We start from the raw sequence: 57,671 nt of genomic DNA on the forward strand, positions 1-57,671 counted from the left end.
TCCTACGACCTCGCCGACGCCGCCGCCGAGATCCGCAACCTCGCAGAGGTGCTGCACCTGGCTGAGGACCGGATGCGGACACTGACCCCGCTCCTGCCGGCACCGCGGCTCCCGCCCGCCCCGGCCTGTCCACCGTCCCTTCCCTCGCGAGCCCTCCCAGCAGCGCAGCCACGGCACACACGCTGACGCGCGACCAGCGCCTCTCTCCAGGCACACATGACCCCGCCCCGCACCGCCCTGTCCGCCTTCGCTGCCGCTCTGGCCGCACGTCTACCGGGCACCTGGACCAGCGAGTACCAGCGCCACGCGCGGTACGCGGACCAGTTCCCCCGAGCCGAGCAGCTCTGGGACACCGGCCACGTCGAGCACATCGTCAGCTAGTACGTCCTCACCCACAACGCCGTGCTCCACGGGCCAGCCGGCCAGCGGCTGTTCGTGGCCGAGCGGCCCCGCTACCCGCACCAGTTCGTCGTCGGCGCGCTCGCCCCCGACGGCCCGCGCATAAAGCCCCACCGCTCCGCAACGGTCAAGGAGCCCAACAGCATCGCCGTCGCCAAAGACCCCGCGCGTACGGCGGCACGAGTCGCCCGACGGGTGCTCCCCCGCTACCAACAAGCCCTGCAAGCAGTACTCGACAACGCGACCGACGAGCCCGACCTCCCGCACCGGCCCGCCTACCCCAGGTCGACCAGGTCCTCACCCTGACCCTGTACGGCGACGGAGTCCTCGGCGCGCCGTACGGGAGCGTGCCAGCCGATGCCCGCATGACGCTGTACGCCCACGGCTTCCAATACCACCCGCAGCAAGCAGCGTTCCTCCTGCCCACCGCCTACGGGGAAAGCGGTCGCGCCCTTCGCGTCCACGGCGTGGTCCAGCAGCTCACGGCCAAGGGCATCGGCGTGAACCTGCGCCATTCGGCGCCCACCACCAGCGCCGCCCTTTCCCCGGCGCCGCCGAAAGCCACACCCTCGGCCAGCCGTACGCGCTGACCCAGCCCTCTGATCGATCCGGAGAACTCCCTGTCCACACGCTCCTTCATCGCCCGCCCCACCGACCACATGGGATACAGCGGCATCCACGTCCAGCTCGACGGCCTGCCCAGCCACCACCTCCCGCTGCTCCTGGCCGCCTATCAGTACAAGTTCCGACGGGACGTGGAGGCCATGTCCCGGCACCTCATCGACGATGTCACCGTCGGCTGGGAGGAGCTGGGCACCGATCTCCTCGACGACGCCCCGCCCGCGCTCGTGGCCGCGCTGACCGGCGGCGAGCACTGGCCCAGCCGTACCCTCGACCACCTGATCACCCCGGACGGCTCCCCGCCGGCGCGCATGTCGCTCACCGACGTGACCGTTGACACGCAGGACATGCAGTGGGGGTACGTCCTGCACGAGGAGGGCATCGAGGTGATCAGTCTCCTCCACGAGTACATCGGACCGGTCGTGGACTGGGCCGTCGACCCGCGCACCGCCTTCAACGACCACCCGGCGGCCTGGTCCTCCCTCGACCCCGTACCGGTGCTCCGGGCATCGCGCAGCGCGCCGCCCCCGAGCACTCCCGCCGCATCCCCCGCACGGGCCGGCACCCCGCGCCCCGCCACGCGCCGCTAGTTTCCCTCTCGTCTCCCCCGGAGCCTTCTCTGCCCCCGCATTCCCCTCCCCTGATCACCGTCGTCATCGCCAGCCGTCTGCGCGAAGACCGGCTCGACTACCTGACCGCCATGCACGCCAGCCTCACCCGGCAGTCCGTGCCCTGGGAGGCCGTGATCGCGCTCGACGGTGCCTCGCCCGACCGCCTGCCGACCCCGCTCGCGCAAGACCCCCGCATCCGCACCCTTGCTCTGCCCCGACCGGTCGGCGCCGCCTGCGCCCGCAACCTCGCCCTCGCCCACGTCCGCACCCAGTACACCAACTGGGCAGACGACGATGACGAGTTCACCGACAACGCCATGTCCCTACGACTGAACACCCTGGAATCGACCGGGGTCGGATGGTGTGCGGGATGGAGCGAGGACGAGCACACGGACGGATCGACCACCCTGTGGCGCTGCCCAACGCCGCCCGGCCTGCACGAGGCCGGCGACGTGTGGACGTACTGGAAGTCCCCGGCGAACACCATCCCGATCGGGCCGACCACGATCCTCGCCCGCACCGACCTCGTGCGCGCCGCCCCGATGGGCGGCCTCGTCCAGGGCGAGGACTACGTGGCGGCCCTCGGCGTGACCGCTCTCGCGCCCGGAATCCTCCTGCCGGTCCCCGTCTACCGATACCGCAAGTGGGACGGGCAGATGACCGCCCAGGCGGGATACGACCAGTTGGAGGCGGCGGCCCGGGAGCATGCCTGGTCCTACGGCCGCAGCCTGCGCGCGGTCATGCGCCGCGGTGAGGACGAGGTCGATGGCTGAGGCGCAGATCATCCTGGCGCACAGCCGGGAGTCGGGCCTCGTCGCCTTCGCCGCGGGCGAGCAGCACCCGTGGGCGCACACCACCCTCGCGGAGAGCGGCTTCAGTCGGGATGCCGACGGCGTCTGGCACCTGCCCGCGGACGGCAACGGGTCCACGGTGGTCGATCTGGTCGCGTGCGCGAAACGGCACCGCACCAGCGTGCACACGAGCAGCCGGCGTTTCATCGGCGATGCCGCCCGCGACCTCGGGCGCCACCTGCCCGGGCATTGGAACGTGTCGGTGGAGATCTACTCCCATCCCGCCTGGCAGGAAGACTTGGTGCCCTGGATCTGGGACAGCGGCGAACTCGGCCGCGTCCTGCAGAGCGAGCGGATTCCGTACGCCGCCACGCTCACCGACACGGTGCACGGCACCATGCTGCTGTTCATCGAACGCCCGGGCCGTCAACTCGGCTACCTGGTCGGCGCCTTCGCCCCGGAAGGGCTCGAAGAGGGCTACGGCGATCCGCACGCGCCGCGCAGTATCGTCCTGCCGCCGTTCCCCGGACGGGCGGCCCAGGCCGTCACCGACCGGTACCTGCCCTCCTACGAGCAGGCCGTCCACGCCCGCCGGACCTCGGCCATCGCCGCCGTACTCGGGGGCATCCGCGCCGAGCACGACACCTGGCAGGCCATGGTCGCCTCCGGCCGCCACAGCGACGCCAGCCCGCTGAGCGCCGCCGCCCGCGGCGCCGCGACCGAGGAATTCCTCGACCACTCCTGGCGCCGCTTCCTCACCCTCGTCGACCACGCCCCGACGCTGCTCGACCGGTGCGCTCCCGCCAGCAGCCCGTGGCCCGACGACGCCGCAGCGCTGTCCCGCCTGGCCGGTGCCGTGAGCGATGCCGAGAGCCTGCTCGACGAGTTGGTCCACGGCGGTCCTGTGCTGTCGCAGGAGCGCAATGCCCGCGCGTGGCCGGCCATCGAGACCTGGCTCACCGACGGCGAGATCTTCCTGCGTCAAGCCCGCGTGAGCGCACCCCACCGCCGCCCCGTCCTCCCCGTCGCCTCACCCGCCCAGTCCCTAAGTGCGGCCCGTCCCGCGCACCGCAGCCACTGACAGCCCCCGCCCCGTCAACGTCAGGAGAACCCCTCCCCCTTGCAACCCGGCACCCACTTCGCCTTCGGCGCCCACGACACACACGGTGTCGTCGCCTCCTTCACCTCCTCCGTGCCCGCGCACATCGCCCACTGGTACCTGGAGCGCGAGCAGTTCGAGCCCATCCCCGGTGAACGCGGGCTGTACCGGCTCAACGAGCCCGAGCGCGACGGCTCGCGCCGCACCCGCCAGGCCGTCGACGATCTTCGCCTCCTCGGCTACACGGTGCAGGCCGACATGCGCCTCGACCCGGCCCTCTCCACAGGCCCACCACTCCCGGTCCTGCCGAACGGACTCCCAGAACGCCGCCGCCGTCTCGCCCAGGCCGCCGCCGGCCGAACGACGCAGCGTCGCGCCACACCGCCCACCACCTCCGCGCCGGCCGCCCGGCCGATCCCGCCGAAGCCCACCTACGCACCGACCGTCCACCTGACGGCCCCGAGTGGCGGGCGGTCCCGATGACGTCCCCAAACAACCCGGCTCCCGACGACCCTCGGCCGGTGGTACCCGAACTTGCCAACGCTGCCCGCGACTTCCGGCTGCGGATAGCGGTCATCGACCACGAGACCGAAACCGCGCTCGACATGACACGCGACCGCTACGGCCGCACCCTCCACTCAGACGCCGCGGCAACCGCTCGCGCCCGCCGCGACAAGGCGGCGGTGGAGGCGTACACCACCCATCTCGCCCCGCACACCCACGCCCTGCTCGACTCCGCCCGCCGTGCACTCGACGAGCTGCCGCCCGCCCGGCATCTGGCCGGGTGGCGGGCCGTGCTGGACGGCCTGGCCGCCTCCGCCACCGAGATCCGCCGGACGCTCGACCGTCCGGCCGCCCCCGGCTCCCCGGCCGAACGCGCACAGCGCGCGGCCCTGTGGCCGCACCTCGCTGCGTGGGCGGATCACGGCATCATCGCCAGCAACCTCGCCGACCAGAGTGATGGCCAGCACCACAAGGCCCCGCTGACCGAAGAGGAACAGCGGGTGTGGACCGAGAGGGCCCAGGCCGCTCAGAGGCGAGGCGAGCTGGAACTGACCGAGTCCTGGTACGCCGCCGACGGGCAGCCGATCACCCTCGCCTACCTGGTCGAAGACGACGACTCGACGCTGGTCGCGCTGCGAGGAGACCCGGACGCACCGGGCTGGCAAGTGATCGGTCACTACACCCACGAATACGAGGCAGGAAAGGTCCTGCCCGCCCCGGTCCCGCCCGGCGTACTGCGCACAGACGTCTCCCGGTTCAACCGCCCAGCGACAGCCCCGGAGATGTCGCTGCAAGAACTCATCCGCGACGTCGTCGAAGGCCGCACCGCGGGTGACGCGTCCGACGCGCTCCTCAGCGCCGTCCAGCGCGGCTACGACGCGGGCCCGATGGTCCGTCTCCAGGAACTCCTGGAAATGAGCGGTCAGTTCGCCGGCGCGCTGGGGACCGTGCAGGGCCGCCAGATCGCCGCCCGCCTCGCCGCGCTGGGCCGGCAGATCGAGTTCCTCACCCGCGAAGTCGAGGAGGCGGCCGAGGACCTCGGCGCGACCGTCGCCGTCCTGCCGCCGCACCGCACCCCCGTGCTGCGCGTGCGCCCGCGCCCCGCCGTGGACACCACACCCCCCACCCCGCCGCCCCGCGCCAGCACACCCGCCCGCCACCGCTGAGCGCCGAAAAAGCACCTAGGGCACTTCCAACCCTTTTGAGGAGATCCATTTTATGGCCGTTGTTGGTACACCCGGCTATCGGAACGTGCGGAAAGGCGAGTCAGGTAGCTGCGGGGCGGTGAGGCCCGCCCTGGAGCATGTCGGCAGTCATTGCCCATCGTTCGTGGTCCAGCCACGCACCGTGGATGTGCTGGAAGCTCCGGGCCCGCCTCGCCTTCGCCCAACACCCCACCGCTTTCCCGCCACCACCGATAGGAGATCCGCCTTGCCCGAAGCACCAGCAGAGCCGTTCATGACGATCCGGCACACCCTCACCGGCGAGATCACCACCACCGGCTACAACGCCGCCGCCCGGCGGATCCTGCTCCAGGACGGCTTCGAAGAGACGCCGGGCTGCGCCTGCCGAGCGACGGAACCCGGTACGGAGCAGACACACGGGCCTGCTCGGCAGCCAGCGAGCTGCTCGGCGCCGGCCATCCCGTGCACCTGGACCGAGCCCTCGGTCGGCCGGTGAGCGACGACGGTACGCCCCGGTTGGCCCGCTCGCCGATGTCGGCACAGTCCGTGATCCGCTCCGAGAGCGGCCAGCCTCCCCAGCGCATCGCCAACCCCGCCCGCACCCGCACCTGTTGAAAGATCCTCGATTTGACCACACCCGTAACGCCTACCAGTCCAGCGCGCACCAAGGGCGGCGAACTACGGGCCAAGGTGGCCCGACTGCTGGCCGACCGGCCGGCGGACACGCTCACCATCGGGGACATGGCCAGGCAGCTGGGCCACTCCCACGGCGCCGTCCGCAACGCCGCCCTCACCCTGGTGCGACGCGGCGAGGCCGACCAAGGCGGAAGGGGACAACCGGAGTTCCGCGCGAACGCGAAAACCGCCGCAGCCGCGCAGACCGCTGTGATCAGCCCACCGGGCACCCACTCTCCCCGCGCCCAGGCGGCCACGGCCCGCACGACCATTCCCGCAGCAGCCACGCCCAGGCAGACCGGCCCGATCCGCCGCGCGGGGGGCCAGGTCTACCACCCCCGGGAGCTGGCCGATCTGCCCGACGTCGAGGCGTTGAATCGCTTGCGCGACGCCGACGTGCCGGTGCTGCTCTACGGCCCTCCGGGCACCGGCAAGACGAGTCTGGTCGAGGCGGCGTTCCCGGACCTGCTCACCGTCGCCGGTGACGGCGACACCACGGTCGGCGACTTGATCGGCGAGTACACACAGGACGACGCGGGAGGCTACGTCTTCCAGTACGGTCCGCTGGTCACCGCGATGACCGAGGGCCGCGCCCTGCTGATCGACGATGCCACCTTGATCTCACCGAAGGTCCTGGCGGCGCTGTACCCCGCAATGGACGGGCGCAGGCAGATCCAGGTCAAGGCCCACAAGGGCGAGACCATCAAGGCCGAGCCGGGCTTCTACGTGGTGGCGGGCCACAATCCCGGCGTCCACGGGGCGGTTTTGACCGAGGCGCTCGCGAGCCGGTTCAGCGTGCAAATCCAGATCGGCACGGACTACGACCTCGCCCTGGCCTTGAGGATCGATGCCCGGGTGGTCCGGGTCGCCCGACACCTCGCCCACCAAGTCGAACTCGGCGAGCTGGGCTGGGCCCCCCAACTGCGGGAACTGCTCAGCTACCAGAAGACCGAGGCCGTCCTCGGCACCAAAGCCGCGCTCGCGAACCTCGTCGGCATCGCCCCTCTGGAGGATCGCGACGCCGTCGCCGCCGCCGTCATCAAGGCTGCCGGCGTCAAGAAGATCGCGCCCCTCACCCTCGGCAAGCAGCTCTCCGCCTCGGCCGTCCGACAGCCCCCGGGCAGCACCGGCTCCGCACACCGGGGCCGCTCACGGTGAGCGCCCACCACCACGTCCAGTCCCCCGCCACCACGCCGGACGACGACGCCGACCTCGCGCGATGGGACGACGACGGCGCCCCGCCCGCGCAACCCCGTTCCTCCCCGCACTTGTGGCTGCGCGTGGGAGCCGAACTCGGCGACCGGCTGGTCGCCCTCTCCGGCCGCCAGGACCTCCTCGTCACCTGCCGCCCCGGCACACGCAGCGGCGCACCGGCCGCGTTCTTCCCCACTCTGGGCGAGGTCGAGTTCGACGCCGGCCTGTTCGCCCCGCTTAAGCCCCACGAGATCCATCCGCGGATCGTGGGCGACGAGGAGCGGTATCCCGCCGCCTGGGGAGTGTTCGTCCACGAGGCCGCGCACGCGGCCCACTCCATCTGGACGGCGCCTGCCGGAGCGAACCCCCGTGTCGTCGAGGCCGCGCTCCTGCTGGAGGAGAGCCGTGTCGAAGGCGCACACCTGATCACGCGGCCCACGGACCGCACGTACCTGCGCACCAGTGCCCGAACCCTGGTCATGCCCGACATCGCCCACCCCACCCTCCAGGGCATCGAGCACGCCGCCGCCGTGGCGGCCCTGGTCCTCGGCCGCCGTGACGTCGGCATCCTGGACGCCGGCGAGACCCGGGCCGTCGCCGATCTGTGCGAAAAGGTGCTGGGCGCAAACCTGCTGGCCACACTCACCCGCATCTGGACCGCAGCCCACCAGTGCGCCGACCACGACGCCACGACCATGCTCGCGCACGCTCAACAATGGTGCGACGCTCTGGACACCGCGGCCCCCGCCCTGCCCGTGCCGGAGAACCTCACCGATCTGTTGTCCGGCGCCGTGGGGGTCGTCATGGACAGCACGGCAGCCACCGACGCCGCCGACCTCGCGGCACAAGCCGCAGCGACCAACGCCATGGCCACCCGCTCAAGGGCACAGGCCAACGACCGCGCCCAGCAGGCCAGTCGGCGACGCCAGGCCGCCGCCACCGCAAGGTCCGTCTTCAACCCCGGCGGCGGCACCGTCAACCCCGACGGCACACCCGCGCCCTACAGCAACCCTGTCACCGGCACCCGCCGGCCTACCGCCGCTGAGAAGAGCGCCGCCGCCCGCCTGAGCCGCGCCCTGCGTGCCGCCGCCTACCGCGAGCGGACCGAGGAGCGGACCACCAGCCCCACCCCGCCCGGCCGCCTCAACATGCGCGCGGCCCTCGCCCGCGACGCTCAGCGCGCGGCCGGGTCGGTCCCCACCGCACAACCGTTCACCCACACCCACCGCCGGAACTCCCCCACCCCACCGCTGCGTGTGGGTATCGCCGTCGACGTCTCCGGCTCCATGCGTGCCGCCTGCGCGCCCGTCGCGTCCGCTGCCTGGATCGTGGCACGCGCAGCAGCCCTGACCGACCCCGACTCCCGTACCGCCACCATCGCCTACGACAAGCACCTGACCGCACTTACCCGACCCACCCACCGCGCACCAGAGCGCGTGACGACGTTCGATGCCAACGGCGGCCACCACAACCTCGGCGACGCCATCGACGCACTCGACCACGGCCTCGAACTCAGCCGCCCCGGCGCTGGCCGCCTCCTCGTGATCGTCACCGACGCCCGGTACGGCAGCGACGAAACCACTCAAGCCGTCACCCGCATCAAGCAGCTCACGACCGCCGGCTGCGCCGTACTCCAACTCACCCTCACCCCGAACTCCCACCACTTGCCGGGCACCACCTTGCTGCACCTGCCCCAGCCCTCCAGCGCTCCCGTCGCCATCGCCACGGCGGCCACAGACGCCATCCGCAGGACACGCTGAGACAACACAGAAGACAGAAAGCAGGAACAACCACGTGGCAGTACGCACGACGTGGAACATCGTCCACAGCTGTGGACACGAAATCCCGCATGATCTTTCCAACCGTCCCGCCGACCGGCGCGCGGGATTCGCCCGCTGGCTGGAGGCACGCGACTGCACCGACTGCTGGAAGGCCGCCCGCGACGAGGACGGCGCCGGCAAGGAGGAATGGCTGGCCGCCAAGCGGGCCGCGGAGCAGGAGGCTGCCGTCGCGTGGGCGAAGCAGTTCGAGATGCCGCAGTTGGAAGGCACCGAAAGGGCCCGGGACTGGGGGGCGCGTTCACGCCACCAGCTGATGACGGGCGCGCACACCGCGCTGGTCGTGGAGGGGAGTTGGGACGAGGCGGACTGGGCGGCGCTGGAGGAGAAGGCCCGCTCCGTCACGCGCGCCGGGTGGTGGATAGATCAGCGGGACGCGGAGGGCACTGACGTGCTTGAACTCCTCGACGCAGCCACCGAGACGGACCGCGGGACGGAGAACCCGTTCCGCTGACGGCGGGGGAACATAGCCGGGAAACGCCGGTTAGCCAAACCGGCGTTCGTGCGGACCATTGTTCCTCCCACCCCGCCAGCGTTTGCGTGGAAGGAACCGCATGTCCCAACCCCCGCCCACTTCGGCGTTCGCGCCGACCCCTGACCCGCTCACTCCCGACCGGGATATCACCCACGCCCACTTCCAGGCCGGTGACACCGTCGTCGTCCTGAAGGGGGTGGCCGGCGGTGAACTGTGGGGGGATGCGATGCGCGTCGTCGCCCCGTCCTGGCACGCCCTGACCGACGAGGACGGATGGCGCCTGCGGGATGCGACCGGCGGAGCCCAGTCCTACGTCACCGCCCACCCCCGCTACCTCGTGCACCTCTCGCGCCGCTGCCCCGACTGTTTGATCTACCTGCGGGCCATGGAGGACGCTCTCCTTGCGCGGTTCGCCGGCCGCGACGAGCTGATCGACTGCGGCTGGTACACCACCACCGCTCTGGGCCAGCTCGTGCACATCGCCGACATCGGGGGCGGCCGGTGATCCCCCGCCTCAATGAGCGAGCCCACACGCCGCACGACCCGCTCGCCGAGGCACTGGGGCGGCCGGTCTTGCCGGGCGAGGGCATGACGGAGCACACGGTCGTCGCCTACTGGCCGGGCCTGGAGTACTTCGCCCCGGACGACGAGCACCGCACCTGGACGTCCGACCAGTGGGCCGAGCACCTCGAAGACCCCTACCTGGAGCACCCGTTCGCCGTCAGCCCGGACGGCGACCGGCGGCCGATCCTCCACATCGACGTCCGCCTCCACCCGGACGACCGGGACCTGACCGGCCCCGAGTGGGCTGAAATCGCCCACCGGCTCGCACGGGCCGCCGGCATCGAGATTCCCGGCAAGGAGGACGGCTGCCGGTGGATCGCCATTCAGACCCAGTCCGACCGCTTCGACCTGATCGCCAACCTGATCCACCTCGACGGTGCGTGGCACGCCCCTCCCACAGACGTCCTGCTGCGCCTCTCGGACGAGGCGCGCCGCATCGAGCAGGACCTCCACCTGATCCCCCTACGCACCGGACTCACCTCACGGCCTGCCATCCGTACGGCGCCCACGGCATCGGCCCAGCTCGGACGCATCCTCACGCAGCTCGCCGACGAGCAGGCCGGCCCGCTGGCCACGGTCCGCGGACTCATCGAGCACACCGCGCACCGCATCGCCCGCCAGCCCGGCGCCGCCGGCACGGGCACGGCGCACCACCTGGAGCTGATCGCCCGCCGCCTGAACGCCATCCAGCAGGACCTGGACACCGCCGCCGCGCACATGGTCCAGCCCCGGGTCGCCGCCGTAGCGCCCGCCGCCCGGCACACCGTCCACCGATCGCCGTAGGAGAAACGTCTATTTGCCCCGTACCGACCGTTTCCTGGACATCCGCCGTGACCCGTACTCCGACGAACTCCTGGCCCGCGGCGGCGACTTCGAAGCGCACAGCGTCCTGCAGCGCGCGGGCTTCATCGCCGTCGTCCGCCTCCACGAGACCTATCACCGCGCCCCCACCGGCCTCGCCCCGGACGACGAGAACCGCCTCGCCACCGACGCCGTCGCCCGCCTGAGGGCCACCGGATACAACGTCGACTGCGAGGCAGACTTCGACACCGATCACCGCCCGTCGCGATACCCCCCGCTGGGCTCCTCCGTCGCCCACCTCGCCGAGCGCATCCGCGACGCCACCACCACCGACGAGGCGGCCGACGCACTGACCGAGCTGACCGCCGCCCACGACGGCATCTTCGCCGCGCTGGAGGAAGTCCTCACCGCCACCGCCGACTTCCACGACGGGCTCGGCCAGCCGGCCGACCCTCACATCGCACGGCGGCTGCGCTACCTCGCCGACGAGAACCTGCGCGTCATCCGCACCGACCTCGCCCACACCCGCAACACGCTCGCCGACCGGCACGCCCCGCACCCCGGCCGCAGCACCTGCACCGGGGAGGTCCCCGCCACCGAACGCGAGCGCTCCGCCGTGTGCGCCTGCCCACCCCCACCACGCGCGCTTCCGGCCCCGCCGCCCTCGGTCGCCGCCGGACTGCGCCGCTGACCCCCACCTCGCCCAAGGACACCATGCACGACAACGACACCTCCGCGCGCCTCGCCTCCTACGCCGACGTCCTCGCCGGCGAACTCCCCGGCGACTGGACCAGCACCTACCACCCCTACGACGACAAGGACGACCTGGCCGAACTGACGGACCAGATCTGGGACTTGGATCTCGTCGCCGCCGCCCTGGCCGAGCAGCCGCTGCAGCAGGCGGCGGTCCTGTCCCGCCCGGACGGCACCCAACTCGTCGTTCTGGACCGGCCCGGCGCCCGCGAGGGCTTCCTCATCGCCGCCGTCGCACCGCGCGATCTGCCCGACGAGGCGTACCGCGACGTGCGCGAACCCAACGGCATCGCCCTGGCGGACGATCCGTTCCTGGGGGCCGAGCAGGTCGCCGGCGACCTGCTCGCCCGCTACGAGACCGCACTCGCCCACGTCCGCCACAACACGCCAGCCACGATCGAGCCATCCGGGCCCGACCGGGTCGTGCTGACCTGGCAGGCCGACGGCAGCCTTGCCGCCGACCCCGTCGGCACGATGGCCCAGGACGTACTGGCCGCCCACGGCTTCGAGGCGGACCAGCAGAGCGGCATCTACCGTCTCAACGGCGACGACACCACCGTCCAGGCCCACGCCGTCCGCGCGACCGGCCGACGGCTGAATGCCCATGGCATCGCCCTCGCAATCCAGCATCCCTCGGGCCGGATCACCCCCGCCACCACACCGGCAACCACGCCTCCGGCCCCGGCCGCCGCCCGGGCCTCGGCGACCAGGACCCGATGAGGAAAGGCGAGCCCGACTTCGCGGTGTGGGAGTACATCACCATCACCAAGGACTCCCACACCAAGCTGGTCATCGCCCTCGGCGGCACCCAGGAAGCAGCCGGCATCCTCCAGCGAAACGGCTTCCTCAACACCCCCGGTCCCCGGAGCGAGTACCACCAGCTCCCTCACGGCCTCCCGGCAAAGGAAGAGAGCCACAGGGCCACGGCCGCCTCGCACACCCTGCTCGCCGCCGGATACAGCGTCCACCTCGACCCGGCGCTGAACGCCTTCGACCCGCCCGACGACGACCGCGAAGCCGCCCTGCGCTACCTCGCCCAGCTCTCCCGACGGGCCCTCGACGCTCGCAGCGGTGGCGAGGTCGCCGCAGTCCTGACCGAGCTCGCCGAACCCGATGCCGGCCTGCTGCCTCTCCTGCGCGAGGCCGTCGTCGGCACCTGCATCGGCTGGTCCCAGCTGCTCAAGACCGCCGGCGCCGACCCGGAGGCGACCGCGCAGCTCGGGGACACGGCCCATGCCCTCGCCCGCGCCGAAGACAGCATCCTCCTCGCCCGCAATCACGCCGCGCGTGCGGCCCACCGGCCGGCACCCGCCACGACGCCGCCCAGCCCGGCGCAACCATCCACCCCCATGTCCCGCCACCGGTGAACCGTAGAACCGTCTCTGGGAAACCGAGCCGACGACGAATGCACCGACATCGGTGTTCGCGAACAACTCGTCACGCTGCTCGACCCGTTGAGTTGCGAACGCAACACCATCCAGCCCCCAAGCGCCCAGGGCCCGACCCACGCCTGGCATCAGGCGCCCGGACACCTCAGCTGGGACGAAACGAGGCGGCTGGCCACGCGTGCCGTTCCCACTCTGCTCACAGCCCCGTACGCCGTTCACATCCCCGCCCATCTCTTCGGCCAAGCCGTCTACCGCCGCGCCGCGATGGACATCCGCGCACAGCGGGCGGCAGAGGCTTCGCCCGCATCGCCGCGCCGGCCCCGCCGCTCGCGGGGCTGAATCATCCCTGCCCGCTGTCCGTCCGACAGGAGTCCACACCCGCGTGCCTGCCCGTCAGCCGTCTGCCGTCCCCTACGTCCTGGCCGCTCCCGGCTACCTCACTGGCGCAGGTGGCTGGGAGCAGCTGACCGAGCTGCTGCTGCGCGGGCACGGCTGGCACAACGTGTCCACGATCGACCAGCACACCGCGCTGGCCAGCCCCGACGGGCGCCTGCACCGCCTTCAGCCCCCACACCCCGCTCGCCGTGGTCACGGCGTTCACCCGCAGTCTCGCCCGCGGCGATCCGCTACCGCGGACGGCCATCGGAACACCGCTGTACGGCTGCGGGCCCCACACCCGCCTGGCCCGCACAGCGCACGGGTGGCACGACGAGCAGGCGCTGCTCGAAGCCCGGATCACCGACGCCCGCACCAAGCGGACCACCGCATCGGAGAGCGCCGCGCCTGCACCGAAGCCCGTCCGGGCCACAGCGGCCACCCGTATCCGCTGACCCGCACGGCCCCCGCACGCCACCACCCTCTTCGTTTCCCCCGTCTTCCCTTCGTTCAGGAGCCTTCCGTACCCCGCATTCCCCTTCGTACCGAGCCACCACCGATCGCCGCCGAGCGTCGGCCTCGGCTGACCGTCCTCCTCTTCCGCCGCTACCTGCGCGCCTGCACCCCGACCGGTCCCGACCACACCGTGCCCCTGGCCGGCGCGCGCCCCGAGAACGTGCTCGCCGAGGCCCACCGAATCGGCCACCACCATCACCACTGAGCCCGCACCGCACCCTGGAGGAGCATGGACCACCGCACTCTGAACTCGGTGAGGCTGGCCGACGAGATCACCCGCCAGCTCGGCCAGCTCGCCGACCACCTCTCGCAGCTCCCCCCGCCCCAGGCCGCGCAGGTCATCGCCCGCGTCCTCGACCCGGACACCGGAGTCCTGGGCGGCATCTCCCACCTCGTCGCCACCGGCAGCGTGTTCGCCAAGGACCAGGCCGAACGAGGCGCCCTCCCCGCGGAGGTGTGGCTCGCCCTGGGCCGCGCCTCGAACGAACTGCACGACATCAGCTTCGACCTGGACGAACACAAGGAAACCCTGCAACGCGTCGGCACCCAGCCCTCCACCGTGGCGAAGCCCCCGGCGCCCGCACCGCTCGTCGTCCGGCGGCACCGGTGAGGAAGAAGCAATGGCAGGGCTGGGGGCCAGGCGAGCAGGCCGAGCAGCACTACCTCGTCCAGCCTCGCGCTCTCGCCGGCGGCGGCGACGTGCGGCACGTTTCGGAGTTCCTGCGCGCCTCGGGATGGCGGGACAGGTCCAAGACGGGCGGCCCGCTGCTCATGGAGAGCCCGGACCGCACCGTCCGTGTGGCCTACGACCCCTACGTCCTGCCCGGCGGGTGGACCGTTCACGGCCAAGCGGACGACCCCAACGGCGCGTGGTCGGCGCACCTGGGCCGGCAGACCCCGGTGGAGATCGTCGCCGGTCTGACCGACGCCCTCACCCAACCCCGCTCGGCCCACGCTCCCAACGTCTGGGCACCGTTGGAGGAGCAGAACTGGCACACACGCTTGGAGGGCGAGCGCTACACCGCGACCAGCCCCGAGGGGGCTGCGTGGATGCAGTACCGCCACAGCCCCGACGGTTCGGCGATGTGGTGGACCGGCGCGAAGGACAAGCAGGGAAACGGCTGGACGGCCAACTTCACCCCGAACACCCCGATGTACCTGGTGCAAGCCTTCTCGGCCGAACTCGCCAACCCCGATCCCGTGATGCGCCCGCGCGGGCGTGTCCCGCACAGCGCACAGATCCGCACCTGGTCGGTCTCCGTCAAGCCCTCCCAGCTCCGTGCGTGGCAACAGGCCCGGATCACCGCCGCGCGCGCCGCCACCTGGGCCCGCAACAGCGCCCGAACTACTCGGCCACGCACCACCGCCCGTCCCCACACCCCCGCCGGCGGCACCCGGACCCGCCGCTGACCCGCCGCCCCGCCCTACGGAGCCCGATGCCCGCACTCACCCCGGACACCATTCACACCGCGACCGAAACCCTGTCGGACCTCACCGACTACCTGCGCCAAAACCCCGACCCCGTAGAGGCCCTCGCCCTCGTCGAGCCCCTTCTCGACGAGTACACGGGCCTGCCCGTCCAGCTCGCCGACACCCTGCGCGCCCTCGCCCGTGCCCTGCAGGAGGCCCCGGACGTCCCGCGCACCGCCCAGGTCGACCTTCTGATCACCGAACTCCGCACGGCAGCCTGGGAGCAGGCCGACCAGCACACCCTCCACTACGTCCTGGACGACCTCCGCCACCTGTACGGCAGCGTCGGCGGGAGCGAGCCGGGGTGTGGCCGGTGCCGCTGAGTGAACGGCAGGTCGCCGCGTTCGCCGACAAGCACGCCTGGCAGATCCCCTTCGACACCAGCCCCCGCCATCTCGCCGGCCCCGGGGATGCCCGCCACGTCACCCACGGCCTGGCAGCCGCCGGATGGAGCGCCGTCTCCGACCCGTTGAGTGCCGAGGTCGTCCTGCGCAGCCCCGATCTGCGCCACCGCCTCCAGTTCGACCCGCAGTCCCACACCTCCGCGTGGTGGCGGCTGCGGGCGGAGTCCACCGACACCGAGCCCGGCTGGTATGCCGAGTTCGGCGAACTCGTGCCCGCCGAGGTCCTCGCCAGCTTCACGGACGCTCTGGTCGTCCGCCCTCAGCAGGCGGATCCATGGCAGCCGGTGATCTCGGCGGGGTGGCACCGCGACTCGGACGGCACAGCGCGCTCGCCGGACTCCATGTGCCGTATCGAACTGCGCCCGTTGAGCGAATTCCACGACCGGCCGTCCTGGCACGTCGAGACCCGCGAGTCCGGCCACAAAGAGTTCCCCGGCCCGCTCATCTGGCACGCGTACTTCGACGAACGCACCCCCGCCCACCTTGTCGGATCGTTCCTCGCCGCGCTGGCCAACCGCAGCCCGCTCCAGCGCGGCCTGTACGACCGCACCGGCCACTACAGCGCTGTGCAGGAGCCCAGCCCACTGCGCCCGCAGGATGTGGTCGACGCCCACACTGCGCGCCTTGAGTCCCTTCGCGCGCAGGCACGCTCCGCCCGCCGGCACCAGACGAAACCCGCCACTACAGCGGCGAAGACCGGCCCGGCCCAGCCGGCCGCCCGCCGCTGAACCGACAGGACCCTCCTCATCTCCACCGACCACCACGCACACCGCGACTTCCTCCGTCACCTCGACGGCTACCTGAGCGACAGCAAGAAGATCCTCGACGCCTGGGACGCCTACTCCGAGGAGCACACCGACCTCGACGGCTGGCCCTACGACGACCACGCCTACGGCCTGCGCGCGAGCCAGCGCGACGCCGACACCCACACCGCGTTCGAGGCGCTCCGCAACGGCGCCCGTCACCTGCTGGCCACGGCCGAGACCCAGCTGGTCCAGCTGCCGCAGAACACGGTGCAAGGCCGCTGGGTCTACCAGTTGGGTGTTCTGCGCGACGCCCTCGACCGGCTCGACGAACTGCACCAGCAGTGGCTGGCCGCCCGAGACGCCCTTCCCGCCACCGCCACGCCCGGTACCGCCGGCTTCGACGACGCCCTCGCCGAGCATCACGCCGAATCGTGGGGCTACCTCGACGACTGGGCCACCCACGGCAAAGCCCTCCGGGAAATCAACTCCGCCGCCCGCAAAGCCCGTTCACCCCTGGCCCCCATACCGATCCCGGCGCTCATGCGGCGGCGCGCGGGCCGGAAGTGAGCATGCCCCCGACTTCCGAGACCGTCGAGGTCGACTTCATCTCCCCGCGCCACCTCGCCGGCGGCGGTGATCCCGCCTGGATCACCGTCCCCCTCCACCGGGCCTGCGGCTGGAGACACGGCAACGACACCCTGATGCCACGCGTCCTGCTCTCCAGCCCCGACCAGACGGCCCACCTGCACCTGGAGCCCAACCCAGACGGCCAGCGGTGGACGCTCAACCACGCCCCGGAAGCCGACCGGCCCGCCTGGTACGCGAGCTTCGGCGCCCGCACCCCCGTCGAACTCATCGCCGCCGTCACCGATGCCCTCACCGACCCCGCCCCGGCAGCGAACGCCTCCTGCGACCCGTACGAACCGCTCCAACAGATCGGCTGGTCGCCCGCCGCCACGGACAACGGCCTCGTATCGCCCGACGGCACCGCGTACGTCCAGCGGCTGGGCAGCGCGGAAGAACCGGGCGCCTGGTTCATCACCGCCACCCTCGGCCCAGACCGGCCGGTGTGGCAGGCCCGCTTAGGCGAACACACTCCCGCCCGCCTGATCGCCGCGTTCACCGCCGCGCTCGCCGATCCGGCCCCCGTAGCGCGCACCGACAGCGTGCACCGTCTGCCGACCCGTGACCCGAACGTCGTCACCCGACGGACCACCGACGTGCTCGCCGTGCACGTCGCCGCGGAGCTGAAAGAACGCGTCCACACCCTCTCTGCCCGGCGCACCGCCCCGCCGGCCCCACCGATGCCCTCGCCCCAGCCGCCGGCCAGGAACGGCCGCAGCCGCTGATCCCTCAGTCCCCGCCCGGAAACACGTAGCCCTTGCCCCCTTCCTCCTCCAGCACCAACACCGACGGGTACGACCTCGTCCTGCGCCTCCTCCTCGGCGTAAGCGCCGTCGTCGTCCCACTCGCCCACCTCGCCTGGCTGTCCGGCAACGTCACCGCCTACCTCACCGGAGCCGACTGGGCCCGGTACCAGCCGACCGCCGCCCTGCTCCACCCCGAGCAGGTCTGGCCCGGCGCAGGAGAGACGTCCCTGCTGATCGGTGCACGCATCATCCCTGTCGTCATGTTCCTGGCCCTCGGTGTGGGGGCGGGTGTCCTGTGGGCCCGGTACAAGAACCGCAGCGGCGGCCGGAAGAAGAAGATCACCGGCATGGCCAAGGCCCGGGACATCGAACCCCTCATGGCCAAGGCGATCACCGACAAAGCCCGCTCTCTACGCCCGAGCCTGAAGTACACCAAGCACATCCAGGCCCGCGACACCGGCATCCTGCTCGGCAACCTGCAGGGCACCAAGCACGAAGTGCGCATGGGGTACGAGGACGTGGCCGTCGCCATCATGGCGCCCCGCTCGGGCAAGACCACCAGCCTCGCGATCCCCTCCATCCTCAGCGCACCCGGCCCCGTCCTGCTCACCAGCAACAAGGCCGCGGGCGACGCCTTCACCGCCACCTACGACGCACGCGCCCGCGTCGGACAGGTGTGGTCGATGGACCCGCAGCAGATCGCGCACGCCGAACGCGCCATGTGGTGGAACCCCTTGGCGGACGCCAAAACCCTGGACGGCGCCGGACGGTTGGCCGGCCACTTCCTAGCCGCCTCGGTAGACGCGAGCCAGCAGGGCGACTTCTGGTCCAAGGCCGGATCCAACATCCTCGCCCAGCTCTTTCTCGCCGCGGCCCTCGACGACCGGCCTATCACCGACGTCATGCAATGGCTCGCGTTCCCCGCCGACCGCACCCCGCTCGACATCCTCCGCGACCACCAATTCGCCGCCGTCGCCGCCCAGCTCAAGGGCACCGTGGAAGGCCCGCCGGAAACCCGCGACGGCATCTACGAGACCGCCCGGCAGTACGCTGCCGCGCTGCTGAACAGCGAGATCGCCGCCTGGGTCACCCCGCAGAAGGACACCGCCGAGTTCCGGCCGTCCGCGTTCGTCACTTCCACCGACACGCTCTTCCTGCTCAGCAAGGACGGTGGCGGAGGCGCCTCGGCGCTGATCGCTGCGTGCGCGGACTCCGTGATGCGCGCGGCGACCGCGCAGGCCGAACGCGCCGGCGGACGGCTCGACCCGCCCATGCTCGCGATCCTCGACGAGGCCGCCAACGTCTGCAAGATCAGCGACTTGCCGGACCTGTACTCGCACCTCGGCTCCCGCGGGATCATCCCGATCACGATCCTGCAGTCCTACCGCCAGGGCCAGAAGGTCTGGTCGGACGCCGGCATGGACGCCATGTGGTCCGCCTCGACCGTGAAGGTCATCGGTTCCGGTATCGACGACCCCGATTTCGCCGACAAGCTCAGCCGTTTGATCGGCGACCACGACGTCGAGACCACCTCCACCTCGCACTCGGAGTCCGGGAAGTCGACCTCGGTGTCGATGCGGCAGGAGCGGATCCTTCCCGCCGACGCCATCCGCGCCCTGCCCAAGGGCACCGCGCTCTGCTTCGCCACCGGCATGAGGGCCGCCATGCTGGACCTGCGCCCGTGGTACCTGGAGCCCGGAGCAGAGGAGCTGTCGGCGGCGTCCGCCCGCGCGTCGAAGGCGATCACCGCCCGCGCCGTCGCGAAGCACGCGCCGACACAGTCCGACTTCGGGAAGGCCGCATGAGCGGGGCCCGGCTGCACCTGGTGCCGGTCCGCTCACGTGAGGCGAAGGACTTCGTGCGCGCCTGGCACCGCCACCACCCGCCGCCCGTCGGACAGATCTTCGCCGTCGGCGCCGCCGACGAGACCGGCACACTGCACGCCGTGGCGATCGTGGGCCGGCCGGTCGCCCGCCACCTCGACGACGGCGCCACCCTCGAAGTCACCCGGACCTCCAGCGACGGCGCCCGCAACGCCAACTCGCTGCTGTACGGGGCGGCGTGGCGGGCAGCGAAGGCTCTCGGATACCGGCGCCTGGTCACCTACACGCAGGAGGGGGAGAGCGGCGCATCGCTACGTGGTGCGGGATGGCGGGTCATCGCCAGCCGGCCGCCCCGCGCCGGCTGGCACACCCCCGCCCGGCCCCGCGCCGACCACGGCACCGACCGCATCGCCCGCCTCCTGTGGCAAGCACCCCCTTCTCAGCCCGGACAGTGACGGGCCCTCCACGTTCCTCCTCCTCACGCCCCTGCATGTTCGGAGTTGCCCTGCAGACCCTCGACTTGACCGAGCACACCCGTCTGATGGGCCAGGTGGCGCCCACGCTGAAGGCTCTGTGCGCGGAGGTGGAACGGATCCGGGAAGGCGACCTCGCCCAGCCGGTCCGCGACATCGCGTGACGGCGGAAATGCAAAGCTCCCTGCAGGCGGTCTGATCGGCTCCCCGCAGGCGGACACGAGATGTCCCCGCTGATGGACGCGTGATCCTTCTTGGCTGTCTGGACCACTTGGCCTGTTCTCTTGGCCAGTGTGAAGAGCAAAGAGGAGATCATGGAGATTCTTGAGGCGTACGACCTCACGGGCAGTTACCGTGCGGCGGCCGAGCTGGCCGGGTGCGACCACCACACCGTGAAGCGGTATGTCGAGCTTCGCGACCAGGGCGGCGACGCGACGAAGCGCCTGCCACGGCCAAAGATGATCGACGACTTTCTGCCGAAGGTCGAGGAACTCATCGAACGATCCGGCGGCCGCATCGGGGCCGACCGAGTGCACGACAAGATAAAGGCGATGGGGTTCACCGGCACCGACCGCACGACTCGGCGGGCAGTCGCCGCGGCGAAAGCTTCCTATCGCGCCGGCCACCGCCGAGTATTCCGCCCATGGATTCCAGAACCGGGACTCTGGATCCAATGGGATTGGGGCGACGGACCGAAAATAGCAGGCCGCAAAACGTGGCTGTGGTGCGCTTGGCTGGCCTGGTCGAGGTTCCGGGTCGTGATCCCTGTCCTCGATAAAACCCTGCCGACCATCGCGAGTTGTCTGGATGCCACGCTGCGTCAGATCGGCGGCGCCCCGACCTACGCACTCACCGACAACGAGCGTACGGTTACCAGCGACCATATCGCGCGAATCCCGGTACGCAATCCGCAGATCATCGAGATCGGTCACCATTACGGCTTGACTATCCGGACCTGTGTCCCTGCGGATCCGCAGTCCAAGGGCGGTTCCGAAGCGACGGTGCGAATCGCGAAACGGGATCTTGTGCCCACTGACATCAACCTGCGTCCGGGCTATCGGGACTTCTCGGAACTCGAGGAAGCGTGCCGCCAGTTCACCACCGAGGTGAACAACAAGGTCCATCGCGCGTCTCGGCGTCGGCCCATTGAGGCTCTCGCCGAGGAAGTCCACCGCCTGCACCGGCTCCCGGAGAATCCGTTCACCGCGGCCCTGGGAACCACCCGCAAAGTCGCCAACGATGCCACAATCTCAGTGGATTCGGTGCGGTATTCGGTCCCGCACCAGCTGGCCGGACAGACCGTCTGGGCCCGCTTTCACGGCGACGAACTCGTCGTCACCGCGGTCACCGAGGACGGCGCCGCCGAGGCCGCCCGCCACCGCCGGTCCACCCCGGGCAACCCGTCGATCAAGGATGAGCACTACCCGCCACGGGAAGAAGAACCAGGTGAGAGGACTCCAAAGGCCGCTTCCGCCGAGGAGGCTGCGTTCTTGCAACTCGGCCCCGGAGCGGCCTCCTGGCTGGTCGAGGCCGCGGCCTCAGGGGCCCGCCGGATGCGGCCGAAGATGGCCGAGGCCGTCCAACTCGCCAAGCTCCACGGGGCCGCGGAAGTCGACCGGGCCCTGGGAACCGCGGCAATCGCCGGCCGATTCGCCGAAAACGACCTCATCTCAATCCTCGACCACCACATCGGACGGCACGTTGCCGAGCCGACCCGGGCTTCCGAGGACCACAGCCTCCAGCCGGGCACATCCGCTTGGTCCCGATTCGGCGTTGCCCCTGAAGGAGAAGAAATCTGATGGCTACCCCTCTTCGCACCATTTCAGGATCGAACGGCGATCCGCTCGCCGAGGCAATCGAGCTGACTCGTCGGCTCAAACTTCCCCACATTCGCCGTTCGTTGACCGATCTTATTCCCACCGCGAAAGCCCAACGCTGGGACCCGGCCGAGGTCGTCCGCGTCCTGCTGGCCGAGGAAGCCGCAGGCCGGGATGCGGCGAATCTCCGCACTCGCCGCAAGCGGGCCGGTTTCCCTGCCGGAAAGACATTCGGCGACTGGGACGAAACCGCCTCCTCCATCACGCGACAGGTCCAGGATTCATTGAAGACGCTGGAGTGGATTTCACGCAAGGAGAATCTCTGCGTCTGCGGACCGTCCGGAACTGGGAAGTCGCATTTCACAGAGGCGTTGGGGCAGGCCGCGGTCGAGGCCGGCATGACGGTGGCCTGGTTCGCGATCGAGGACCTGGGCGCCCTCATCCGCCGCCACCGCGTCGACGATTCTCTTGCACGGGCGATGACCCGGCTGATCCGGAGCGACCTCATCATTGTCGACGACATTGGCCTGCTGCCGGTTTCAGCGGACGCCGCCGAGGGCTTCTTTCGGCTGGTGGATGCCGCCTATGAAAGGCGTGCAATGGCGGTGAGTTCGAACCTTCATCCGTCTGGATTCGACGAGATCATGCCCAAGACCCTCGCCACCGCGACCGTCGACCGGCTACTTCACCATGCCCATGTCGTCGTCACTCAGGGTGACTCGTTTCGGCTCACCGAGGCGACCTCGGGCAAGGGGGTGAGGCCGATGAACTGACCCTGCTCCAGAAAGGATCACGCGGACCGGGCGGGGAAATCCGCTGTCCGCGGGGAGTCCGTGGGGAATTCTCGTGTCCGCCAGTGCATGGGTTCCGCCGTCCGTCACCGGGGGTGACCTCATGGCCATTGACAATCGCGCCCACCAGCCTGCGCGTGCAGCAGCTGGCCACGCAGTGCACCCAGCAGTTCCACGAACTCTCCCTCAGCCAGTACGCCTTGATGAAGGACGGCCGGGAGAACCTCGCCTACCTCGCCGGCGCCTGCTCCCAGATCTCCCTCGCCGCCACCCTGTGCAACCTCGCCATCCACCACCGCACCGAGATCCTGCTGTACGAAGACGCCGACCCGACCCCCACCACCAGCCGCGACCAACTCCGCCGAGCCGCCGACGAAATGAGACGAGCGGCCACCACCTACCGGAGCCTGGCCCAAAGACTGTCCCGCCACCTGGCTACCTCAGCCGCCGCCCGAAACCCAGACCAACTGCTCCTCACCTCGCAGCATGCCGCCGCCCACACCCCGGCCAACGCCACACCGCCGGGACCGGCAACGCACACGCCCGCCCCCAGAAAGCGCTGACACCCGCACACGCCGCCAGTCCGCCACCCGCTCCCGGCAGCACACACTGCACTGCCCGCACCCCCTGGATCCCCTATGCACTTCCTGGACCTCCCCGACGTATTCATCGGGTCCACCGATGACGCGCACACCTTCGTCGTCCTCAACCGCCCACTCCGAGGCGCCGACCGCCTGCTGACCGACGCCGGATTCACCGTCCGCGAGGTGAACGGCCGGACCGTCTACCTCCTCCCGCCGGGAACAGCCCAGGAAGCCCACGACCGAGCCGGCACCGCGATGCACGGGCTCCTGGCCCGCACCCACGACCTCGTCGACCTCTCCTGGACCACCCGCTGGAGCCCGAAGGGTCCTCTGCCCGATCCGGATCTCCGCTTCACGTTCACCGACGCCACCGTCACCGCGAGCGCCGCCACACCCGAGGCCCGCTCGCTCCTGGAACAGCACGGCTTCACCCCGTCCGCCGACGCCTCCTCCTACCGTCCGCCCGAGCGGCGGAAAGATCACGCCCTGCTGGGCACGGTCGTGCGCGCCGAGATCCATGCCTACGTCCAAGGTCTCGGCGTCCGTGTCGAGCTGGGCATCCCCACCCCCGACGCGATCCCCGCCCCCACCCACCGCGCCCGCAGCGCCGTCCCCGCCGCTCCGGGCGCACGGCAGGCGCCGCGCCGCAGCCACTGACATCCCCGGAGACCCCCATCACCATCCGCCCCATCGATCTGCCCGTGCAGGTCGACCACCTGCGTCAGCTCGCAGCCGACTTCGACGCCCTGAAGAACAGCGTCACCGCGCTGAACGTGCAGCCGGGAAGCGCGCTGCTGCAGCACCTCGCCCCGAAGATCGCCCAGGTCCACGAGCTGACCGGCCGCACCCTGGTCCGGCTGGCTTCCCTCAACGGCAGCCAGTACACCGTCGTGCCCGGCAGCCGCACCTCCCTGAAGGCACTCGCCGGCGTCGTGGAATCGGCCTCATCCGCCGCCCTCGACCGCGCGCACGCAGTGACCGACAACCCGCTCGACGCGGCCGGCTCCGCGGGCGGCCCGCCCCTGGACGACGATGCCGTGCGCCAGGCCCGGCACGCCGCAGCCCAGCCGCATCTGACCAAGGCCCTCGCCGACGCCGCCCACCAACTGGCCCTGTCAGCAACCGGCTGCCACTACACCGCATCAGGCATCATCAGCGACCTCAAGGACCACCCCGAGCACCTGCCGCCGCTCCCGCAGCTGACCCCCGCCCAGTACACGGCTCTCGAAAAAATCGCCCAGGGCGGCAGCGTCTTCTCCCGGTCCCTGCGCGGCGGCCGGGACACGATCCGCGCGGGCGACCGCAGCACCATCCACAGCAAGCCGTTCCACGTCCTCGCGAAGAACCGGCTCATCCGCAAAGACGGACAGGGTTCCTCATTCGGCGGCCAGGACGTCACGATCACCACCGCCGGACGGCTGGCCCTGGAGACACAGCAACCCCGCCGTGCGCCGGCGGCAGCACCAGCCAAGGCGCCTGCTGTCGTCGCAACGAGCGCCCGGCACCGGTGAGCGCCTGCCCCCGACGACCTTGTCCTGGTCTGCGGCAGCGTCTTTGTCGGCTTCGAGCCGACCCGCTTCGACGGCATGTGGTGGAGCATCCGGCATCGCCGAGGACCCGGCGGCCGAGCAGGAGCACAAGTCAAAGGCCGCACAGAAAACGACAGGCCCCGCACTGACTCCCTCCCAGCACGACGCCCTACCTCGCTGAACGGCGGAGGCCATCTATATGAGAGTGCCACCCGTGGCCTGGGCGTGACCCGCGTCGCCACCAACGACTGCACCCGCGTCTCCTTTGCCACCTATCGGGCCCTTGAGAAGGGTGGACTCGTCACCAGGGACACCAGCACCTCCCTGTGGACCGGCGGGCAGAAGATCACCGGCACCGAGCAGGGGCAGCAGGCCCTGGCTCAGCCGCGCCCCCGCGCGGCTCTTGCGACCGCGGTGGCCACTCCGCCCAAGACCACGCTCGCGCAGGGAGTTCACCGGTGACCACGTACGGACCCGACGAGCGGGTGTTGGTCTCCCCGCGGTACATGGCGGGCGCCGGCGACCGGCTCGCCGACGCGCTCGGCCCGCTGATCCACCTCTTCGGCTGGCCCACGCAGCACGACGCTGCCACCGGACACGTCGCGATCAGTAGCCCGGACGGCAGCGTGTTCTGCGACTTCGACCCCGTCCAGCCTGTCGGCCGGTGGTGGACGATCACACACCACGAGCCGTACTGGCAAGTGCAGTTCAGCCGCCAGACGCCCCTGGAGGCCGTCGCCGCCGCCACCCAGGCGCTGCCGCAGCTTCTCGGCGATGAGCGGCACGCCGAGCGCATTCCGATCACGGACATGCCCCTGAACAAGCTCGCGGCGCTCAACGACTGGTCCGTCGAGGACGGCGTCCTGACCTCGCCCGACTGGTGCTGCCGGCTCCTTCACACGCCCGAGGCGGACATCACGTGGCGCATCGAGCACGCCTTCTTCGAGAAGCAGCCGCTGGCCACCTTCACGCGCGAGGTCCCCGAGGGCCTCGTCCGCAACTTCTTCGCCCACCTCGCCACACCCGCGCCGGTGGAACGGGCCTTCGCCGACGTCCCCCTCAGCACGCGCCACGAGCACCACAACCTGATCACCCCCGTCCGCGGCTCTGCGATCAACCCGCAGATCGACCACGCCCTCGCTCAGTTCGGCCGCACCGGCCGACGTCGATGAACCGCCCCTGCTCTGGAGCCATCCCTGCCCGAGAAGATCCTCTCGCTGGAGCCCGCCGAACAACTCCTGCTGCTGGCTGCCGACTTCACCCGGCACAACGACGCCCTCACCCGGCACCGGCTCAACCACCCTCACCCCGGCGCCTTCCTCACCGAGCGCACCGCGTCCGCCCGGCACCTCGCCCGCTCGGCACTGGACATCGTGGGCACCCTCAACGCCCAGCCGATGTACCACAGCCCCGACATCCGAGCGGTGTACTCGCGGGTGCGGCAGCTCGCCCACCTCGCCACCGACACCGCCGACCACCTGTTCGACGCCGTCGGCATCCTCAACCACACCCGCGACGGGTTGCCCGTCGAACTCGGCGACGACTTCCTGGCCGTGCTGAGCGAGCACGAGGCTCTCCAGGAGGCCGGCCGACGCTTCACCCTCGTCATGCACCTCACCGTGCTCGGCGCATCCGACGCATCGGCAGCCGCGGAACTCTAAGTCAGCGAACGATGCCACTGGGGTGCTGTTCCGCAGCACCAGCCGCCGCCCATGTCACCAGCCCAGGAGGCCACGCTGCGGGCCGTGGCACGCGGCGAGGTGACCATCGCCGACGGCAAGCCCCGCCTGCGCCGCGATGACCTGCGCGTCACCATCAGCACCGTCCGTGCCCTGGAGGGCCGCGGCCTTCTCGCCCGCGAGGACACTCCGCTCTGGTTCCACGACGAGCGTGTCCATCTCACCGAGGCCGGGCGCCGCGACCTCGCCGCCTCATTCGCCCGGCCGCGCCCCACCGGCCTGACCACCAGTAGCCCCGCACCGCCCCCACCGAAGGCCGCTGCCAGCCGCGCCCGCTGACCCGTACCCGACCTCCCAGGAGACCTCACGCCCTCCGACACCCCCACCGCGCACGACATCGCGCTCGCCCTGGCCGCGCAAGTCCACCCCGACGCCACACCCCGCGACGTCGTCGTCCACTTCACACTGCGCCGCCTGGCCGCACCGCACTACGACCACCGCTCCTCCGGCGGCCCCGCAACCGGCACCGCCCACGCCCTGCACGCCCGGCTCTACGGACTCCCCGACGACCCGAGCCCGGTACCCGCCGCCCTCGACGAACTCCTCCAGTACGTGAGCACCGAGCGTGACGCAGACCAGCAGCAGGCCGTACTGGCCCAGCTCGCCGAGCAGCTGCGCAACGCCGCCGAGGTCCTCGAATGGGCACGCAACAACGCCCACTGGCGTCAACTGCCCACCCTCACCTGGGAATGGCTGCGTGACGCCACGGCCACCGCCCGTGGCCTCGCCGCCGGCCTCGACGAGGCCGGCCCCGCCTTCGCATCACCAACCCGTCCCTCCCGCGGCCACGGCACCCGCCCCGCCGGCACCGGCCGCGCCGCGCCAACGCCGCCGCCGCCTCCCGCCCAACAGCCCACGCGTCGGCACTGACCGCCAGCCCGCTCGCCTCTGAAGACCCCTGATGACGACATCACCCGACCCCGATCACACTCCCCTGTTCGACGTCGACGTGCCCGTTGCGCCGACGCCCGTGGAGCGGCTGCTGGCGCTCGCCGGCCTCTACACCCAGCACAACGACCGGCTCGACCTCCTCCTGTTCGGACCCAGCCCTCGCCCCGATCCGGATGCCTGCGCGGCCTCGGCCCACCGTCTGGACCGCGAGACCCTCGCCTGCATCACAGCGCTCCGCCGACAGCCCCTGCCGGCCATCGAACCGGTCAAGAACGCCGTCGTACGGCTCAAGCAACTCGCCTACCTGACCGGCGGGGCCACCCGCTACCTCACCGCCGCCCAGCACGTGCGCCCCCTGGACGATGCGGACCACACGCACCCTGACCTCCGGCGCGGATTCGGCCAGTACGTACGACTGGCCCGCGAACTCACCGCCCTGGCCCCACTCACCATCATCGAATCCGCCTACCCCATCGCCGGCAGGCTGCCGAGCAGGGCCCGCAGCACCACCACCATCCCCACCATGGACGCCGACCGTCGCACCGCCCTGCTCGAAATTGCCCGCGGCCACATCGCCGTCACCGGCCACGACGAGCACCAGCGCGTCCACGGCCACACCGTGGCGGTGGACACCGAGATGCTGCGCCACCTCGAAGCCGAGGGCCTGGTCACCCGCGAACCTGCCTCCGCGCCCCCGTTCTTTCCCGGCGGGCCGCCCCGCGACCGCGCCCGTCTGACCACCCTCGGAACCCGCGCCCTCAGCACGGTCCTCGTCTCCCCCCACTACATCAGCGGACAGGCGTCCGGCCCCGTCCCGGTCCCCGCTCCCGGTGCGGTCATCTCCGCCCGCGCACACCGCTGACAGCGCGCACCCTCACCCCCGGGCCCCGCCGTCTCCCTCTTTTCATGCAAGGACATCCCGATTCCCGCTTCTCCCACCCACATCTGCATTTCGCTAGGTGCCGGAATTCAGTCCAGCGCCATGCTCGCCCTCTCCGCCAACGGCGTCCTACCCAAGGCCGATTACGCCATCTTCGCCGACACCGGCTGGGAACCCCGCGCGGTCTATCAGCATCTCGACCGACTCGAACGCGACATAGCCAAGCCCGCCGGAATACCCATCCTCCGGGTCTCCGCCGGGAACATCCGAAAGGACGCCCTCGACCCGTCGCATCGCTTCGCCTCCATGCCCCTGTATGTCCTCAACCAGGACGGCAGGCAAGGGATGACCAGGCGGCAATGCACCGGGGAATACAAGATCAAACCAATCAAGAAGAAGGTCCGGGAAATCCTCGGATATCCCTACCCCACGCGCATCCCGAAAGATGTCTTTGTCGAGCAGTGGGTGGGCATTTCCACGGACGAGTTCCATCGCGCCAAGGACGCCGACGTCCGCTACATGCGCAACCGGCATCCGCTCATCGACATGGGCTGGTCGCGAAGGGACTGCATCCGCTACCTGACCTCCATCGGCCTGGAAAACACACCGAAATCGAGTTGCCTGGGCTGCCCATTTCACGGAAATTCGCAGTGGCGGAACATCCGTGACACGAGTCCGGACGAATGGCAGGACGTGGTGGAATTCGACGCCGCCATCCGACAGGGCAACGCCCGCGCGAACGCGAACGGCAACCATCTGCTCGGCCAGGCGTTCTTGCACCGCTCCCGTATACCGCTCAGCGAAGCCCCGATCGACCACGTCACCGCCGCCGAATGGGCCGCCCGCCAGGCCGAGTTGACCGACGCACCGAACGAACAGGAACTGGAGCAGGGCGTGGTGGACGGCTGCTCCCCGTGGGCCTGCCGGGGCAGCGAACCGACGGTTTCGCAGGACGACTTCGGGCTGGCCTCTTGATCCTGGACCTGTTTGCCGGTCCGGGGGGATGGAGCCACTCTCTGACCATCCTCGGCGCCCGGGACGTGGGCCTGGAATGGGACGAATGGGCCTGTAAGACCCGTGCGGCAGCGGGGCAGTTGACCATTCGTACGGACGTGGCCCTGTATCCGGTCCGGCCGTTCCTCGGACGGACCGTCGGGCTCATCGCGAGCCCTCCCTGTCAGGCGTGGAGTATGGCCGGCAAACGGCTCGGGCTGCTGGACCAGCCGCTGGTGCACCATGCGGTCGCGGACCTCGCCGCCGGCCGGGACACCCGTGAACGACTGCTCGCCGCCTGCCAGGACGAGCGCAGTCTGCTGGCCGCCGAACCCATGCGCTACCTGCACGCCCTGAACACAGTCGGTGAGCCGGAATGGGTGGCCATGGAGGAGGTCCCCGACGTCCTGCCGCTATGGCGGCAGTACGCGGCCATCCTCCGCCGCTGGGGATTCTCCGTGTGGACCGGGATCCTCAACGCCGCCGACTACGGCGTACCGCAGACAAGACGGCGGGCGATCCTGCTGGCCTCCCGAGTCCGCATCGCCGAACCACCCGCACCAACCCATGCCCAGACCGCCGAGCCCGAGTCGCTGTTCGGACCGGGCCGCGCCCGGTGGGTGTCCATGGCCGAGGCCCTCGGCTGGGGCGCCACCGACCGGCCCGTCCCCACCGTGTGCGCCGGCGGCGGCCCCGGTGGAGGCCCCGAGCCCTTCCCCTCCGGCTCCCGCCAAACCCTCGCCAACGCCCGCGACCGGGGCCTGTGGCGCCCTCAACTACCCGCCGCAGAGACGGTGTTCGAACCGCAGACGCGTGGAACAGGCCGGACATCCCGACACGGCCCGCGCACCGCCACATCCGCAGATGCCCCAGCCCCCGCCTTCACAAGCAAGGCCACGCACTGGAAGTGGTCCCTGCGCAGCAACAACCAGGCCAACGCCACCGTCCGATCGATCGAGGAACCGGCCGGGACGCTGTTCTTCGGGCACCGCGTCAACGAGTGCCGCTGGATCGCCGAGCCCGCCGACGACACACCGCCGGAGAACGAGACGGGGGCCGCGCCGGAGCCGATCCGGATCACCGCACGCGAGGCCGGCATCCTCCAGACCTTCCCCGCGGACTACCCCTGGCAGGGCAACAAGGGCCAGCAGTTCTCGCAGATCGGCAACGCCGTACCACCCCGCCTCGCCGCCCACCTTCTCGCCCCGTACCTCGGCGTCACCCTCGCCCCCGACGACTTCACCCTCGCTGCCTGATAGCCGCGTGCCCGCGCTCTGCCCACGCCACGATCACCGAAGGGCTCCCCCCTGAACCACTCCGTTCCCTGGTCCTCGGCGCTTACGCACGCCCTCACCGCTGCCGGGCGAGGGCTGGCCGTCTTCCCCCTCGGGCCACTCAAGCAGCCCGTCATCCGCAACCCGCACCCCGACCGCGCCTGCCGCGGCGAGTGCGGGCAGTTCGGCCACGGCGTCCACGACTCCTCCACCGACTCCGACACCGTGCGGGCCTTGTTCCGGGCCGCCCGCCGCGCCACCGGCTACGGCATCGCCTGCGGACGCCCCCCACACCACCTGATCGGACTCGACCTCGACCGCAAGAACGGCCTCGACGGCATCACCGCCCTCACCGACCTGGCCACACGGCACGGCTTCCACCTCCCGGACACCGTCACCATCGCCACCCCGAGCGGGGGCCGCCACCTCTGGCTCGCCGCACCCCCAGACGCGGCCATCCCCAACTCGGCCAGCCGTCTGGGCCCCGGCATCGACGTCCGCGGCAGCGGCGGCTACCTCGTCGGCCCCGGCTCTCTCAGCCCCAAGGGCGCCTACCAGACGCTTCCAGGCCACCCCAGCGACCCTGCCCCGGCGCCCTTGCCGCTGCTGCGCCTCATACAACCGCCCCGGCCACCGGCCGTGACCCCACCGCCGCGCAGCACCGGGCCCCACAGCATCGAACCCCTCGTGCGCTTCGTACGCGACTCACCGGACGGACAGCTCAACAACCGCCTGTACTGGGCGGCCTGCCGTGCCTACGAAGCAGCCGACGAACCCGACGCCGCCGCCGACGCCCTGCTTCACGCCGCCATCGACGCCGGCCACCCAGAACGCGGTGCCGCCCGCACCATCGCCAGCGCGCGAAACCGCGCCCACCCCGGCCGCGCCAGCCCTGTAACCAGGCCGGCGGAGCCCAGGCCATCACGATCTGCACCCCGAGCCCTCCACTGACCCTCCCGATCCGGCCGACCCTCGCTGGCCGGATCAGGCGATTCGACACCTTCGGAGATCGGTCTCAGCGTTTCCCGAGAACTGACCGGACGGTGGAACGCGAGTGGCCCATCAGGCGGGCAATGCGCGCTTCCTCGATCTGGTGCGAGCCGGCCTCGCGAATCAGGTCGTCACGGGATGCCTTCATCTCCCCGTAGGCGCGGAGCTTTCCGAGAACTCCTTCGGCACCCTCCTTCTCAGGCGGCTCTTGACTGTCGCCCTCACTGGCGTCGGAGTTGAGTGCCCTCTGGCAGAAGCCGCGTTCTTCCTCCGTCGGTTCGTCGTCCGCGAGTCGCACGGCTTGGGTCAGGGCATCGGTCATCCGAACCTCACGATCAGAAGAAGCGAGATGCCCGGAAATATACATGCCCAAATTCAGGCATCCCTCCCGTGATATTAACTGCTCAATATCGTCTGTTCTGGTGTCCTTGAGCCCGGCGAAGGGACAGGTCGGGCCCATTTTGGGAATTGGCCAGGGATTCTTCTTCCGAACCGAACCTGTCGCCGACGAAGCCATCGGGTGCTTCGTGGACCACACTTCGTAGGGAGAGTCATGTCCGAACCTTTGGTCGTCTGCGGAATCGATCTGGGCACACATGCCACAGGGTTTGCCTGGGCGGTGATCGACGAGGAGAACGAGGACGCCGCGCTTCGCCGTATCCATTTCTTCACTCAGTGGCCAGGCCAGCCCGTGGCCGCAGTCAAGACTCTCTCCGCTCTGCTGCTCGGCGAGGGTGACGAGGTTCTCGCCTGGGGGTATGAGGCCAGGAACCGTGCACTGGGTCTTCTCAGCGGTGAAGAGGGCCGCCGGTACCGTGCAGCGTTCAAGATGGACCTGATGCAGTCGACACGGCGAGCCGTTGGCGGGCCCAGGGGAAGTGGCCGCAACGCCAAAGCGGAAGGTCCTCAGACCGCCGAGACTGCCGAAACAGAGAGCGCTGCGTCGACAGCGGAGGAGCACGGTGAAGACACGGGGGCGTGCTCTGAAGAGGACGAGGAGGGGGAGGATGAGTCATATCTGAGGGTGCAGGAACCTCCAAGCGAAGCAGAGAGGTTGACGATCGAGCTGCTGTCTCGGGTACGTGAGGCGGCGTTGGCGCAGATCACGAGCAGCGGCTACCTGGCAGAAGACATCCGCTGGAGCATCACGGTGCCGGCGATCTTCACCGACGTGGACAAGCAGACGGTCAGGCGATGTGCCGCCGCAGCCTGTTTCCCCGCCGAGGACGGTCGGCTCATTCTGGCTCTGGAACCGGAGGCAGCGGTCCACCACGCGCGTGTTCGCGGTGCCCGACCGCCAGGAGAGGACGACCAGTCTCCGACGGACCTTTGTGCTCCCGGGCGCCGGATCCTTGTTGTCGACAGTGGTGGCGGCACTGTGGACTTGGCCGCCTACGTGAACGACGACGACGGTCGCATGGTCGAGATCGGTTTGGTCAACGGCGGTCGGCACGGCTCGAACGAGCTCAACCACCGTTTCGAGGATCGGCTCCTGGCCGACCGCTTCGGCAAGCCCGAACTCGTCGCACTGCTTCGCGAAGAAGTACCCGAGGCGATGCTGGAACTGGTTGATGCGTGGGAGCGCCACAAACTGTCTTTTGGACCGGAGACCACGGCCCCCGTCCCGCTGCCCATCCCCGCCGCGATCGACCGGAAGCTGGGTGCTGCGGTACGCAAGCGTCTGTCGCGCAGGCAGGGTGGCGTCACCGACTACATCCTTGTCACTCCCGAGGAGATGCGGGACGTCTTCGACACAGTTGTGCCCGATGTCCTGGACCTCATCGATGAACAACTCGCCGAGGTGACACCCCAGAACAGCCCGCCCGACGCACCCAAGCCAGTGGTCCTGATGGTGGGCGGATTCAGCAACTCGCGCTATCTCCAGCACGCGTTCAAGCAACACCTCCAGGGCCGCGCCCACGTCCTGGTCCCGCCGGATCCGAGCTCCGCCGTGCTCTACGGAGCCGTGCACTTCGCCTACAGTCCACAGACGCGCGCCCGCCGCGCCCGCTACACCTACGGCGTGGACTGCTGCAGCCCATTCGAGCCCGGCATCGACTCCGAGAATCTCCGTTTCGTTGCCTCCGACGGCGTAGCCCGCTGCCGGAACCGCTTCGCCAAGCTGGTGACCATCGGGGACGTGGTGGACACGGGCAAGGAGATCAGCGACGTCTTTCTGCCCGTTGAGGGAACCACCAAGAGCCTGACCTTTGACCTGTACACCACTATGGAAAGGGACCCTCGGTATGTGACGGACCCGGGCTGCGAGCGGATCGGCACCGTCCACGTCGACCTGGCCGGGGCCATGAGGCACGCCCTCGACGATCGCGGGGTGCGGGTACACCTGCGGTTCGGCGAAACAGAGATCAAGGTACGCGCTCTCGTGCAGAAGACCGGCGAAGAGGTCTCCACCACCGTCCACTTCGCTTCCGACTACTGACTCGTCCAGGAGCACCCTTGAACATCCCCGAGTTCTCGCATCCGCCGGAAACCCCCGGCTCCCGCCCGGAGGTGCCCCAGCAGCAATCCTCGCTCACAACCCGCGAGGACGTGCGACGACTCCAACATCAGCTCGACCGGGGTAACCAGCGCCTCTCCGCTGTGGAGCGGGACAACAAGGATCTGCGTCAGAAACTCCTCCACACCAGCGCTCGCGTGGAGCGGTTGGAGAGGAGACTGGCCGCCATGCTGGCCGCACAGACCCGCCAGCGCGGAGACCTTCCATCCAACGCGCATGCCGACCACCAGACCATCGCCCGCGACTACCAGTCCCTGGTCGAACACCACCTCGCGTCGCTGGCGCTCGCCGCCACCGCAGCCAGCACCTGCCGGCCTGCCTACGAACCCGCCACCCTGTGGTTCCTCGGCGAGCTGACCCGCGCGCTCTTCCAAGACTGCCCTACCGCCGGCCTCGTCGAAGAGGCCCTCGGCCTGAACGCGGCCGGGCGGAAAGCACTCGTCCCCCGCATCGACCACGTTCTGACGGAAGTGCACGCGCTACGGCAACGGGCGCAGCGCACCGGATTGCCGTTCCGGTGGGACTTCGACATGCTGCCCGGGGCACGAATCGACCCGACACGCCAGGCGGCCTGGCTCTCGTGTGATCCCCGCCTGCCGGTTCAGTACGTGATCGCCCCTGCATACACGGTGGAGCAGCAAGTCTTCTGCCTGCAGCGCGTCCTCACTGGGCCATCATTCTGACCCCGCCCCGGCATCGCACGGAGGCGGGCAATGGGTGGTGGGGGCACCACGTGGTGCCCCCACCACCCATCGGAACGTGGTCTGCCAGACCAAAGCCGACTTCCGGCCCTGTTCGGCGACACTGCCCGCCCCAGAGCCCGCCCTACACCGACACCGCACAACAAGCCGCCTGCGGGCCGCGAGTGCTCCGATCCGGCCACCCGATGACCAGCCCGACCGAGCATCAACCTCAAAAGCACACGGGCCACCCATACGCCCATTTCAGCCAGCCTGTCGCAATGGGCCCCAGCGAGACGCTCGGGGAGCATCACTCCGGCGAGGCGTCAACTCACCTCGCAGCGCGCCGCGTTGAGGCCCTACGGGACACTCGCTTACCTCACAAGAGGCTTGTGGTGTCGGTCACACATACAAACGATGTTGGACTTTTTTCCGATTCCGCCGCCGGAGCCGGGCGGTTCGTGCACGATGAGTGCCGATAGCTTCACCCTCAGTTCGTAGTACCAAGGAGCGATTGTGGTCCAGCAGTTGGCAGGGGCCGGGGACCCAGGCGAGACCGAGAGCCCCAAAGCCGGCCGCGGGGTGCGGTACCTGCGGGACGAGCCCGCACCGTCCGCGCAGCGCATGGTGCTGGGCCATGCACTGCGCAAGCGCCGCAAGAGCCTGAACCTGAAGCAGGGGCAGGTGGCCCGCTTCATAGGCGGATCAGCCTCGAAGGTGAGCCGGATCGAGAACGGGCGCCATCAGTTCAAGGAACGTGATCTGCAGGCCCTTTTCCAGCTGTACGGCATCGACGACCCGACCGAGCAGGAGCTGCTGCTGGGACTGGCCGCGGGTGCCAACGAGGCGGCGTGGTGGCAGCCCTGGTCGTGGGCGACGTCGAAGCATCTGCAGGCCGTGGTGAGTTTTGAGGAGATGGCTCAGCGGATCAGGTCGTACGAGCCCCTCCATATTCATGGTCTGCTGCAGACCCCGGCCTACTCCCAAGCCGTGATCAACCGGGGCCCGGGCACCTTCCAGGAACTGGAAGCCCGGGCGCAACTGCGCCGGGAACGCAAGGCTCGTTTCGCCGACGCGCCTGCGGACAAGACCGGCATGTTCATCATCGACGAGGTCACCCTGCGCCGGCCGGTCGGGTCCATGGAGGTGATGTGCGGGCAGCTGGAGCACCTGCTTGAACTGTCAGCCGACCCGCGTTATCAGTTCCGGCTTGCCGAGCTGGGCCGCTGCGACCTGCCCGTCGACCTGGGGGCGACGACCATCTTCGACTTCGCCGGCATGCTGCCCACCCTTGTCTACGCCGAGGGATTCGACGGCGGTCTGATCATCGAGGACGACGAGGCGGTCGACCTGCGGGTGAAGGCATTTGACGCGCTGCTGTTCGCCTCTCTGGCACCCCGTCAGACGCGCCGCCGGATCAGCGACCTGCTCCGCCATTACCGCCGCTGAGCAGGCCGGCTCCTCCTGTCAGGGTTTACGGGCCACGCCGGCATAGAGGGATACCTGCGCGTCGCTCACCAGGCTGGGCCCGCTGCCGGGCTCGGGCCGCCAGCGGTGCCCGACGACCAGGCCCGGCTCGATCAGATCCAGACCGTCGAAGAACCTCATGACCTCCGCCCGGGTACGTACCCGGGCGGGGGTCCCGGCTTGCGCGTAGGTGTCGACGACGGCCTGCCAGGGTTCCGGAACGAAGTCCCCGGTGTCGTGCGACAGACTCAGATATGAGCCCGAGGGCAGCTCCTGCATGAGGCGCCGCACCATGCGGTAGGGCTCGTCGTCGCCGGTGACGAACTGCAGCAGGGCATGCAGGCTCAGCGCAACCGGCCGCCCGAAGTCGATGACGCCCTCCCTCTTGACCGCGTCGATGACGGCAGCCGGCTCGGTCGCATCAGCCTGGACGTAGCAGGTGACGCCCTCGGCCGTGCTGTCGAGGAGCGGGTCGCAGTAGACATGCACGATCGGATCGTTGTCCACATAGGCAACCCTGCTGTCGGGCGCGACACTCTGGGCGACCTGGTGGAGGTTGGGCGACATGGGGATCCCGGTACCCACATCGATGAACTGGCGCACTCCGAGCCGAGTCAGGGCGCGTACCGCGCGGTGCATGAAGGCCCGGTTGACGCGGGCCGCTGACTCTGCCGTGGGGAAGAGGCGAATGACGGTATCGGCGACCTCCCGGTCCACGGCGTAGTTGGTTTTCCCGCCGAGGAAGTAGTCGTACACCCGGGCACTGTGCGCCTTGTCCTGCCCTAAGTCCGTGCCCCTGCCGTGCACAGGTTCGGACTGCTCCCCCACCATGGTCCTCCCGCCGTCCCGCGACCGTCCGCCCACGTCAGCGGCGGAATGCACTTGCATTGTGCTCCTGATCACCGGCTGGTCGCCGGGAATGTCGAGCACTGAATGACTTTTTGAACTTGCGAGCACGTCTGCGCCCGGGCATGTTCGCGGAACCACAGGTTCCGCGAACCGTGCCCGGCCGGCAGTACCCCGGACACCCCTCTTTGCAGGTGCGTACAGGACCGAACAGCGTCACCCGTGAGGACCGGCTACAGCTCCCCGCGTCCCGCAGCCAAGGTGAAGGCGGACGCCGCCCGCCTGGTTAAGGCGATCGCAGCGCCACCGGGCACCTTCGAGTCACGGAACCAGACCTGCCCTCCGGACGGCTGCGCCACCTCAACACATGCCCCCTGAGGATTGCTGTAAGAACTCTTCCGCCAGACAACCGGCTCTCGTTGACCGCTACTTGCGGGACTGCCGTGTACACGTGTCGGCTTCTCCACCGGACGACCTCCTGCGGTGAACGAACACCCCGTTGCCCGAATGCAATTGCATTTCGGTCCGACGCTAGGAGGATCACCGCTCTTGCAGCGGATATGCCTGATTGAAGCAACAATGTCTTGGATCAGCCGCCGAGCTGCTTGCAAATGCGCCGTCGTGCGGGGTTTGTTCACCGCTCCGTCACACCACCACCAGAACGCGGTCCCGCCCTCGGCAGCGCGATCGAACACGCCCGCACCCGCGTGAGCACGTCCCGACGGACGGAACCCTCACCAGCGCAAAGAGAAAGCACACCCGACCCATACGAATGGCGGCGGTCGAACACTCAACCCACGGCTGCAGCAGGCGAACCCGGCGCCGTACACCGCAGCGGGGCGCACGAGCGGACTTGGGTCTGGCGAACCGTCAGACGGCTTGGCCCGCTTCTCCTACCGTCGTTCGCACTCGGTCACAGGGCCGGGTGGCACCAGGCCCCGGCAGCAGCGATGTGGGAATCCTTCGCCGGGGCCCGTGTCCACAACCCTCCATTCAGGAGAGCGCTATGGACCCCTCCCCTCGGCGACGACGCGGTAAACCGCGCCACGCCCGCCCCCGCCCCCCACGCGTCCGCGTGTGCGAGCCGTGTCTGAGCAGCTGCCTCGAAATCACGCTGACCCAAGCCGGCCACCTGCTGCTCCTCCCGCCACACGGGCACTGGCTGACCACCGCCGGACTCCTCGCCCTGCTCGGCCTACGCCTCACCCGCCACCGCCACGGACACAACCTCGGCGACCAACCCCACTGACCACCACCACGCGGGGTGCTGCCCACGCAGCACCCCTCAGCCCCATCACCGACGCTCCAGAACACGCGGGGTCCTGCAGATGAATCAAGCACCGCGCGCCTCACACCGCCGAGCGACCCACATCGGCCTGGTCATGGAACAGATCCAACGCCACAGCAGACTCACCACCGAGGACATCGTCCGCCATATCGGGACGGATCCAGCGCACATCGCCGCCGTCCTGTCCGGCAGCCAGTTCCCCAGCCGGCACCTCGCCATCCGCTTCGCCCGCGTCTGCGGCGCCGACCACCACATCCTGCTGAAGGTCTGGGACGACGAACACGAGCGCCGCAACCTAAGCAGCATGCATAGGGCAGACGAGGCCCCCGGGGATGCCGCGCCAAGCCAATGAGCTCACACGTACCGCGGTTCACCTCCGGCACTGCCCGGTCACTTTGCTGCGATCCTCGATCGCCCCGGAGGGCGACCGGCAGGCCAGGTCACCGGGTAAGACCCGTGCCTCGCCAAAGTCATCACCCGATACTGCGACACCGTCACCGGCCAAGCCAGCCAGCGGACGAAGGCTGGCCGAAGATCCGCGTGCACTGCACCGATTTCCCTGCGAGCCTCAGGTCATGCCACACATCAGCCAGGCCGGGGCCGTCAACATCGAGTACAGCCACTTCCCCATCGGGGAGCTGTGGGAACCGGGCTTCGAACGACGGGACGACAGGCCGGACTTTCAGACGAGCGAAGCGGTCATGGCCACCCCTGGTCGCATCATCGTCAGATCACGCGTCCAGGAACACACCGCGCACGTTGTCCTGGCCCTCAGCGGACAGCAAGACCAGGCGCCGGGGGCAGGCTGGGAACTGCTCGCTTCCGTGACGTACCACCCTGTCTACACGGGCCGCATGGCTGCATTCGACACGACAAATGGCCAGGCACGGAGCGCCAACAAACCTGTCAGAGCGTTCGGGCAGCAGGTCGCCCCGGGCGAGCCGACCATTGAGCTGGATCCGTCGCACACGTATGACGTGCAGGTGTGGGCGCAAGGCCGCTCCGACTCCCGCGAGCGGTTCGAGGATGGCGCGCCGGGCGCTGATACCGAGGACGCCTCCGAACTGGAGGCGTATCTGATCGTGTTCACTCCCTCCGGCGCGCAGGAACCGCCGTCTCAGGCCGCCCCCGAGAGCCGACGAGACCGACTGGCCAGTCGTCACGGAAAGCCACCCCTCAACGCGCGCTAACACGTCGGAGGAACGAGGAAGGGAGCGGCCGGTGCCGCTCCCTTCTGTCGCTCCTGAGGGTCACTCCCTCGTGTGGATCGCCCTTCCATCCGGTGCATCGGGCGGATCCCAGGCCAGCCCTCCACGTGGATCGCCCTCGCATCCCCCCTGACTCCAGATCAGTGAAGTCAGGAGGATCAAGAGGTCGCGGCGTGGCTCACTTCTCACCCGCCGTACGTGGCCCTCGATTCACCCTGCGCCGCTATGTACATAGATCATGTACGCGTCGCTGTGCAGGATTCTGTCGGTGCCGTACCAGTTACCCAGTTCGCGTCCCGCCTGCTCATTCTCTGCGCCGGGGACGTAACGGACGGAGAAGTTACCATCGCCCTTGCCGGCGCCCTCTTGGGTGGAGGCGAAGGGGAACTCGTCGCACTGATGTGTGTCGTCGGGGCGGTTCAGGCCCCGGCAGGCAGCGTCTTTGGCATTGCGGTTCTTGCGCGCTACTTCAGCCGCGGCGTCGTCGTAGTTGGCCCAGTTTCGGTGGAGCGGAGGTAGACCGGCGTGGATGTCGCCCGGAATTACCTTGCCGGCCTTTGTCGGATACGTGCTTTCCGGCCGGTAGAGGGCGTCCGCGATGTGGTTGGCGACGCCTTTGGTGTCGGCCTCCTGGGTGTTGTACGAGAACTGCGGGATCGCACGGTCGAAGACCACTCCCGCGTCGTAGAAGTTGCTGCCCAGGGATTTGGAGGAGTCGAAGCGTATGCCGCTGTCGGGACCGTCGCTCCAGGGCGTCGTGCGTCCTCCGCCGGTGACCTTCCAGTTGTGCTGGTAGACGCAGGTGGCCCGGTCATCGACGCCCCGTCCCGTGCCCCTGGCGGACACCAGGCCGTAAGCGATGTACTCGTCCCGCCAGTCCCCGACGGTGGTGGTGAAGGGGTTCGAGGAGGTGTCAGTCACCTTGCAGGCGGCGGCGGAGGGCCAGCCTGCCTGCTTCACCTCGAAGCTCATCAGAGCACTGTCGTTGAACACACCCGAGGCTGTGACTTGGTCGGTGTGGACTTCGATGGTTGCGTCCCGAATCTGGCCGGAGCCCGTGCCGACCTCAGTCTCGCGGAACCGAACTTGGCCTTCGATCCTGCCTTGCCCGTCAAGCTTGGTGGCGGTGTTGTAGCCCCAGCGGCAGAAGCTCATGCGCAGGACGTAGCCCTCCTCGGTGTGCCCAGACGGGACCCGCCGACACTCCTCCTTAGTAAGGGCCCTGGCGGCAGCGATGCGATTGGCCGCAGTCGCATCACCCCCGCGGGCCAGATAGGTCTGGCCGTTCTCGCGAGCAATTCTCTGCTCGTTCGCATCGCTCGACGGCTTCGGCGCCTGAGGTTCTTCGCTGCCCTGCAGCTGCTCCACCGAGACAACTGACCGATGTTTCGCCAGCTCCGTGGCGAAGTCAGCACCCAGCTCGAAATGCAAGGGCTCACTCGATCGAAGCCAGACCGTCTGGCCCTCGCCACCGTCCGCAGGAACTGCCGCCTGCGCGCCGGTACCGGTGAGCATCGCGGCAAGAGTCACGACTCCGAGGGCTAAAGCCACAAGACGTCTCTGTCCGGTCACTACACACTTCCCCGTTGTTCGAGAATAAGAAGATCACCTCATCACGGATACATCTAGGGGTGGCGTGGTCGAACTCATGGTTTACAAAGAAACCTCACAGAATCGGCCAATTTTATTGCTCGACATATGGCTTGATGCGCCCGGTGGCGTATTGCTGAATTCCGTCGCGCCGATTGGTGGGTAGCCCTCAAGCCGGTAAACTCCGGGGGCAAGCTTGCTGATTTGACGGCCCCACCGACTAAAACCAGACAGCAGTCCTGAAGCGCCCACAGTCTTCAACTAGGCGGAATTCCACCGTGTCTTGCGACCACACCCTGTCCGGTCGCGGTCCAAAGGCCGGGCGAAGTCGTCCTGTCACGCCCCGCCGCGAAGGCTCTAGGCGTTCTTCGAAAGCGGATCTTGCGTGTTGAATGATGCTTCGTGGTCCGGGGAGATCTCACGGACGGCCAGTGGACGGTACTGGAGCCATTGTTACCGAGGGGCCGGAAGCTCGGCCGCCTGCCCCCTCCCTCGCCGGCGCCGGCAGGAAGCACGGACGGACGCTGGATCCGCTGGGAACCCCTCCAAGGCGACGTCGGCGTCCAGTTCGACGCCTTCGCCGCCCAGAACCCCCACAGCACCCTCGCCACCTGGACCCTCTGGTCCGGCACCAGCATCGACCGCCCCACCTGGACCATCACGGCCTCCCTCTACACACCCGCCGCGCTGCTGGGCGGCCTCGCCGAGACCCTCGCCCATGGCACCGGCATCCGGACGCATGCCTCCGTGCAGGTGAAGCCCACCGTGCACCTCACCGCCACCCCCACAGCACCGCCTCCGACAGCAGCCACCAAACAGCCCAGTCAATCGCGCTGATCGGGCTTGAACGAACGCGTGTTTCTACAGATCAGAGGGAGCTGCGGAGCTGGTTCCTTCGAAGCGCCATTGAGCGTGAAACTCCAACGCTGGTGATCGCCTCCGAGGGGCTCCGTCCCGTACGGGTGGACTCCCGCCGTAACCGGCGCGGCCCGTGGTGCTGCCCTGCAAGACTGTCCGTGCTAGCTCAGGGCGGACGGCAGGACGGGCGAGAGATGGCCGGCACGGCAGATGATCCCTTCGGCGCTTATACCGAAGAAGCCGAGTCCTTCAGCGAGTTGCCCCACGGCGATCTCGGCGAGTATCTGCGGCCGTTCGACGCCGGACTGCTGATGGCGGCCGGCCGCATGCTGGCCGTCAGCGCCTACCGCGACACCGCCCACTACGCCGACCGTCCCTTCGACCGAGGTGAGAAGGACGCCGCCGCCACGGTGCTGAACCTGCTGCCCGAGACGTGCGACGGCCAGGGGCACGCCTTCCGCCGGGATGTGGCGCGCGCCTTCTGGGACCTTGCTGACGACCTCGCGGCCGGGCGCGCTCCGCTACCGCGCTGCCAGGCTGAGACATGGGCCCTCACAGTCATGCTGGACGCAGCGCCCCGGATGTGCGCCGCCGACGACGAGGAACTGACTGCGCTCGGCGTGCCCGTCCCCTCGGGTACGAACGAATCCTCCTACCGGGCCCCGTACTTCGAAGAGGAAGCCTGGGACTTCGTCATCGAAGACGCGAAGTACACCATCCCCGAGGCCCAATCGCCTGCCCCCGCCGAGGAGACCGGGGACGGAGTTGAGGAAGCCGGCGCTGTCACGGAGCCCGAAGGCGGATGGGACGCCCCTGCCTACTGGTTCTCCCCGTACGGCATCGCCCGCCCCCGGGACGCCGGGCGAGGCCACCCGGACTGGGCCGACGCGCCCGAGCAGATCGTTGCGCCATCGGGACTGCCCAGCACCGACAGGGCCGTGCATCTGCTGGGGCTGGGCGACGACTTCGACCCGTGGCAGGCGGCCGACAGCGAGGTGCTGCACCCCCGGCTGCGGACGATGGCGGACACCCTGACTCCGCTGGCTGCCAGGCTGCTGACGGTGGCCGCCGAGATGGTGGCCGAGCGGGGCTGGCAAGACCTGCTCGCCCACGGCGACCGGGTCTTCGCACGCCCCGACGACGCGGAGGATGCCTGGGAGCTGGAGGAGTCCTTCCTCTTCCAGTTGCCGCCGCTGTGCGACGGCCAGTCCGCCGCCTGGCGCCTGGCCATGGTGCGCGCAGTGGAGAACCTGGCCGATGACCTGCGCTCGGGACGCGCTCCGCTGCCCACCTGCACGGCGGAGGAACTCGCGTTCCACCTGATCCTCGCCGAGGCGGAGGCGGTCCTGGACTTCCTCGACGACAGCGACGGATACGCCCAGACCGTGGGCTTGCCGACCGGCGGCCATTTCACCGTACGCCACCGCACCTTCGACCAGTGGCGGGGAGCCTTCCTGCAGGACGAAGACGTCCTGATGCACTACGACCAGGCCCTCGCCGGCATCGCCGCCGACCCCGACCACCCAGTAAGTCAGCAGGCAGGCACCGGAGACCTGCGCCCCCGCGCCTGGTTCGCGCCTTTCGGTAACGTCCGCCCCCGTACCCCTCGCCCTCTGACCGACCAGGACCGCGCACGCCTCGCCGACGCGGATCCCGGCATCTTCTTCGCCAGCACCCCAGCCCTGGCCGAAGCTCCTCTCCCGTCCGCCGAGGCGGACACGGCCACCGTGCTGCCCGACGGGCTCCGCGACGAATTCGAGCACTTCACCGGCTTGGCCCAGCGCCGCTTCTTCGACGAGCCGTGCGCCATCGCGATGGCCGCAAGCCTGGACCGTCTCCTCACCCGCCTTTTCGACACCGACACCGTGGTGCCCTTCGACATCTGGCCGCTCAACCCCCGCGCCAGCGCAGTCAAAACGGGGCTGCTGCTCGTCGATCCCGACTTCTGCCTTCAGGGATATACCCGCACCTGGCGCCTGAGCGCCGACCGCACGGACCGGGAGGCACGCCAGTGGGCCGTCGCTCTCCTTGAGGACTGCGCCAAGTACATCCTGGCCAACCACGGGCACACCGCCCTGGACCGCCTTCGAGGCGGCCCTCCGAGCCCGCCCCTGGACCAGCAGCTCTACAACGAGGTGCTGCCCGCTCGCTTGCGCGAACTCGCACGGGACCTCACCCCAGCCGGCATGCTGGGCTACTGCACCCGCCAGCTCGGTATGAGCGGCGCGCAGCTTGCCGAGGAAGCCATCCTCCCCGAACCCCTGGTCGCCGCCTGGCTCGACGGTGCTCCCGTCACGCCCTCCCAGCTCATGCGCTGCGCCCCGGCCCTGCAGTTGTCCGAGGACGTCCTGCTCGAAGCGCTGGACGGCAAGCGGGACACGGCGTACTGGCCACTGCCCGATCCGCCGCCGGACCAGCAGGGCCGTCCAGAGTGATCAAGCGGGGCATGGAAGCGGCAGGCGCTCTCGCACAGACCCTCTGCACCCGTGAACCCACAGGCCAAACAGCCGGGAAGCATGGACACGGTTGCGCACAAGCCCCCGGTGACTGGTCGGGACACTCGCGCCCGGACATCAACCCGGCGACCAAGGGGCGCAACATAGCCGAGGATCGCCGGTTGGCCAAACCGGCGATCCTCCGCATCATTGATAGTCCACCGCCACTACCTGCCCGTACGTCGGAAGGCACCGCCACCACACCATCCACAGCCGCGCAGCCACGCACGCATCCGCGTCACAGCTGCACGAGGCGGCTACCCCGCCGCGTAGCTCGCGCGGAAGAGGTCCGCAGCCCGCTCCACGTCCCGCTCGGAGCGCAACTGCACCTCCAGGTCGCCCGTACCGTGGTGGCCGAGCCCCGCCACGTCCCGGGTGAAGCCGGGCACAAGGTCCACATCCGTCGGATCGGCCTTGAGGTAAACGAGGAGCTTGGTCTTCTGCGGCGGGCAGACGCACGCGAAGTTCCGCAGACGCTGATACGCACGGTACTGCTTGCGCTGCACCCGGCTGACGCCGTCCCCGAGGCCGAGCAACACCTCATCGACCGCCTCCGCCAGCTCCGCCAGCGCCCCACTGTGACTGCGGACCGGCGGCAGCCCGGCCGCGCGTCGGCGTACCCGCTCGGCGGCCTGCGTGCGCCCGGCGACGGAAGCCACGGTCTCAAGACCAAGGAGGTCCGTGCCGAAGAGTCGGTAGCGGACCAGGTCGATGCTGCGGCGGTGCTCGCGTACGGCGTGCACGTCGTACCGGGTGAAGTCGCCGGCGACGCAGATCAGCCTGGGCGCACGCCACAGCACCTGGGCCGCGGTCGTGGCCCCGAACCGGTCGCGGACCAGGTGCTGGAACTCGGCCCGGTGATCCATCAACCAACCCAGGTAGAACAGCCCCTGGTTGATGACGCCAGAGTCCACACCCCGCTTGTATTCCACGACCACCGGCGCCCCGTTCTCGTCGAGGCCCAGTGAGTCGATCCGGCCACTGTGGACCGGGCCAGTGCTGTACTCGCTTGCCAGGAACCGGACCCCGAGCAGCTCCTCCATGTTGCCCTCGACGATGCTCTGCACATCGGCTTCGGCATCAGCAAGACGCGGCGCGACCTCCGTCACGCCGCCTTTCGTGTTGTATAGCTTCAGGTCCGGCACCGCCCCTCCCGTGCAGCCAGTGTGGCCGACACTCAACAGCAGGGGCTGTCGAATTTATTTCCGGGTACTCCGCAGGCTGGTCCAGAGGATCCCCGGGACAATACAATCAAGGCAAGCAGGTCAGAAAAGGACATTTCCAGATCGCGGGACATGCGCGGGACGGCGGGACTAACATTCCGTCAGATAGGCCGCTGACCTGCTAAAACGCCTGGGAGTTGTCCGGCCTCCGGAGCCGTGTGCGCAGGTTCGAATCCTGCCGGGGGCACTCCGGATTAAGCTCCTGACCTGCAGAAATACAGGTCGGGAGTTTTCTCGTTCATGCCAAAACGCACACGGTCTTTTGACCGTTGCTCTTTTCGACGCACGCACCGATCCACACCTTGTGGATAACCCCTCGTTCCATCACATCTGCGCAGGTCAAAGCCTCGCAGCTGGACGCTCGACGGTCTCGTTCACCAATAAATACCGGTCGTGTCGCGTTATGGGAGTCCTGGCGCCGGTATCCCAGGCATACCGTGTGTGACCTGCTTCGATGTGAATGACGGCACACAGATGCGCAAGCGGTCTGGTGGGTCGTTGCACTTTCACCCCCAACCGGCGCTCCTGACAGTGCAGGATGAGACACCTGAGCGTGGGTGTTCCTTCCGGTACGCAATGTGCCCCGTGACTCCGCGGTGGGCGCGGTCAATCGCCCGCGCCGGTCCGTACCCCGCTACATGCGCCCCTCCGCTTCGGTCGCTCCCACTGCGCCTGCTCGATTCGTTTTCGTGTACACGCAGTTGGAATTACTCGGAGCAGGCGCCTCGTCTGGTGCGAGGTGCTAAATGTCCGCCGAGACCGCCGATCGCTCTGGAGCACCAGTCCCGCCCGGTCAACTCCTCTTCCTCAGGCGCCTGGTGCAGCTCAAAAGCGATCCCCTCACACTTCGGCACGGGTGCAGCGAAAACGGACGCGTTGTCAGAATTTCGCTGTCCCTGGCCTGTGCAAGCTGATCTACCGCCGCCCTGAGCTGGCCGCGTTGGCCCCGGCAACCGACCCGGGGGCCAGGAATGGATCCGGACAGATGCGATCACCCCGGATGCCCCGCCCCTTCTGTCACACCCGAGGGCGGCGCATCATCGAGCGAGATGGTCCGCAGCTCGAATGGGACTCGCTTCACAGGACGGGCACGAACATCGGGCCCAGCCTGATCGGCGAGCCGACCGCCGTGTCGGGCCGCGACTGCCCCGTGCCCGCAGCTCGTTCACGCCGCGGAGACCGCGGGCAGCACGCGGTTTGACGGAGCCTCCGGCTCTGCGTCCGCGCGGTCGCAGAGCCAGAGCAGTTCGGGTGCGGCAACCCTCAGTCGCAGGTATTGAGCATCTCGACAAGCTTGTTCTTCTCAGGGCCGGTGACACTTGATGTCGAGGCCGTTCGCGAACTTCTTCCGGTTGTCGGTGGTCCAGGTGTCGGCGCCGGAGCGCCAGCCGTTGACCAGCGGCACCATCTGGTCGATGTCGATCTTGGATGCGGAGTCCCGGCCCTCGACGCCGACGCCCAGGTCGCCCTCACCCTCCGCGCGGTCGCCGAACAGACCACCGCTGAGATCGCCCGGGCCTTCCTGCTGCAGGAGGCCACGGCCGGGTCCTGTCTGTGGGGTCCAATGCCATCCTGCGTTTCGGCCTCCGATGCCCCAGGTCCAAGGATCACGGAGTGCGCTCGTTGGGCGGCTCCGAATCCTGCTCAAGCCGCCCGGAGAACGACTCTCGGGGCCGGTGACCAGCGGCTGTTCACGCCCTGGCCCAGGCCAGCCTCCTCGGTGTGGCACCTCGGACGTCGTGTATCGGCACGGAGCACGGGGTAGGTCCGCATCATCGCCGGCAGTGCCCCCGGAGCAGAAGGGCCGACCTCTTGCTCATCATCAATGTGCCCACAGACGCGCTCTTAAAGCTGCCCCTGGCCCCGGCGGAGGACGGCGGTTTCGCGGGGCTGATCTTCCTGGTGTGCCGTGCTTCAGATGACCCACAGGTGTACCTGGAGTTCTTCGAGGGCTGGGGCAGTATCCACGATCTGACCGGACGCTATCTCGCGGTCATCACGCCCATGCCAGAGTCGGGAGTCGTGGTCGCGGGGCCGTTCGCCGGCGGAATCGGCTACGTCGTACGGGACATGCACCTCTTCGGGGAGGAGAGGCAGTTACAAAGGTATTCGCGCCAGGCCGTCTGCATGGACGATGCGGATCCGACGCCGCGCGCCTTCAGTGCCGCAGCCATGCCCCGGGACGAGCTGGAGCATCGGTCGGTCGTGACGAATACCGCAACACAGCTCCAGGAGTTCTTCGGGATCTCCGAGTCCTTCCTGCCGTGCGCCGTCATCGTGGCACCGCAGGAACGGGCGGCCTTCGCCGTTCAACTCGCCAAGCCCGTCACCATGTACGGGCTGCTTAAGCAGCTCAAGGTAGCGATGGAACCGGCCGTGACACGGATCAACCAGACCGAGGCAGAACTCGCCGCCACTCGCCAGGACTGGCATCGCGGGCAGCGGGCACTACAGGAGCTGTCCGAGGCTCATGAAAGCAGCGAGCGCCGAGGCCGTCTCGCGCGCCAACTGACCGACGCCGCCGACCAAATGGACTCCGACACCGTCCATTTGTGTCACTGGATGAGCTCCCGGCTGCGTCGCAACAGTCCACTGACGGCCGCCGAGAATGCCCGAGCGCAGCGGCTGCTCACACTGCTCCACGGCAGGTTCGGCGCGTTACCCCTCAAAGAGCGGCGGCGGCTGCTCAAAAGCCTGCGGCGGACGCTGAACGGACTGAACCAGGCGGATCCCGAAACGCCGCCAGTCGCGGACCCGACCGATGACGACCTTCGAGCGGCGGCGGAGCGCGTACACGCCTGCCACGAGGCCATCGGCAGGCTTCAGGCGGAGAAGAGACGCCGCTGTCGCGCCCTGAGCCTGGGGCCCGTCGTGGTCTCGGCGACCGAAGCCCTCGGGCTGCGGCGAACTGAGACGCACGGCCTGCTCAGCTGGCGGCGGTTCTCCTGGCCCATCACCGCCTTCGCCGTTCCGCAGCGCCAGGGCCCCTCGATCAGATTCGGGCGTTCATGAGCGACGAGGACCTCCCCCAAGGACGCCATCGATCGCTGCTGCTCGATCAGCTCACCGACGAGCGGGCGACGAAGAACTCCATCGAGCAGCGTGGCATGGCGGTCATCGCGAACGCGGGCGCGCTGGTCACCATCACCCTCGGATTCGCTGCGCTGGCTTCCACCGACGAGGCCACCACGCTGCGCCCGGCAGTGGTGGTGCTGCTCACCGTCGCCCTCGCCATGCTCGTCGCCGCCTCCGCCGCCGGGCTGGTCATCAACCTCCCGGCCCGCCTGCCCATGGTCGATGCCGACGACCTGGCGAGCCTGGCGCTGCGGGAAGACTGGGACGTCGCCGATCGAGAGAGCTCCCGCACGGAGTACCAGATCCTGGCCCGACTGCTCGCCGAGCTGAGAGCGGTCAATCACAGACGTGCCCGCACCCTGCTCGCGGCCCTGCTGTCGGAGGTGGCCGCCCTCTTCCTCATGGCCATCGGCGTCGTGCTGGTGCTCGGCCCGCTGGTGTAGACAACCGCATCACCTGCCGCCCAGTGCGCTCTCGCCACCCGCCCCCGGAGCCCAGCGGATTCGGATTCACCCGGTCCCGAAGCGATGGAGGCTGAGCGGACGTCCGGCGGTCCGCCCTGTCCCCCTGCCCCGATCGGAGAAACGGCAGGGTCCAGGCCGTTGGTGTCACACGGCGTCATCGCGTCGTTGCCGTTTGGGTCAGAGGAGTGAAAATGGGCCTGGTTCTCTTCGTCATCGCGGTCATCGGAGTCACGAGGTTGCCCAGATTGACGCGCTCGGCGGGTAGGCGGCCTACATTTGCACGAGCATGCCAATACCCAAGGGGCAGGGATCCATCGGCACGGCCGACTCGCTGGGTAGTTTCCGGGCACCGCCAGCCGCGTTCAGCTCAGAGGCGTTCCACCGAGACCGGCGGCCAGTCCGCGTGATCCGCGTCAAGGTCGAAGGCGACCTTGAACAGCTTCGCACGACTGGCCGAGACCGGCCGCTCTCTCGATCGGGCCACATCCACTCCTGAACCCGCCGAAGTTGTCCCTGCAGGGTCAACCATGCCGGCCCCTGTTGTCGTGGGAGCCGTACGCCAAGTCGGCGCCGCCGTCGCTTGCACAGCGATGGCGGCGCCGACTGTTCACGGTTTCATCTCACTCTGGCTGATCGAATGTCTCGACCTTGGTGCGAAATTGCTCTCCATCCTTGGGGTCGAAGACCTCCACGATGAAGTCGGGAAGAGCATCCGCGGACGGCTCCCCATCGGCTGTCTGGCTGCCGGGCTCAGCCTGCCAGTCCACCAGGTGAACAACTGCGGCGTACTTACCACTATCCAGCGGCAGCTGCTCCTTCTCGGCGCCACTGTAATTCCCGACGGCTTCGAGCCCGCCCAGCTCCAGCGCTCCGTCCGAGACAAGAAGATACGGCTCGGATGAAACGAGGAGATATGCCCTTTCCCGCTCGCTGAGGGTTCCGGGGGCATCCACGCCGCGGACGGCGATCTGGAATGCCCCGTTGCCTCCGACGTTGATCGGGACAAAGGCGCCGTCTGAGATCCGTCGTTCGAGGGCAGCGTCCTTGGCTACCTCGTTCTCCCACTGTTCCAGCTCATTGACGTGGCCGAAGGCGCTCGCACGCCACAGGCCGAAGAGGCCCGCATCGGTCGCTACGGCGTGAGAGACGTCCACATCACTCAACTGCATGGCTCTGCCCCACCTAACATGTCCTGACTGTGATCGAGACGCTGCACACTATGTCGCCCGCTTGCAGCCCTTGCCCTTTCAGCTGGTGCGATATCTGGGATCCGGGGCTTCGGTTCACCGTGCTGTCGAGTCGCCGCATGTAGGCGATCGAGCCGAGCGGGCATCCCCTCGCCAGCCCGAAAATCACCGAGACGGTCGACAGCAGCGGCAATGGGCCGCCACTTTGCTCCTATCTCCACCGACGCCAACTGCTGCCTCGAACGACGCTGATGCCCCACCGATTGCGTCGGTGGGGCATCAGTGGTTGCTAGCAGTTTCGACCTAGACTGCGTTCCCTAAGCAGGGACACGTCTAAAAGCGGCGCCAAATCACACCGCAATCAGTTCAGCCAGTCTTGTCCGTGAAATTTCGCGCGCGCGACCCCTGAGAGCCTGAACGAATTCGCGATCATAAGGGCTGCTCGTCCGCAACAGGGATGCAATGTCAGATTCCTGGTTCCGGAGCTCGATTTCATACCTGTCCACCCCGTCATCCAACTCTTCCGAGATGTACTCAGCCGAGTTGAGCGCATGGTTTGAGCAGCTGATCACATCTGACACATTTCCGTTCTCGCCATACTTGGCCGCATAGTACAACGTAGCAGCCGCGTCGTAGGCGTACGCCAACAATCCGGGCGGCTCCTCGTCGCCTGCCAACTCTGGAAACGAGCTGATAATTTCGGCGATCTCACTCCAGGAGATCTGAGGTTGAGATTGCCAGAGTAGGTCTAGGCAGCGGATCGCCGTGTCTACGTCCTGTGATCGCGCGGCATCAGAACCCACCAGACCAGTGAAGAGTTGAGCCATTCGCTCCGTGCACGAGGCAACGAAGATCCTCATCTGCCCTGAACTCGCACTATCCGAGAACTCTCGGATAGCTGACTCGATACTCACCACTCGAAGGTCCTAACCTGTGTCCCTGATTCGTTCCCATAGGCGCGGCCAGTGATTCGACCCCCGCTTGCCCTAATTAGGGGAGCACAAGTCTCACTACACACACTCCGTGAGGCGCCTCCAGCAATCGGAGACCACCCCATCTCATTGATGAACAGGAGCGCATTTTGCTCAGCGTGGGCGCCAGGAATGTTTCGAGCAGGCACCTCCACTCCACTAAGCATCGCCTTCTGTGCCCTATTCAAGCCGCGACCACTTCCGGCAACAACGTGGACGACACCCCGCGGTGTTTCCGCACTGACCACTGCAACCGTTGACTTATTCATAGCGATATCGCTACCGGCTTGACCGTGAATCTCGGATGCGCGGTTGGCCAAACCTTGAGCGATACTGCAGTTGTGGACGAGGACCGGCGTCGTCCCTGCCAGCACATAGTACGCGTGGATCCCTGTGACCGTCAGATCATGCGTGCGCTGTCGCTTGTCGAAGTGACGGTTGGCCGTGACTTCAGCCGTGTCGCCTGAGGGGGTGTGCAGCTTCATGCCGGGCTTCAGGTCGCCGGCCTTGATCCATGCCTGCTCGGACTCGACCCAGAAGGGATGGGTCGTCGTGGCGATCAGTGCCTGCTTCTGGCCCGAGGGGGATGTCACCGTGAGGTCGGAGAAGTGCTTGTCGTCCTCGGTGACAATGGTGCCCGCTACCTGACGAACCGTCGCCTTGCCGGTCTTCGGGTCGGTCGTGACGACCTTGTCGCCGAGCTTCACCTTCTCGATCGGCTTGGTACCGCCGCCGGCCAGCAGGACCTTCGTGCCGGGCAGGAAGCTGTGGCACTGCGGTTCCTCGGTCTTTTTCTTCTTCTTGAGGGCCGCGGCCGCCTTCTTTCTGGCGTCCGCGAGCTTGTCCGCGGCCTTGGAGAGTCCGGCGCTCGCGTTGGCGACCGCCTTGGTGGCGTTCCACAGGTCCTTGGCCCCGCCGATCAGGTCCCCGACCAGGTTGGTCACCCTCTTGGCGAGCTGGAAGCCCTTGGCCCAGTTCCACGGCGCGCCGTACTTGGCGAGGATCTTGCCCGCCAGTCCGCCCGCGAAGCTGCCTGCGATGTTGAGCACAGTCTCGCCGCAGGCCCCGACGTCACCGCTGGAGATGCAGTCCAGGGCCGCGTCCACGCCGAGGATGTCCCGGGCGATCTTGACCAGGGCCTTGCCCGCGGACTTGATCCGCTGCTTGGCGGAAGCCTGCTGCTGCTGCGCGCCCGACAGATTCGCGGCTGCTTCGTTGTGCTCGGACTGCGCCTGGACAACCGCCGGGTCGGGGGTGCTGCTGGTGACAGGCTGGCCTCCGTAACACTCGATCCGTGGGTCCTCGCACGCCACGTTCTTCAGGCCACTGGGATCGGCGTTCGTGACCGGTGAGTTGGTCGCGTACGCGTAGCCGTTGATCTGCTGGGGCTGTGTGTAGTCGATGATCGGGTCGATCGAGATGAACTTGCCGATCACCGGGTCATACTCACGCGCCCCCAGGTGGGTCAGGCCGGTCGAGGCATCGATGGTGCCGCCGACGTAGCCCTTCTCCCCCGGCCAGCTGCCGGTCTTCTCGCCGCGGTCGACGCCGTAAGGGTCGAACCGGCGCTGGCTGATCGCGCCTGTCGTGGCATCGATCGCCACCTCGCCCGTGCCGTGGTGATCCGCGGCGACATAGGACAGCTTGGCCGCGGTGCGGACCGCGACGGTCTGGCCGGCGAAGTCGTAGTAGCGGGTGGCCTCCTTCTTGGTGCCGTCGGCCGACAGCTTCAGCTCGGTGCCGGGCAGGTAGACGGTGGTACCGGTCGGGTCCTTGCGGACGAGCCGGTTGCCGGAGCCGTCGTAGAGGTAGCTCGTCTTCGAACCGTTCGCCTCGGTGACCTCATTGACCTTGCCGGTGTCCGTCCAGGTCAGCGACTGGGCGTCGCCGCCGATGGTGCGCTTGGTGGTGTTGCCCGCGTCGTCGTACTCGTACGTCGACTGCTTTTCGCCGGTCGGAGTGTTCTCGGTGACCTTGGTGAGCTGGTGCGGGCCGTCGCCCAGGGCGCCCGCGGTGCCGTACTCGTAGCTGCGGGTGGTGTTCTTCGCAGTGTCGAGCCCGGTGTCGTGAAGCGTCTCCGCGGTGCGGTTGCCGAGGGCGTCGGTTACGTACGACTTCCAGTACGGGGCCGGGCCGCCGAGCGAGCTCGATCCGGGCGCCGTGTTGCAGGCGGTCGGCCCGGTTCCGTCCACCGGGGTGGTGGTGCCACGGGTGCCCGTGCCGCCCGCCGTCGTCGCCGTGGCCGCCGGGGTCCAGGCTTCTGCCAGGCGCTGACGGCTGTCGTACGCGAAGCACTGCATATCCGGCGAGGACGTGTTCGCGGTGTCCGCGATGGACAGGACGTTGCCTGCCTGGTCGTAGGAGTACTGGGAGTCCTTCGCCGGTGCGGTGGCGCCGTAGACGTCGACGACTGAGCGGGTCAGCCGATCGGTGCCCGTCTCGTAGTCGAAGGTCTGCCAGACCTTCTTGCCGCTGCCCGAATACAGCTCCAGCTGCTGGAGCTGGCTGGTGCGGGAGTAGACGGTGTTCGTGACGTACGACGTGGAGCCCGTCATCGTCTTCGGACGCTGCAGGGCATCGTAGGTGTAGGTCAGCGCTTCCGCCGGCAGGTCGCCGATGGCGGGCAGGCCGGTGCTCTGGACGGTGCCGTCACGGTTGTACGTCGTGCTGAAGACGTACGTGCCGGCCAGGGAGTTCTGCGAGGCAGGGACCTGGTAGGCCGTCTTCAGCGGGCGGTAGAACTCATCCATCGACTGGACTGCGGTGGCAAAGTACTCCGTCGGCGACACGTAGCTCAGGAAGCCGTAAGCCTGGCCCAGCCAGCCCGCCTTGTCGTACTTGGTCTCCGTCAGCTTCGTACCAGTCGTGGGCTCGCCCTGCCAGGTCGTGGCCACACGCCCGAGCTTGTCGTAGACGCTGGAGATCTTCTTGTTCCGGCCGTCGTAGGAGGCGACGGGCCGGTCCAGCTCGTCATACTCCGTGCGCGAGGTGCCCGCGTCCGGGTCGATCGCCTCGGTCTTGCGCCCCAGCTGGTCGTACTTGTACCGCCACACGTTGCCCTTGGCGTCGGTGACCGTCTCCAGCAGACCGCGGGTGTTGTAGGTGTACTTGGTCGAGTCGTTCGGCACACCCGCACCCGGCGCGGAGCCCCGGTAGTGGCGGAGCTCCGAGACGTTGCCCTGGACGTCGGTGACCGTGGTCGTGGGCACGCCGCCGGCCGGCGGGTCGACGTGGGTCAGCTCGCCGTCGTACGTGGTCGTCGTGCGCCACTGCTCGGCGCCGCTGACCGCGAAGATCTGGGCTGTGGTGCGGCCCAGTCCGTCGTACTCCAGCAGGTTCTGTGCGCCGACCTGGCTGTTGCTGACGGGCAACAGCTCGTCGGAGGGGGCGCCGGCCGCGTTGTACGTCGAGTTGGTCTTCTTGAGGTTGCCGGTGCCGTTGTAGAACGTGTCGGCGACCATGCTCGTGCCGTCCGGGCCCTCGGTCTGGATCTGCCGGGGGCGCAGCAGGCTGTCGTAGAGCTGGTACTCGGCGCCGTAGGTACCGTCGTTCTCGATCTTCTCGGTTTTGATCGAGGTGACCTTGTCCTTGCGGACGTTGTACGAGTACTTGATGCTCGGCGTCTGGGTCTTCGCCCGGTCCGCGAGCCACACCGAGGTCAGACGGCCCAGGGCGTCGTAGGCGAGGTCCGTCCGCTTGCCGTTCGGGTCGGTCTGGCCAGCCGACATACCCCAGGCGGGGGCGTAGTCGGTGGTGGTGACGTGGCCTAGGGCGTTGGTGACGGTGGTCTTCGCCAGCAGGCCGTTGGTCTCGGTGTAGGCGGTCTTGGTCTCGTCCGTCGTGCCGTACTGCTTGGCGTCCTTCTGGGACAGTGGGCGACCGTACGTGTCGTAGGTCGTCGCACCCGTGATCTGGTACGTCGCCGTGGTGCCGTTGTGGGACGTCAGGCGCTCGGTCTTGGTCGCGTCACCCTTGGTGGGGGCCACGTCGTAGGCGCCGCCGTCGTAGGACGTGCGCTCGTCCGCCAGGACCTGCGTCTTGTAGTCCGGGGTGACAGAGCACTTCACCGCCACGGACTCACTGCGGGAGGGCAGCGACAGGATGTTCTGCGTCGTGTTGTCCGCGTACCAGGTGCGGGTGCAGGAGTCGTCCTTGGCGGTGGAGACGTCGCCGAGGTCATCGACCTGGGTGACTCGGCCGCCCTTGGCGGTGTCGTATGCCGTGGTGGACTTCGTCTCCCGCCAGGTCCCGTCCGACTTCAGCTGGAAGCCGCGGCCGGTCTGTGCGCGCACGATCGCCGCGCGGGTGGTGCCCCAGCTGCGGGTCTGGGTGGCGGTGTAGTGCCTGAACGGAGTGGCGATGGTCTTGGAGACCAGCTTTGCGCCGTCGTAGGTCGCGGCCTCCAGCTGGTGGCCGGTGAACTCCTCGTCGTCGTCGTACGTGGCGCCCGTGGAGTCCTTGACCGTCACCGAGCGGGTGCCGCCGGCCGGGTTCGCGTCGCCGTTCATGCCCTGCATGAAGGTGTAGTCGATGCGGGTGGTCTGCTTGTCGGCGGTGCCACTGGTGACGGTGGCCTTGCCGTAGCCCTGCCAGCCGCCCCAGGTGAGGTACTTGGCGTCGGTGATGCCGTCCGGCTTCGCCTTACGCCAGGCCGCGTCTCCCTGGTAGTCGTAGCGGGTGACCATGCCGTCGCTGCCGCCGGTGCGGTCGGTCTCGATGACCGCTGCGACGACGTACTTGTGGAACCAGTCGGTGATCGGCTCCAGGTTGCCGGGCGGAGCCCACTTGACCGGGTAGCAGCGCTTGGTGGACTCACCGGGCTGGGGCAGGGTCGCCTTGGTGCAGTCGGTGGGCGCGTAGTTGACGTCGAGCTGGGCGCCGGTCTCGCTGAGGACCATCGACAGGCGGAAGCGGTGGAACGGGGCGATGTTGTCGCCGATCGCGTCGACGCGGTTGGCGAGCTGCTCGCCGAAGAGGTCGACGGAGGGGAGCTTGACGGCGGTGCCGGCGCGGCCCTCGTGCTCGATCTTCGACAGCCACAGCGTCTTGGAGTCGTCGCCGTTGTCGGTGAACAGGTGCGTGAGGCTCCAGGCGTCCACGTCCTGGTAGTTCGTGGCGTCCTTGCGCATCTGCGTGACGATCGACGTCAGGCGCTTGGTGGTCCAGAACGTCTGGACCGGTGAGGTGCACTTGGTGCTGGCTTTGCACTCCTGGTCGACCGGGACGTCCGGCCAGTGGGCGGCGTTCGCCTTGGTGCGCTTGGTCTCCGCGCAGTCGAAGTCGGCGGTGGGCAGGCAGCGTTCGTCGGTGTTGAAGACGATCCGGGCCGGGGCCTTGGCCGCGTAGACCTTGCCGTCCTGCTGGCCGTAGTCGATGCGCTTCAGCCAGCCGCCGCGGTGGTACGCGGTGCCGTTGACGTCCGTCTTCCCGTTCAGCGCGTAGTAGTTGGTCTCGCGCTCGTAGAAGTAGGACATCACGTTGCCGTGGGTGTCCTTGACGTAGTCCAGGCTCCAGCGCCACGCCTGCTGGCAGTAGGCGCTGGCGAACGTGGCGTTGTAGCAGGGCTCGCCGGAGTCGTCACCGAAGACCGGGGCGGTCCAGACGGAGTTGGTCTCCTCGTTGCCCGTGGCCCAGCCCGGCAGGCGGTTCAGGCCGAAGTAGTACTCGGTGCCGTCGGACGTGGTGATCTTCCAGTGCTCGCCCTTGTCGTCCGTGGTGCTGCCCTCGTCGCCGTTGGTGGCACCGGGGAGCTTCTCAACCTTGGAGCCGTCGTCGGACGACAGGTGCCACTTGCCGGAGACGTCGTCCTTGACCAGCTCGCCGGCCGAGCCGTTGAGCATGACGGTGGCGTTCTGGAACGCCCAGCACTGCTCACCGGAGCTGCTGTGGCCGTCCTCGGAACAGGGCTTGTAGCGACGCTCGATGTAGCCCGGGTCGTAGGAGAAGCCCTCGCCGATCCAGGAGCCCTGGTTGTTGGTGGCCGAGGTGCGGCCGTCCGCCGACTGGGAGGAGTAGCCCAGGCCCACGGTGGGGACCTGACCGCCCGGGGTCGGGACGGAGCGCAGCGGGTAGTCCCAGTTGAACCCGCCGGAGGAGGTGGCGACGCTCCAGCTGGCCGACGGGGACAGAGCGGTCGCCTTGTAGGTGCCCTGAGCACTGGACGGACCCGCCGCCACCGCCAGGAGCGAGGTCGACTCGCCCGCCATCGTGGAGACCCCCTCGGCGGAAGCCGGGGCGGC

The 57,671-nt window shown here is 68.9% G+C and carries 61 protein-coding genes and 1 tRNA gene (2 of these 62 cut by a window edge); 54 read left to right on the top strand and 8 right to left on the bottom strand.

Features of this window, described 5'->3' with window-relative positions; all coding sequences use genetic code 11:
* The 43 genes from AQJ67_RS10350 to AQJ67_RS10540 form a co-directional block, all read left to right on the top strand.
* Positions 1–186 carry the 3' portion of a hypothetical protein gene (locus AQJ67_RS10350; RefSeq protein ID WP_062717792.1) on the top strand. 744 nt of this gene lie to the left of the window's left edge, so only the last 186 of its 930 coding nucleotides appear in the window; its start codon lies beyond the left edge, outside the window; it ends in the stop codon at positions 184–186.
* A gap of 30 nt (positions 187–216) precedes the next feature.
* Complete coding sequence (locus tag AQJ67_RS49155) at positions 217–381, top strand: hypothetical protein (RefSeq protein ID WP_244190417.1); 165 nt, start codon at positions 217–219, stop codon at positions 379–381.
* 21 nt (positions 382–402) lie between these two features.
* Entirely contained in the window at positions 403–705 is a 303-nt protein-coding gene (locus AQJ67_RS49160; protein ID WP_244190418.1) for a hypothetical protein, read from the top strand.
* A 59-nt stretch (positions 706–764) separates the two neighbouring features.
* The gene (locus tag AQJ67_RS49165; protein ID WP_244190419.1) at positions 765–989 is read left to right on the top strand and encodes a hypothetical protein; all 225 of its coding nucleotides are present in this window, start codon (positions 765–767) and stop codon (positions 987–989) included.
* A gap of 105 nt (positions 990–1,094) precedes the next feature.
* Positions 1,095–1,610: a hypothetical protein gene (locus AQJ67_RS10360; protein ID WP_079055917.1), complete on the top strand. Its 516-nt coding sequence runs from the start codon at positions 1,095–1,097 to the stop codon at positions 1,608–1,610.
* A 50-nt stretch (positions 1,611–1,660) separates the two neighbouring features.
* Positions 1,661–2,404, top strand: a complete 744-nt coding sequence (locus tag AQJ67_RS10365; protein ID WP_079055918.1) for a glycosyltransferase family 2 protein — start codon at positions 1,661–1,663, stop codon at positions 2,402–2,404.
* A complete protein-coding gene (locus AQJ67_RS10370; protein ID WP_062717795.1) occupies positions 2,397–3,503 on the top strand; it encodes a hypothetical protein in 1,107 nt (368 codons plus the stop codon). The genes AQJ67_RS10365 and AQJ67_RS10370 overlap by 8 nt, the downstream gene beginning before the upstream one ends.
* A 39-nt stretch (positions 3,504–3,542) precedes the next feature.
* A complete protein-coding gene (locus AQJ67_RS10375) occupies positions 3,543–4,004 on the top strand; it encodes a hypothetical protein (protein ID WP_062717796.1) in 462 nt (153 codons plus the stop codon).
* Positions 4,001–5,191 carry a hypothetical protein gene (locus AQJ67_RS10380; RefSeq protein WP_107122837.1) on the top strand — a complete coding sequence of 397 codons (1,191 nt, stop codon included), beginning with the start codon at positions 4,001–4,003 and terminating at the stop codon, positions 5,189–5,191. Before AQJ67_RS10375 ends, AQJ67_RS10380 begins: the two co-directional genes overlap by 4 nt.
* A gap of 292 nt (positions 5,192–5,483) precedes the next feature.
* The gene (locus tag AQJ67_RS10385) at positions 5,484–5,705 is read left to right on the top strand and encodes a hypothetical protein (RefSeq protein WP_062717797.1); all 222 of its coding nucleotides are present in this window, start codon (positions 5,484–5,486) and stop codon (positions 5,703–5,705) included.
* Positions 5,702–5,824: a hypothetical protein gene (locus AQJ67_RS50165; RefSeq protein WP_279616881.1), complete on the top strand. Its 123-nt coding sequence runs from the start codon at positions 5,702–5,704 to the stop codon at positions 5,822–5,824. Before AQJ67_RS10385 ends, AQJ67_RS50165 begins: the two co-directional genes overlap by 4 nt.
* 75 nt (positions 5,825–5,899) lie before the next feature.
* Positions 5,900–7,042 (top strand): AAA family ATPase, encoded by a 1,143-nt coding sequence (locus tag AQJ67_RS10390; protein WP_062717798.1) that lies wholly within the window; start codon positions 5,900–5,902, stop codon positions 7,040–7,042.
* A complete protein-coding gene (locus AQJ67_RS10395) occupies positions 7,039–8,838 on the top strand; it encodes a vWA domain-containing protein (protein WP_062717799.1) in 1,800 nt (599 codons plus the stop codon). The genes AQJ67_RS10390 and AQJ67_RS10395 overlap by 4 nt, the downstream gene beginning before the upstream one ends.
* A gap of 34 nt (positions 8,839–8,872) precedes the next feature.
* On the top strand, positions 8,873–9,370 hold the full coding sequence (locus AQJ67_RS10400; RefSeq protein WP_208614938.1) for a hypothetical protein: 498 nt from the start codon (positions 8,873–8,875) through the stop codon (positions 9,368–9,370).
* A gap of 100 nt (positions 9,371–9,470) precedes the next feature.
* Complete coding sequence (locus tag AQJ67_RS10405; RefSeq protein WP_062717800.1) at positions 9,471–9,896, top strand: hypothetical protein; 426 nt, start codon at positions 9,471–9,473, stop codon at positions 9,894–9,896.
* On the top strand, positions 9,893–10,738 hold the full coding sequence (locus tag AQJ67_RS10410) for a hypothetical protein (RefSeq protein WP_062717801.1): 846 nt from the start codon (positions 9,893–9,895) through the stop codon (positions 10,736–10,738). The genes AQJ67_RS10405 and AQJ67_RS10410 overlap by 4 nt, the downstream gene beginning before the upstream one ends.
* Before the next feature lie 13 nt (positions 10,739–10,751).
* Positions 10,752–11,447, top strand: a complete 696-nt coding sequence (locus AQJ67_RS10415) for a hypothetical protein (protein WP_062717802.1) — start codon at positions 10,752–10,754, stop codon at positions 11,445–11,447.
* A gap of 23 nt (positions 11,448–11,470) precedes the next feature.
* Entirely contained in the window at positions 11,471–12,229 is a 759-nt protein-coding gene (locus AQJ67_RS10420) for a hypothetical protein (RefSeq protein WP_062718528.1), read from the top strand.
* Positions 12,226–12,876, top strand: a complete 651-nt coding sequence (locus AQJ67_RS10425) for a hypothetical protein (RefSeq protein ID WP_062717803.1) — start codon at positions 12,226–12,228, stop codon at positions 12,874–12,876. Before AQJ67_RS10420 ends, AQJ67_RS10425 begins: the two co-directional genes overlap by 4 nt.
* Positions 12,877–13,481: 605 nt before the next feature.
* Entirely contained in the window at positions 13,482–13,727 is a 246-nt protein-coding gene (locus tag AQJ67_RS47555; protein WP_159058745.1) for a hypothetical protein, read from the top strand.
* Positions 13,728–14,017: 290 nt separating this feature from the next.
* The gene (locus AQJ67_RS10435; protein ID WP_062717805.1) at positions 14,018–14,398 is read left to right on the top strand and encodes a hypothetical protein; all 381 of its coding nucleotides are present in this window, start codon (positions 14,018–14,020) and stop codon (positions 14,396–14,398) included.
* Positions 14,395–15,198 (top strand): SPDY domain-containing protein, encoded by an 804-nt coding sequence (locus tag AQJ67_RS10440; RefSeq protein WP_062717806.1) that lies wholly within the window; start codon positions 14,395–14,397, stop codon positions 15,196–15,198. Before AQJ67_RS10435 ends, AQJ67_RS10440 begins: the two co-directional genes overlap by 4 nt.
* Before the next feature lie 26 nt (positions 15,199–15,224).
* Positions 15,225–15,581 (top strand): hypothetical protein, encoded by a 357-nt coding sequence (locus tag AQJ67_RS10445; protein WP_062717807.1) that lies wholly within the window; start codon positions 15,225–15,227, stop codon positions 15,579–15,581.
* A complete protein-coding gene (locus AQJ67_RS10450) occupies positions 15,572–16,390 on the top strand; it encodes an SPDY domain-containing protein (RefSeq protein WP_062718530.1) in 819 nt (272 codons plus the stop codon). Before AQJ67_RS10445 ends, AQJ67_RS10450 begins: the two co-directional genes overlap by 10 nt.
* Positions 16,391–16,675: 285 nt before the next feature.
* Positions 16,676–16,975, top strand: coding sequence for a hypothetical protein (locus AQJ67_RS49170; protein ID WP_244190420.1), 300 nt, complete (start codon positions 16,676–16,678; stop codon positions 16,973–16,975).
* A 2-nt stretch (positions 16,976–16,977) separates the two neighbouring features.
* Positions 16,978–17,757 carry an SPDY domain-containing protein gene (locus tag AQJ67_RS10460; RefSeq protein ID WP_062717809.1) on the top strand — a complete coding sequence of 260 codons (780 nt, stop codon included), beginning with the start codon at positions 16,978–16,980 and terminating at the stop codon, positions 17,755–17,757.
* A 32-nt stretch (positions 17,758–17,789) separates the two neighbouring features.
* A complete protein-coding gene (locus AQJ67_RS10465; protein WP_062717810.1) occupies positions 17,790–19,583 on the top strand; it encodes a type IV secretory system conjugative DNA transfer family protein in 1,794 nt (597 codons plus the stop codon).
* Complete coding sequence (locus AQJ67_RS10470; protein ID WP_062717811.1) at positions 19,580–20,056, top strand: XF1762 family protein; 477 nt, start codon at positions 19,580–19,582, stop codon at positions 20,054–20,056. The genes AQJ67_RS10465 and AQJ67_RS10470 overlap by 4 nt, the downstream gene beginning before the upstream one ends.
* A gap of 35 nt (positions 20,057–20,091) precedes the next feature.
* Positions 20,092–20,238, top strand: a complete 147-nt coding sequence (locus AQJ67_RS47560) for a hypothetical protein (RefSeq protein ID WP_159058746.1) — start codon at positions 20,092–20,094, stop codon at positions 20,236–20,238.
* Positions 20,239–20,367: 129 nt separating this feature from the next.
* A complete protein-coding gene (locus tag AQJ67_RS10475) occupies positions 20,368–21,873 on the top strand; it encodes an IS21 family transposase (protein WP_062717812.1) in 1,506 nt (501 codons plus the stop codon).
* Entirely contained in the window at positions 21,873–22,664 is a 792-nt protein-coding gene (gene istB / locus AQJ67_RS10480) for an IS21-like element helper ATPase IstB (protein WP_062717813.1), read from the top strand. The genes AQJ67_RS10475 and istB overlap by 1 nt, the downstream gene beginning before the upstream one ends.
* 128 nt (positions 22,665–22,792) lie before the next feature.
* Entirely contained in the window at positions 22,793–23,245 is a 453-nt protein-coding gene (locus tag AQJ67_RS10485; RefSeq protein WP_244190421.1) for a hypothetical protein, read from the top strand.
* A 75-nt stretch (positions 23,246–23,320) separates the two neighbouring features.
* The gene (locus AQJ67_RS10490) at positions 23,321–23,923 is read left to right on the top strand and encodes a hypothetical protein (RefSeq protein WP_062717814.1); all 603 of its coding nucleotides are present in this window, start codon (positions 23,321–23,323) and stop codon (positions 23,921–23,923) included.
* 44 nt (positions 23,924–23,967) lie between these two features.
* Positions 23,968–24,777, top strand: coding sequence for a hypothetical protein (locus tag AQJ67_RS10495; RefSeq protein WP_062717815.1), 810 nt, complete (start codon positions 23,968–23,970; stop codon positions 24,775–24,777).
* A 243-nt stretch (positions 24,778–25,020) separates the two neighbouring features.
* Positions 25,021–25,257 (top strand): hypothetical protein, encoded by a 237-nt coding sequence (locus tag AQJ67_RS44935; protein ID WP_062717816.1) that lies wholly within the window; start codon positions 25,021–25,023, stop codon positions 25,255–25,257.
* Positions 25,254–25,967 carry an SPDY domain-containing protein gene (locus AQJ67_RS10505; protein ID WP_062717817.1) on the top strand — a complete coding sequence of 238 codons (714 nt, stop codon included), beginning with the start codon at positions 25,254–25,256 and terminating at the stop codon, positions 25,965–25,967. The genes AQJ67_RS44935 and AQJ67_RS10505 overlap by 4 nt, the downstream gene beginning before the upstream one ends.
* A 201-nt stretch (positions 25,968–26,168) precedes the next feature.
* The gene (locus tag AQJ67_RS49175) at positions 26,169–26,456 is read left to right on the top strand and encodes a hypothetical protein (protein ID WP_062717818.1); all 288 of its coding nucleotides are present in this window, start codon (positions 26,169–26,171) and stop codon (positions 26,454–26,456) included.
* Between the two features lie 51 nt (positions 26,457–26,507).
* Entirely contained in the window at positions 26,508–26,813 is a 306-nt protein-coding gene (locus AQJ67_RS49180; RefSeq protein WP_244190422.1) for a hypothetical protein, read from the top strand.
* Between the two features lie 273 nt (positions 26,814–27,086).
* A complete protein-coding gene (locus AQJ67_RS10520; RefSeq protein ID WP_062717820.1) occupies positions 27,087–27,404 on the top strand; it encodes a hypothetical protein in 318 nt (105 codons plus the stop codon).
* A 31-nt stretch (positions 27,405–27,435) separates the two neighbouring features.
* On the top strand, positions 27,436–28,287 hold the full coding sequence (locus AQJ67_RS10525) for a hypothetical protein (protein ID WP_062717821.1): 852 nt from the start codon (positions 27,436–27,438) through the stop codon (positions 28,285–28,287).
* Positions 28,288–28,407: 120 nt separating this feature from the next.
* On the top strand, positions 28,408–29,280 hold the full coding sequence (locus AQJ67_RS10530) for an adenine nucleotide alpha hydrolase family protein (RefSeq protein WP_107122839.1): 873 nt from the start codon (positions 28,408–28,410) through the stop codon (positions 29,278–29,280).
* Entirely contained in the window at positions 29,277–30,554 is a 1,278-nt protein-coding gene (locus AQJ67_RS10535; RefSeq protein ID WP_062717822.1) for a DNA cytosine methyltransferase, read from the top strand. Before AQJ67_RS10530 ends, AQJ67_RS10535 begins: the two co-directional genes overlap by 4 nt.
* Before the next feature lie 51 nt (positions 30,555–30,605).
* A complete protein-coding gene (locus AQJ67_RS10540; protein ID WP_079055870.1) occupies positions 30,606–31,523 on the top strand; it encodes a bifunctional DNA primase/polymerase in 918 nt (305 codons plus the stop codon).
* Positions 31,524–31,587: 64 nt separating this feature from the next.
* Here AQJ67_RS10540 and AQJ67_RS47565 read toward each other — a convergent pair whose 3' ends face one another.
* Complete coding sequence (locus AQJ67_RS47565; protein ID WP_159058747.1) at positions 31,588–32,079, bottom strand: hypothetical protein; 492 nt, start codon at positions 32,077–32,079, stop codon at positions 31,588–31,590.
* Positions 32,080–32,115: 36 nt separating this feature from the next.
* On the opposite strand from AQJ67_RS47565, the gene AQJ67_RS10550 reads away from it, so the two are divergent.
* From AQJ67_RS10550 to AQJ67_RS10560, 3 genes are all read left to right on the top strand, one after another.
* Complete coding sequence (locus AQJ67_RS10550; RefSeq protein WP_159058748.1) at positions 32,116–34,002, top strand: acetate and sugar kinases/Hsc70/actin family protein; 1,887 nt, start codon at positions 32,116–32,118, stop codon at positions 34,000–34,002.
* A gap of 17 nt (positions 34,003–34,019) precedes the next feature.
* Positions 34,020–34,763 (top strand): hypothetical protein, encoded by a 744-nt coding sequence (locus AQJ67_RS10555; RefSeq protein ID WP_062717825.1) that lies wholly within the window; start codon positions 34,020–34,022, stop codon positions 34,761–34,763.
* A gap of 513 nt (positions 34,764–35,276) precedes the next feature.
* Positions 35,277–36,209 (top strand): helix-turn-helix domain-containing protein, encoded by a 933-nt coding sequence (locus AQJ67_RS10560; RefSeq protein WP_062717826.1) that lies wholly within the window; start codon positions 35,277–35,279, stop codon positions 36,207–36,209.
* Between the two features lie 18 nt (positions 36,210–36,227).
* Here AQJ67_RS10560 and AQJ67_RS10565 read toward each other — a convergent pair whose 3' ends face one another.
* Both AQJ67_RS10565 and AQJ67_RS50410 read right to left on the bottom strand, forming a co-directional pair.
* Positions 36,228–37,058 carry an SAM-dependent methyltransferase gene (locus tag AQJ67_RS10565; protein WP_062718536.1) on the bottom strand — a complete coding sequence of 277 codons (831 nt, stop codon included), beginning with the start codon at positions 37,056–37,058 and terminating at the stop codon, positions 36,228–36,230.
* A 248-nt stretch (positions 37,059–37,306) separates the two neighbouring features.
* Positions 37,307–37,768, bottom strand: a complete 462-nt coding sequence (locus AQJ67_RS50410; protein ID WP_341846149.1) for a DUF397 domain-containing protein — start codon at positions 37,766–37,768, stop codon at positions 37,307–37,309.
* 311 nt (positions 37,769–38,079) lie between these two features.
* Between AQJ67_RS50410 and AQJ67_RS47570 the strand changes: the two genes are divergently transcribed.
* The 3 genes from AQJ67_RS47570 to AQJ67_RS10575 all read left to right on the top strand — a co-directional run bounded on the left by AQJ67_RS47570 (position 38,080) and on the right by AQJ67_RS10575 (position 39,551).
* Positions 38,080–38,322: a hypothetical protein gene (locus tag AQJ67_RS47570; RefSeq protein ID WP_159058749.1), complete on the top strand. Its 243-nt coding sequence runs from the start codon at positions 38,080–38,082 to the stop codon at positions 38,320–38,322.
* Positions 38,323–38,455: 133 nt separating this feature from the next.
* Positions 38,456–38,713, top strand: coding sequence for a helix-turn-helix domain-containing protein (locus tag AQJ67_RS10570; protein ID WP_062717827.1), 258 nt, complete (start codon positions 38,456–38,458; stop codon positions 38,711–38,713).
* Between the two features lie 223 nt (positions 38,714–38,936).
* Positions 38,937–39,551: a hypothetical protein gene (locus AQJ67_RS10575; protein ID WP_062717828.1), complete on the top strand. Its 615-nt coding sequence runs from the start codon at positions 38,937–38,939 to the stop codon at positions 39,549–39,551.
* Between the two features lie 228 nt (positions 39,552–39,779).
* Here the strand turns inward: AQJ67_RS10575 and AQJ67_RS10580 are convergent, their stop codons facing one another.
* On the bottom strand, positions 39,780–41,084 hold the full coding sequence (locus AQJ67_RS10580) for a NucA/NucB deoxyribonuclease domain-containing protein (RefSeq protein ID WP_079055872.1): 1,305 nt from the start codon (positions 41,082–41,084) through the stop codon (positions 39,780–39,782).
* Between the two features lie 477 nt (positions 41,085–41,561).
* Here AQJ67_RS10580 and AQJ67_RS10585 point away from each other — a divergent pair, with 477 nt between their 5' ends.
* Complete coding sequence (locus AQJ67_RS10585; protein ID WP_062717830.1) at positions 41,562–41,996, top strand: SPDY domain-containing protein; 435 nt, start codon at positions 41,562–41,564, stop codon at positions 41,994–41,996.
* A gap of 215 nt (positions 41,997–42,211) precedes the next feature.
* Complete coding sequence (locus tag AQJ67_RS48555) at positions 42,212–44,452, top strand: hypothetical protein (protein WP_063807310.1); 2,241 nt, start codon at positions 42,212–42,214, stop codon at positions 44,450–44,452.
* A 317-nt stretch (positions 44,453–44,769) separates the two neighbouring features.
* On the opposite strand, the gene AQJ67_RS10595 is transcribed toward AQJ67_RS48555, so the two are convergent.
* Complete coding sequence (locus tag AQJ67_RS10595; RefSeq protein ID WP_062717831.1) at positions 44,770–45,657, bottom strand: DUF5655 domain-containing protein; 888 nt, start codon at positions 45,655–45,657, stop codon at positions 44,770–44,772.
* Positions 45,658–45,863: 206 nt separating this feature from the next.
* Here AQJ67_RS10595 and AQJ67_RS10600 point away from each other — a divergent pair.
* The 3 genes from AQJ67_RS10600 to AQJ67_RS10610 all read left to right on the top strand — a co-directional run bounded on the left by AQJ67_RS10600 (position 45,864) and on the right by AQJ67_RS10610 (position 49,253).
* A tRNA-Ser gene (locus AQJ67_RS10600) sits at positions 45,864–45,922 on the top strand.
* A gap of 1,625 nt (positions 45,923–47,547) precedes the next feature.
* The gene (locus AQJ67_RS10605) at positions 47,548–48,747 is read left to right on the top strand and encodes a hypothetical protein (RefSeq protein WP_062717832.1); all 1,200 of its coding nucleotides are present in this window, start codon (positions 47,548–47,550) and stop codon (positions 48,745–48,747) included.
* Positions 48,744–49,253 carry a hypothetical protein gene (locus AQJ67_RS10610; RefSeq protein ID WP_062717833.1) on the top strand — a complete coding sequence of 170 codons (510 nt, stop codon included), beginning with the start codon at positions 48,744–48,746 and terminating at the stop codon, positions 49,251–49,253. The genes AQJ67_RS10605 and AQJ67_RS10610 overlap by 4 nt, the downstream gene beginning before the upstream one ends.
* A 641-nt stretch (positions 49,254–49,894) precedes the next feature.
* On the opposite strand, the gene AQJ67_RS10615 is transcribed toward AQJ67_RS10610, so the two are convergent.
* From AQJ67_RS10615 to AQJ67_RS10625, 3 genes are all read right to left on the bottom strand, one after another.
* Positions 49,895–50,443 (bottom strand): hypothetical protein, encoded by a 549-nt coding sequence (locus AQJ67_RS10615; protein WP_062717834.1) that lies wholly within the window; start codon positions 50,441–50,443, stop codon positions 49,895–49,897.
* A 368-nt stretch (positions 50,444–50,811) separates the two neighbouring features.
* Positions 50,812–51,288: a hypothetical protein gene (locus AQJ67_RS10620; protein WP_244190424.1), complete on the bottom strand. Its 477-nt coding sequence runs from the start codon at positions 51,286–51,288 to the stop codon at positions 50,812–50,814.
* An 83-nt stretch (positions 51,289–51,371) separates the two neighbouring features.
* Positions 51,372–57,671, bottom strand: partial view of a polymorphic toxin-type HINT domain-containing protein gene (locus AQJ67_RS10625; RefSeq protein ID WP_167366198.1) — the 3' portion only. It continues 630 nt past the right edge of the window; the window shows 6,300 of its 6,930 coding nt (coding positions 631–6,930); its start codon lies beyond the right edge, outside the window; its stop codon occupies positions 51,372–51,374.

Origin of the sequence: Streptomyces caeruleatus (genome assembly GCF_001514235.1) — a bacterium.
Taxonomy (GTDB): Bacteria; Actinomycetota; Actinomycetes; order Streptomycetales; family Streptomycetaceae; genus Streptomyces; species Streptomyces caeruleatus.

Bases quoted from the DNA above. Each gene is read 5' to 3' on its own strand.
- AQJ67_RS49155 (WP_244190417.1), top strand. From the start codon at position 217: ATGACCCCGCCCCGCACCGCCCTGTCCGCCTTCGCTGCCGCTCTGGCC.
- AQJ67_RS49165 (WP_244190419.1), top strand. From the start codon at position 765: ATGACGCTGTACGCCCACGGCTTCCAATACCACCCGCAGCAAGCAGCG.
- AQJ67_RS10370 (WP_062717795.1), top strand. From the start codon at position 2,397: ATGGCTGAGGCGCAGATCATCCTGGCGCACAGCCGGGAGTCGGGCCTC.
- AQJ67_RS10380 (WP_107122837.1), top strand. From the start codon at position 4,001: ATGACGTCCCCAAACAACCCGGCTCCCGACGACCCTCGGCCGGTGGTA.
- AQJ67_RS10385 (WP_062717797.1), top strand. From the start codon at position 5,484: ATGACGATCCGGCACACCCTCACCGGCGAGATCACCACCACCGGCTAC.
- AQJ67_RS10405 (WP_062717800.1), top strand. From the start codon at position 9,471: ATGTCCCAACCCCCGCCCACTTCGGCGTTCGCGCCGACCCCTGACCCG.
- AQJ67_RS10420 (WP_062718528.1), top strand. From the start codon at position 11,471: ATGCACGACAACGACACCTCCGCGCGCCTCGCCTCCTACGCCGACGTC.
- AQJ67_RS10425 (WP_062717803.1), top strand. From the start codon at position 12,226: ATGAGGAAAGGCGAGCCCGACTTCGCGGTGTGGGAGTACATCACCATC.
- AQJ67_RS10435 (WP_062717805.1), top strand. From the start codon at position 14,018: ATGGACCACCGCACTCTGAACTCGGTGAGGCTGGCCGACGAGATCACC.
- AQJ67_RS10445 (WP_062717807.1), top strand. From the start codon at position 15,225: ATGCCCGCACTCACCCCGGACACCATTCACACCGCGACCGAAACCCTG.
- AQJ67_RS10460 (WP_062717809.1), top strand. From the start codon at position 16,978: ATGCCCCCGACTTCCGAGACCGTCGAGGTCGACTTCATCTCCCCGCGC.
- AQJ67_RS10470 (WP_062717811.1), top strand. From the start codon at position 19,580: ATGAGCGGGGCCCGGCTGCACCTGGTGCCGGTCCGCTCACGTGAGGCG.
- AQJ67_RS47560 (WP_159058746.1), top strand. From the start codon at position 20,092: ATGTTCGGAGTTGCCCTGCAGACCCTCGACTTGACCGAGCACACCCGT.
- istB (WP_062717813.1), top strand. From the start codon at position 21,873: ATGGCTACCCCTCTTCGCACCATTTCAGGATCGAACGGCGATCCGCTC.
- AQJ67_RS10490 (WP_062717814.1), top strand. From the start codon at position 23,321: ATGCACTTCCTGGACCTCCCCGACGTATTCATCGGGTCCACCGATGAC.
- AQJ67_RS49180 (WP_244190422.1), top strand. From the start codon at position 26,508: ATGTCACCAGCCCAGGAGGCCACGCTGCGGGCCGTGGCACGCGGCGAG.
- AQJ67_RS10525 (WP_062717821.1), top strand. From the start codon at position 27,436: ATGACGACATCACCCGACCCCGATCACACTCCCCTGTTCGACGTCGAC.
- AQJ67_RS10530 (WP_107122839.1), top strand. From the start codon at position 28,408: ATGCTCGCCCTCTCCGCCAACGGCGTCCTACCCAAGGCCGATTACGCC.
- AQJ67_RS47565 (WP_159058747.1), bottom strand. From the start codon at position 32,079: ATGGCTTCGTCGGCGACAGGTTCGGTTCGGAAGAAGAATCCCTGGCCA.
- AQJ67_RS10550 (WP_159058748.1), top strand. From the start codon at position 32,116: ATGTCCGAACCTTTGGTCGTCTGCGGAATCGATCTGGGCACACATGCC.
- AQJ67_RS10565 (WP_062718536.1), bottom strand. From the start codon at position 37,058: ATGGTGGGGGAGCAGTCCGAACCTGTGCACGGCAGGGGCACGGACTTA.
- AQJ67_RS47570 (WP_159058749.1), top strand. From the start codon at position 38,080: ATGGACCCCTCCCCTCGGCGACGACGCGGTAAACCGCGCCACGCCCGC.
- AQJ67_RS10570 (WP_062717827.1), top strand. From the start codon at position 38,456: ATGGAACAGATCCAACGCCACAGCAGACTCACCACCGAGGACATCGTC.
- AQJ67_RS10575 (WP_062717828.1), top strand. From the start codon at position 38,937: ATGCCACACATCAGCCAGGCCGGGGCCGTCAACATCGAGTACAGCCAC.
- AQJ67_RS10580 (WP_079055872.1), bottom strand. From the start codon at position 41,084: ATGCTCACCGGTACCGGCGCGCAGGCGGCAGTTCCTGCGGACGGTGGC.
- AQJ67_RS48555 (WP_063807310.1), top strand. From the start codon at position 42,212: ATGGCCGGCACGGCAGATGATCCCTTCGGCGCTTATACCGAAGAAGCC.
- AQJ67_RS10610 (WP_062717833.1), top strand. From the start codon at position 48,744: ATGAGCGACGAGGACCTCCCCCAAGGACGCCATCGATCGCTGCTGCTC.
- AQJ67_RS10615 (WP_062717834.1), bottom strand. From the start codon at position 50,443: ATGCAGTTGAGTGATGTGGACGTCTCTCACGCCGTAGCGACCGATGCG.
- AQJ67_RS10620 (WP_244190424.1), bottom strand. From the start codon at position 51,288: ATGGCTCAACTCTTCACTGGTCTGGTGGGTTCTGATGCCGCGCGATCA.